The organism is Diplocloster hominis (assembly GCF_032380655.1).
Taxonomy (GTDB): domain Bacteria; phylum Bacillota; class Clostridia; order Lachnospirales; family Lachnospiraceae; genus Diplocloster; species Diplocloster hominis.
In genome coordinates this window covers 1-57,671 of the sequence record NZ_JAWDIY010000028.1, presented here as the reverse complement: position 1 = coordinate 57,671, position 57,671 = coordinate 1, and the positions used below count along the sequence as shown (strand labels likewise).

Below are 57,671 nucleotides of genomic sequence, written 5' to 3'. Positions count from 1 at the left end.
TCTGCCTTCTGATGTCCTACGTAGCGGAAGTATGGTTTGGAGTGGCGGATATCACCGGGGCGTTTATCGCGGGCCTGATTATTTCCAAAACCCAGAAAACCCAGTTTCTGGCCTCCAAATTCGATACCTTATCCTACCTGCTCCTATCCCCGGTCTTTTTTGCCAGCATCGGCCTGAAGGTGGAGCTTCCGAATATGACGGCCAGTATCGTGCTGTTTGCTGTCATCCTGGTAGTGGTGGCGATTCTGACCAAGGTGGTCGGCTGCGGCCTGGGTGCCAAAGTGTGCGGCTATCAGAACTATCAGTGCTGGAGGATCGGTATCGGAATGATTTCCAGAGGTGAGGTGGCTCTGATCGTAGCCAGCAAGGGAGCGCAATTAGGACTGCTGGGCTCAGCCTTCCTGGGGCCTGTGGTGGTGGTGGTCGTGATTACTACGATTATCACACCCATTCTGTTGAAACCGGTGTTCCGCAGAGGGCCGGTAACGGTGAGCCCGGAGATGGAGATGATTCCGGAGTCCGAGAGCTTGTCGCGTAACTACGAAGAACTCAGCAAACTTCGAAACGGGCAGTATGAGGAAGGGGAAGGAAATTTTCGGAAATAAACGGGGACGTGGTGCTGCGTGTCCCTGCGCCGTCTGGCCGGGCCGGGGTTTTTTCGGGCCGCGAAGGGGGGAGAGGGAGATCTTCCCTTCCGGTACTTAAGGCTATCGCCGGTAAAATCTAAATGAAATCCGCCCCGTCTGTTATGGGTGCGTGGCTTATTCGCCCCGAATGCTGATGCATTCGCAGCTCAGAAGCCACAGAAAGTCTGTTTGGAAAACAGCCTTTCGCCCATAACAGCCGGGGCGGATTTCATTAGGATTTTACTCGGGCGCCTTAAGTACCGGAACGGAAGATTTCCCTCTCCCCCCTTCACGGCCCGGAAAAACCCCGGCCCGGCCAGACGGCGCAGGGATATTATGATTAGATTTAGATGGGAGTTATGGCGGATGGTAAATTTATATATTAGTATTACTTATAAAAACGATTAAGTATATTAATTGTACTAATTTAACGGAATGTGATAAAATAGATAACAGGATGCATGAGTGTAATCGGAATCAGGAGGTTGATCATGAGTAACGTAAGAAGAGTTTATGTCGAGAAAAAGCCGCCGTATGCGGTAAAAGCGAATGAGGTACTGGAGGATATCAGAAGTTATCTGGGGATCAGTGGGGTACAGGGAGTACGGGTACTGATCCGGTACGATGTGGAGAATATTACAGAGGACAGTTATGAGAAAGCCTGTCTTTCGGTGTTTTCGGAGCCTCCGGTTGATATATTGTATGAGGAGGAGTTTCCGCTTGAGGCTGGTGAAAAAGCTTTTGCGGTAGAGTATCTGCCGGGGCAGTTTGATCAGCGGGCGGATTCCGCCGTCCAGTGTGTGCGGTTTTTAAATGAGAATGAGGAACCGGTGATCCGGTCGGCTACGGCCTATGTGATCCGGGGTGAGTTTGATGAGGAGCAGCTGGATCAGATTAAGAGTTATTGCATTAATCCGGTGGATTCCAGGGAGACGGATTTTGTGAAGCCGGAGACGCTGGTTACTGAGTTTGAGGAGCCGGCGGATATCGCTGTATTTGACGGGTTTGTCCGGATGGATGAGGAGACATTGAAGGGTCTTTATGATTCCTTGAATCTGGCCATGACCTTTCAGGATTTTCAGCATATTCAGAATTATTTTCTGGAAGAGGAGAGAAGGGACCCGACAGTGACGGAGATCCGGGTGCTGGATACCTACTGGTCGGATCACTGCCGCCATACCACGTTCTCCACGGAATTGAAACATGTGGAATTTGAAGAGGGTTATTACAGGGCTCCTATGGAAAAGACCTATCGGCAGTACCTGGCGGACCGGGAGGAGCTGCTGAAAGGCCGGAAGGATAAATTCGTCTGCCTGATGGACCTGGCGCTGATGGCTATGAGAAAGCTGAAGGCGGAAGGGAAGCTTGAGGACCAGGAGGAATCCGATGAGATCAATGCGTGCAGCATCGTGGTTCCGGTGGAGATCGACGGAGTTACGGAGGAATGGCTGGTCAATTTTAAAAATGAAACACATAACCATCCCACAGAGATCGAGCCTTTCGGCGGCGCGGCGACCTGCCTAGGCGGCGCGATCCGGGACCCGCTGTCCGGTAGGACCTACGTGTATCAGGCTATGCGGGTAACCGGCGCGGCGGACCCGACGGTATCGATGGAGCAGACGCTCAAAGGTAAGCTTCCCCAGAAAAAGCTGGTGCGGGGCGCGGCGAACGGTTACAGTTCTTATGGAAATCAGATCGGACTGGCTACCGGGCTGGTGAAAGAGATCTATCACCCGAACTACGTGGCGAAGCGTATGGAGATCGGCGCGGTGCTGGGCGCGGCTCCGAGAAAAGACGTGGTGAGAGAGACTTCAGATCCGGGCGATATCATTATCCTGCTGGGCGGAAGAACCGGAAGAGATGGCTGCGGCGGAGCTACCGGCTCCTCGAAGGTGCATACGGAAGCGTCCATCGAGACCTGCGGCGCCGAGGTGCAGAAGGGGAACGCCCCCACGGAGCGGAAACTGCAGAGATTATTCCGGAGGCCCGAAGTGAGCCGGCTGATCAAGAAATGCAACGATTTCGGCGCAGGCGGCGTATCCGTGGCCATCGGTGAATTGGCAGACGGACTTCACATTTATCTGGACAAGGTTCCGAAGAAATATGCGGGACTGGACGGGACGGAGATCGCGATCTCAGAATCCCAGGAGCGTATGGCTGTGGTTGTGGACCCCAAAGACGTGGCACAGTTCATGGCATATGCGGCGGAAGAGAACTTAGAATCCACCGAAGCCGCGGTCGTAACCGAAGAGCCCAGACTGGTTATGCTGTGGCGTGGAAAAGAAATTGTGAATATATCCAGAGCGTTTTTGGACACCAACGGCGCGCATCAGGAAACAGATGTGTGTGTCCAGATGCCGGAAGAGAACAATTATTTCCGGACAGAGCCGGTCGGCGACGTGAAAAAGGCATGGCTGAATACCCTGGCCGGCCTGAATGTCTGCTCCCAGAAGGGGCTGGTGGAAATGTTCGACGGGTCGATCGGAGCGGCCAGCGTGTTCATGCCACACGGCGGAAAATACCAGCTGACCGAGGTTCAGGCTATGGCCGCCAAGCTTCCCGTATTGAAAGGCAAATGTGATACGGTTACGCTTATGAGTTATGGGTTCGATCCGTACCTGTCCAGCTGGAGCCCTTACCACGGTTCCTCCTACGCGGTACTGGAATCCGTGGCGAAGATCGTGGCCGCCGGAGGCGATTACCGGAAAATCCGTTTTACGTTCCAGGAATATTTCCGCAGGATGTGGAATGAGCCCACACGCTGGAGCCAGCCCTTCGCGGCCCTTTTGGGCGCCTATGAGGCCCAGCTGAGACTGGGACTGCCCTCCATCGGCGGGAAAGACAGCATGTCCGGCACCTTCAACGACATCGACGTGCCCCCGACCCTGGTCTCCTTCGCGGTGGACGTGGCAAAAGAGCAGGATATCATTACGCCGGAGCTTAAGAAGGCCGGCAGCAAGCTGATACTGGTGAAAATCAACCGGGATGCCTACGATCTGCCGGATTACGAGCAGGCCATGGACCAGTACAAAAAATTCCGCGACGATATCCAGAACGGCCGGATCATCTCCGCCTACGCCGTGGATGGAAATGGTATGATCACTGCTGTCAGTAAGATGGCATTTGGCAATAAAATCGGAGTCCGCCTGGAGCACAACGTATCTCCCGAGGATCTGTTCGCCCCCGGATTCGGCAGCCTGGTGGCGGAAGTGCCCGATGGAAAGTTAAGCGGACTGTCCGTAACCTATACGGTCATCGGGCAGGTAACCGGAAGCGACAGCCTGGAATATCAGGATGTGAGGATTCCGATCGGGGAAGCGCTGAACAGCTGGACGAAAACCCTGGAAAAAGTGTTCCCGACCAAAGCCCACAAAGACACCAACGTGCTGGAAACACCGGTTTACGATGCAAAAACGGTTCATGTGTGCACCCATAAACTGGCCGAACCCACCGTATTTATCCCCGTATTCCCCGGAACGAACTGTGAGTACGACAGCGCCAAAGCCTTCGGCCGGGCTGGGGCCAGAGTCATCACCAAAGTATTCCGCAACCTGGATGCCCAGGGGATCAGAGATTCGGTGGAAGAATTTGAAAAAGGAATCGGGCAGGCACAGATGATCATGTTCCCCGGCGGCTTCTCAGCAGGAGACGAGCCGGACGGTTCCGCCAAATTCTTCGCCACCGCGTTCCGCAACGCGAAGATCCAGGAAGCCGTCAGGAAGCTCCTTAACGAGCGGGACGGACTGGCGCTTGGAATCTGCAACGGCTTCCAGGCCCTGATCAAACTGGGCCTAGTACCCTACGGCGATATCACCGGCCAGACCGCGGATTCCCCCACCCTGACCTACAACACCATCGGCCGGCACATATCCAAGATGGTCTACACCAAAGTGGTATCCAACAAATCCCCCTGGCTTACCCTGGCTGAGCTGAACAAAACCTACGTAAGCCCGGCATCCCACGGAGAGGGAAGATTCGTAGCCAGCGAGGAATGGATCAAAAAACTCTTTGAAAATGGCCAGGTGGCAACCCAGTATGTAACCCCGGAGGGGACCCCCACGATGGACGAAGAGTGGAACGTAAATGGTTCCTACGCATCCATCGAGGGAATCACAAGCCCCGACGGAAGATGCCTGGGTAAGATGGCCCACGTGGAGAGACGCGGGGAATCCGTCGCTGTCAACATCTATGGCGAGCAGGATTTGAAGATCTTTGAGTCCGGTGTGGCGTACTTTAAATAAATAATAGATTTCGGCCCCTGCTGCTTTCCTTTATACTCTGTTTTGCGGGTGGCGGCGACTATCATAAAGTAGATTAATAAGGGGCTGTCGGGAAATAAAACAGCATACCAGATATTGATATGAAACCTGTAATCCTGTTCCATAACTGGTATCACTTATTCATTTCCCGACAGCCCCTTATTTAAAAATGCGCTGCCAGTTATTCGGAAAAAATTCCGGTATGGTAGGTAAAGCAGTCATAAAACCAAAAAGACCATATTTTTGTGCAATTCTATATTTATCCTTTCAATCGTCATTCACTTGTGTGCCGCATTATTCATGCGGATGGAACACCGGTCGAAGTTTTCAGAGATTGTAGGAAGTGATTTATTCTTGCTTTTTATTGAATAGTTTCATATATTCTGCGGTCTGGGCAATGAATGCCTCCGTGTCCAATTTTGAATTCTGCAGTGTCTGATGGATGAACAGGCCGTCTGAGAGAAGAAGAATCAGCCAGGATAGATATTCAGGATCAATCACTCTGGTCCGCTCACCGATCTTTTCCCCGATCAGGCCGGCGAACCTGGCATACCAGGAAAGCAGCTTCTGCCTTATTTCTTCATTTCCCATCATAGCGTCATAAAAAAAGTGCAGACGCATCCTCACGGTAGACACATCCCGCTCCAATACATATTTTACCAAACGGTGTAAAGAGGTATCCTTAGACTCATCGGTGGTCCAGGCGATCAGATGATTCCACTGCTCCTCCAGATACCGGTTCGTCAGATCCAGAAACACCTCATTTTTATTCTTATAATGATAATAAAGAGTCCCTTTGGAAACACCCGCGGTCCTTGCTATTTCAGCAAGGGAAATATCCGTCGTTTTCTTATTCTCCAACAAAGACTCCGCAGAATCCAGAATCAGTTCTTTCACATTATCTTTTCTCGGCGCTGCCATATAAAACCCTCCTGCATATGAATCATATTCCGCTATAAATCATTAAACTATACCCCTATATACTAAATGAAAAAGTCAGTGGTATTCAGCAATATATTCATTATAGCCGTTAGCCCCCAAAAAGTCTATTCAAGACCGTCATACCAATTCCCCACCTAATTCCCCAATACTATAAACCATAAAACCAAACCAAAAATCAAAGACATAGTAAGAATCAAAGACATAGTAAGAATCAAAGACATAGTAAGAATCAAAGACATAGTAAAAATCAAAGACATAGTGTCTATTTGGCAAATATTAAAGCAGGGGGAGAAATTTGGGGCGGTATGGAGGCTGGTGACGGAGGGGGGCTCGGCTGGATGGAATTTCCCGGGTCTGTCGGCGGGGGCTGGCATATTGGCCGGGAGCGGGGCATTGGGCGGCCGAGCAGCAGCTTAATAAAAACGGGTCCGCGTGGTCAGGATGCGTGGCGGCGTTCCATGCCGACACGCAAGGGGCTCTGAGCCGAGAACATATCCAATGTTCTTGGCGAATAGCCCCGGTTCCTGACCACGCGGGCCCGTTTTTATTTAGCAGCTGCCGGCGCAAGCCCACAGCCCCGCTCCCGGCCAATATGCCAGCCCCCGCCGCCAGACCCGGGAAATTCCATCCAGCCGAGCCCCCCTCCGCCACCAGCCTCCATACCACCCCAAATTTCTCCCCCGGCCCCCCAAAACCCAACATTGACTTTTCCCTCTCCTTTTGATACGATGAACTCAAAGAAAGTCGGTCGCATAGGCGACTCGGAAAGGCACGTGGTAAAATGAACACAAAAAAGAGGAATCAAAGGCTCAACAAACGGTTCGGGGACCGGGTGAAGGTCCGGGAAGAAGCGGACCGCATCGTGGTATCCGGCCGGCTGGATTCCTGGGAGGATGTTGTGGAAGCATGCAGTATGTGCGTGAGTAAAAAGGGAAATAAGCATGTGGTGAATGACATCGTCCTGGAGGGAGCTGAGCCAAAACCGATGCGTCTGCCGGCCCGGAGCGACTCTGCTCTGGAGGGGGCCCGGCCGGACGTGCTGATTATCGGCGGAGGGATTTCCGGGACCAGTATCGCCAGAGAGCTGATGAAATGGAAGCTGTCCGTGCTGCTGGTGGAGAAGGAGGCGGACCTGGCGGTCCAGGCGTCAGGACGAAATGACGGGGAGGTTCATCCGGGTGTGGACCTGAAGAAAGGCAGCTTAAAGCAGCACTATGTGCTGCTGGGGAATCGGATGTACGACAGGGTGTGCCGGGAGCTGGATGTACCGTTTAAGCGGTGCGGACAGTATGTGGGATTTCACGGCTGGTGGAGTTATCCGCTGGTCCGGATGTATGCCTGGGAGAGAAAATATATCTGCGGTGTGAAGGATACACAGGTGATCGGAAGAAAAAAGCTGCAGGAGATGGAACCGGAGATGAACCCTGATTTTCAGTTTGCCCTTTATAATGAGAGCGCGGGCTGTGTCTGTCCGTACGGCCTTACGATCGCCTATGGGGAGAACGCGGCGGCCAACGGGGCGGAGATCTCATTGAATACAGCGGTACTTTCCATGGAGGTCCGGGACGGTAGGATTCAGAGCGTATTGACGAACCGGGGCAGGATATGGCCGGGGATCGTGGTTAATGCCGCCGGAACCTTTGCGGAGGACATCGCCGCTATGGCGCAGGACCGTTTTTACTCGATTCATCCCAGAAGGGGGACGAATTCCATCCTGGATAAAAAATCCGCTTACCTGACCAGGTCCATCGTGTCATTCAAGACGCTGAAAAAAGAGACGGGGCATACCAAGGGAGGGGGAATTCTGCATACAGTGGATGATAACCTGCTGGTGGGGCCCAATGCGGTGGAAACTTATGAGAAAGAGAATTTTGCTACGGAGCAGGCTTCCATTGACGCTGTATTCCAAAAGCAGGTACATACGGTAGAAAAGCTGTCGCAGAGAGATATTATTACCTATTTTACAGGAGTCCGGGCAGCTACTTTTGAGGAAGATTTCATTATTGAGAAAGGGAGACGCACGAAAAACCTGATCCATTGTGCCGGTATACAGTCGCCCGGACTGACCACAGCACCGGCGGTGGCTCTGGATGTGGAAAAAATGGTGGTGGAAGAGCTTAGCCGTGAGAGGAAGGTGGAGAAAAACCCGCAGTTTCGTCCTGTTCGGAAAGGGATTCCCAGGCTTCGTGAACTGCCGAAGGAAGAGAGAAGCAGGCTGATTCACGAGAATCCGGATTATGGAGTGATCGTGTGCCGCTGCGAGGAAATCAGCAAAGGGGAAATCCTGGACGCGCTGCACTCCCCGGTGCCGGCAGCTACGGTGGATGGGATCAAAAAGAGGCTGCGGCCGGGGATGGGACGGTGTCAGGGCGGATTCTGTATGCCGCTGGTTGCGAAGATTATCTGTGAGGAAGAGAATACGGACCTGTCCGAGGTGAGAAAGGCCGGGAGCGGGTCGGTGATCACCTATGGCAGAACCAAGTAAAGGGGATGATTGGATGAAAGCATATGAGGTGATCGTAATCGGCGGCGGGCCCGCGGGTCTGGCCGCCGCGCTGGCGGCGCACAGGGCCGGCGGCCGGGTGCTGATCATAGAGCGGGAGGAACGTCTCGGCGGTATCCTGAAGCAATGTATCCATGACGGGTTCGGGCTCGTCCGGTTCGGGGAGAAGCTGTCCGGGCCGGAGTACGCGGAACGGTTTATTGATGAAGTACTGGAAATGGGAATCGATTTTCTGACCTCATCCTTTGTCACGGAGCTGAAAAAGGACGGGGAAGGATTCTGCGTCAGCGTGGTGAACCGTGACGGGGTTACGGATTATCAGGCGGGGGCGTTAGTACTGGCCACGGGATGCAGAGAGAGAACAGCCAGGCAGGTTCTGATTCACGGGACGCGGCCGGCCGGGATATTTACGGCGGGGACGGCGCAGCATTTTACGAATCTGCTGGGGCAGCTCCCCACGAAGCGGTGCGTGATACTGGGCAGCGGAGATATCGGGCTGATCATGGCCAGACGGCTCACCCTGGAAGGTGCTGTGGTGCTGGGAGTATATGAGGCAAAGCCGTCGCCTTCCGGACTCACCAGGAATCTGGTCCAATGTTTGGAGGATTTTGATATACCGCTGTATCTGTCCCATACCGTCACCCGGGTGTTTGGAGAGGAACGGCTTACGGCGGTGGAAGTGGCACAGGTGGACGGTCAGATGAAGCCGGTTCCCGGGACCTCCCGAATCATAGAATGCGACGGTCTGATACTGTCGGTGGGCCTGATCCCGGAAAATGAGGCGGCCGGGCAGCTGGGGGTACCGATGGACGAAGCGTCCAAAGGCCCGGTCTGCGACAACCGGTTTATGACACAGGTACCGGGGGTCTTTTCCTGTGGAAATGCGCTTCATGTAAACGATCTGGTGGACTATGTATCGGAAAGCGGGGAGCTGGCTGGAAAAAATGCCGCGGCCTATGCGGCGGGTAAGGCGGGTATGGCCGTTGGCACTTCGGAAAACGCGGGTAAGGCGGATGACTCGGATTCCGGAGTGTGTCTTGACTTTTCGGCGGATGACTCTTTTTTATACCTGGTACCCCATAAGCTTCGCTGGCAGGACCGGGACAAAAAGGCGGTGCTCTATTTTCGAAGCAGGGAGGTGCTTAAGAACGCCGTATTTACCATGTCGGTTGACGGGGAAGTGGTGTATACCAGAAAATACAGCCGGTTGAAGCCGCCGGAGATGGAGCGGCTGGAGATCGATTTTGGAAAATATCCGATTCAAAGGGGCGGTCAGCTTCGGTTTGAAATCAAAGAGGGGATGGGATGAGCATGAAAAAACTTACCTGTATCGTATGCCCAAACGGCTGCGCCCTGACCGTGGAGGGGGACTTAGACAGCATCCGGGTAACCGGAAACCTGTGCAGGCGGGGAGAGCAGTTTGCGAAAGAGGAGTTGCTCCGCCCTATGCGGACCATCTGTACTACGGTCCGTACGGAGTTCGCGGCGGCGCCGGTGCTGCCGGTAAGGGTTTCGGCGGAAATACCGAAAGACAGGATCAAAGATGTCATGCAGGAGATCAACCGGGTGGTCCTAAAGGAACCGGTCGGCAGAGGCGATGTGATTGTGCCGGATATATTGGGGCTCGGAGTGGATGTGATTGCAACCAGCAGCCTTTTAAGGTATCTTTAAAAGGAGAGTACCGCAAAGGAAAACGAAGGCGGAAAGCCGGGGAGCAAAAAAGAGGAGGAACACGATGAATAAACCGTATAAAGGATTTGAGCCGGCCTGGGTTAAGGAGGCGGCTCCTGAGAAAAGCTACCGTTCTATTTTCCGCTGGGGTGATCCGGATTTTGTGAAATATCCAAAGGAAAGCCTCTATAAAATGATAAAAGAAAAATTTCAGATGACCGACGAAGACTTTGAGCATTACGACGGTGATATCGGCATGGATGAGGTGAAGCTTTCGGTTCCCTGCACCCTGGCTGAGGAACATATAAAAGCGTTTGAGGAGATCGCGGGAAAGGATTTTGTATCGACCGGGGATTATGAGCGGCTTTCCGTGGCTTACGGAAAGACTGGCTATGACGCCCTGCGCCTGCGTCAGAAGCGGGTGGACTGTGTGCCGGATGTGGTGGTGTATCCGGATACTTCGGAACAGGTGGAGCGGATCGTCGCGTATTGTACTGCGCATAAGATTCCCCTGTATGTCTACGGCGGCGGCAGCAGTGTCACGAGAGGGGTGGAACCGGTCAGGGGCGGAGTTTCCCTGGATATGCGGCTGCGGTTTAACAAGGTCTTGTCCTTTCAGGAGCAGGATCAGACGATCACGGTCCAGGCCGGGATGTCGGGGCCCAAGCTTGAGGATACCCTGAACCGGGCGCAGGAGCTGTTCGGGGCAAAGCGGCCGTATACCTGCGGGCACTTTCCCCAGTCCTTTGAATACAGCAGTGTGGGAGGCTGGGTGGTTACCCGGGGAGCGGGTCAGAACAGCACCTATTATGGCTGTATTACCGATATCGTGGCAGGGCAGAAATACGCCACCCCCATCGGAGCCGTGAAGACCAGTCCCTATCCCAGAGAGGCTACCGGGCCGAACTTAAACCAGATTATGATGGGCGGGGAGGGGACGTTCGGCGTGCTGACGGAGGTTACGCTGCGGATATTCCGCTATATGCCGGAAAATAGAAAGCGGTTCTCCTATATATTTAAAGACTGGAGTACGGCCATGGAGGCGGCCAGGGAGATGATGCAGTGCGAAGCCGGCTATTCTTCCGTATTCCGGCTGTCTGATCCGGAGGAGACGAATCTGATGCTGCGCCTTTACAACGTGGATGAGACTCCGCTGCAAAAGCTTCTGGACATAAGGGGATATAAAGATATGGAACGCTGCCTGTTCCTGGGGTTTAGTGACGGGGAAAAAGGCTTTGCCAAAAATGTGGCGAAGAATATAAAACGGATCGCCGGACGGTACGGCGGTATGAGCCTGACCTCCTATGTGACCAAAAGCTGGGAAAAGGGACGGTTTAACGATCCATATCTGCGGGATACCATGCTGGATTTTGGTATTATGACGGATACGCTGGAATGTACGGTGAACTGGTCGAATATGGCCCGGGTTCACAGGGAAGTAAGAGAGGTATGCCACAGGCTGCCGAATACCATCGTGACCACACATATGTCCCACTGCTATCCGCAGGGGGCGAATCTGTATTTTATATTTATCACCAGGATGAGCGATGCCGAGAAGTTCAAGGCTTATCATGCCACGATCCTGGACGCGATCCAGCGGTCAGGAGCCTCCATGAGCCACCATCATGGAATCGGGAAAATGTTCGCGCCCTGGCTGGAAGGTCAGCTTGGCCGGAACGAGTACGGGGTATTCAAAGCGCTGAAAGATTATTTTGATCCGGATTATATGATGAATCCGGGGGGAACCCTGGGACTTGATCTGGAGGAGAAGGAGAAGCGTTTCCTGAGGGAGGATATACAGTAAGATAAGCAGGGCGGAAGGAATCCGGCAGGAAAATGGCTCTGGCAGAAGTTCAAACGATCGTGTATTTTGAAGGAATTAGAAGGGGAGGCAGGGGTATGGAGGAGAGTATAAGCAAAAACGCGGGCAAAGGCTTTACGGAACGTATCGTACTGGTGTTTGATGTGGGGACGCAGAGCTCCCGGGCGCTGCTGGTGAACAACCGCGGCGAAATAAAGGCAAAGGCGGCGGAACAGCATGATCCTCCCTATCTCTCCCCGGAAACGGACTGGGCGGAACAAAGAGCGGATTTTTACTATGAAAAAATATGTCAGGCGGCTGCAAAACTAAAGGAAATCTGTCCGGAAGAATGGGAGAAGATCGAGGCGGTATCGGTCACGACGATCCGGGATACAACTCTTTGTGTGGATCAGGAGGGGAAGCCCCTGCGGAATGCCTTTGTGTGGCTGGATAACCGGAGCGCAAAGGGACGGCCCCGCTTCTCCAAAATGGCCCGGGTCATGCTGAAAAGCATCGGGATGGATAAGACGGCCGATATGCAGTACCGGAAATCCAGGTGTAACTGGGTCATGGAGAATGAGCCTGAAATATGGGAGAAGACATACAAGTTTCTGCTGATCAGCGGATACCTGATCTTCCGGCTGACCGGAAACATGGCAGACTCTGCGGCCAGCATGGCAGGTCATGTGCCGTTCGACCACAGGGAGCGGAACTGGCAGAAAAAGGGGGCGCTGACCCGGCCGGTGTTCGATATTCCGGCGGAAAAATTGTGTGAAATCCGGGAGCCGGGCAGCAGTCTGGGATGTATTCAGGCGGACGCCGCGGCAGATACAGGCCTAAGGGAAGGGCTCCCGGTGATCGCTTCGGGGTCGGATAAGGCGTGTGAGATTCTGGGACTGGGATGTATTTCCCGGGAGAAGGCAGCCATAAGTTTTGGAACAACAGCCACGGTATCTTTTACCACAGACCGGTATGTGGAGCCGGAACGGTTTATTCCGCCATATGCAGCCATCCTGAATCAACATTATAATCCGGAGATAGAAATCTACCGTGGATACTGGCTGGTGTCCTGGTTTAAAAAGGAGTTTGCCCAGAAGGAGACGGCAGCGGCCGAAGAACTGGGGATACCTGCGGAGGAACTGCTGAACCGCCGGTTACAGGAGATACCGGCCGGGTGTGAGGGCTTGATTTTTCAGCCTTACTTTACGCCGAATACCACCATGCCTTCCGCAAAGGGGGCGATCATCGGTTTCTCCGACGTGCATACCAGAATACATATTTACCGGGCCATTATTGAGGGGATCAACTTTGCCCTGCTGGATGGGATGCGGCTTCTGGAAAAGCAGTCCGGCCACACATTTCAGGAGATCTTCGTGGGAGGCGGAGGAGCCCAGAGCGATGAGATCTGCCAGATTACGGCCGACATGTTCGGCCTGCCGGTGAAGAGGGCGCAGTCCCATGAGGTCTCGGGAATCGGCAGCGCGATCGTGTGCTTTGTCGGTATGGGAGTATTTAAGGATTATAAGGAGGCGGTGGAGCAGATGGTTACTGTCCGGGATACCTTCCGCCCGGATATGGAACAGCACGAAATCTACCGGATTCTCTATGAGGAGATATTTAAAAAGATATACGGCAGACTATCACCGCTGTACGCCAGGCTTCATGAAATTTATGAAAAGCGGTGAGAGATGTGTTATAATACGGTTATAAAAGCAGGATATACACTGTCCCAAATTCACCTCAGGTGAAAAAGAGGGTCAATCAATGGAAATTTGAGAAGGGAGGATGATCTTATGAAATGTCCATATTGTGAGAAAGAGATGGTTGTTGGTGTTATTTCGCAGGACAGATATGCTCTCAAATGGATTCCGGCTGATAAGGATAAGGGATTATTGAATTTCACGCCTTTGGTAAAAGGGATTAAGCTGACCTCCATGACGGACGGGGTGACGGTAAAGGTGTTCTACTGTGAGCAGTGCAGGAAGTTTCTGATTGATCAGGATGATTTACGAATGCATGATTAAAAGAGAGGATTGGTTATGAAAGAAATTAAAATGGATACATGCCCGTATTGTGGGGGCAACGAATTTGTAAAGGGAGCCACCCCTGCCGGAAATGGTATCTTTCCTGCAGGCAGAATGGTGGGCAACGGCAGCCCGCTGGAGCATACGGTGTGCACGAACTGCGGAAGTATAGTAAGGACCCAGGTGCTTCGGGTGGATAAACTGTGCAAAGAAAAAGAAGCGTGGTGAGAAAGCCGGGGGGATCGCCGGCCAGACTGCGGGAATGGTTTTTGTATGGAAATCGGGAAAAATAGAAAAAATATAGAGAAGTAACGGATATCATAAGACAGGAGGTGGTTCGATATGGACGGCAGACTGTTACTTGTGGATGATGAGGAAGATATTCTGTCGGTATTGAAGGAATATTTTCTGTACCTGGGGTATACGGTGTTTACCGCCGGGAGCGGAGCCGAGGCGCTTGAGAAGATAAAGTTCCATCCGGATCTGATCCTGCTGGATATTAATTTGCCGGATGTGGACGGAATGCAGATCTGCCGCCAGATCCGGGACTACGTCAGCTGTCCGATTCTGTTTTTGAGTGCCCGTGTAGAGGAGGAGGACCGGATCCGGGGATTCGCGTCCGGCGGTGACGACTATATATTAAAGCCGTTCCGGATCAGGGAACTGGGGGCCAGGGTAGCTGCGCACCTGCGCAGGGAAGCGCGGAATTCGGCGGATTCCGCTGTCCGGTTCTTTGGAAAGCTGGCTGTTGACTACAGCCAGAGGACGGTACGGTTTGAGGAAACACAGATTACCCTGACAAAGACGGAATTTGATATCGTGGAACTGCTTTCGGAGCAAAGCGGGCAGATCTATGACCGGGAAAGGATTTATGAAAAAATCAGAGGTTTTGATGCGGACGGGGACAGCAGCGTAATTGCGGAACACATACGCAGGATCCGCGGGAAATTAAAATCGGTGTCAGGCGAAGAATATATCCGCACGATCTGGGGGGTGGGCTATCAATGGTGTGCAAGATAAAGAAGTTTCTGTTGGATCAGCCATTAAAACGGCTGCTGATTCTGATGATCGTGGCGGGACTGATTGTTTCCGTCTTTTTCTTTTTCGCGATTCATCTTACCATACGCCCTTATCGGGATTATAGGATGACGGCGGACCAGAAGCTTTATTATGACAATGTGATGTATGTTGTACTGTTTTTCCTGATGCTGGTTGGAATCACAGCGGCAGTTGCGCTGTTTTTCCGTATCAAAATGAACAAGCCCCTGTATCTGCTGCGGATGGGTACTCGCAAGATCGAGGAGGACGATCTGGATTTTCACCTTAAGTACCCTGCGGGGGATGAATTCGGCAGCCTGATCGCCGGTTTCGAAAAAATGAGGGAAGCACTGGAACACAGCAACAAAAGTGCATGGAAGATGGCGGAGGAGCGCAGGCAGGTGAACGCCGCTTTTGCCCATGACCTGCGTACGCCGCTTACCGTGCTGAAAGGCCAGCTGGATCTTCTGGAAGTCCTGCTGCCTGCGGGGGATTATGATCCGGAGAAAGTGCTGGATGCTGTCCGTAAAATGTCATTTCATGTGGAGCATATGCATCAGTATGTAACGATGATGAATGAGATACAGCGTCTGGAAAATACGCCGGTGCAGCCGGTGAAGAATTCCCTGAAGCCGTTGCTGGATGATATGGAAGAATATATGAAAGAACTGGCCCTGGAATACCCCAGGACGTTTTGCATTACGGGCAGTTTTGGGATAGAGACGGCGGTATATGATTATGAAGCCATACTGCGGGCTGTGGAAAATGTACTGCGGAACGCTTTTTGCTGTGGAAATAAGCGGGTAACCCTTAGGCTGCAAAGTGACAGGGAGTATCTGAAATTTACCATTGAGGATGACGGCCCGGGCTTTTTACCAAAGCAGCTGGCAGAAGGGCCGGTACCCTTTGCAAAGGGAAAATCCTCCGCCGGATGCGGGATGGGGCTTGCCATCTGCCGGACCTTATGCAGGAATCACGGCGGAGATCTGGAAATATATAACCGGAAGCAGGGCGGGGCTGGCGCCACGCTTACCTTTTCCGTAAAGCCAGAACCGGGCATATGAAAATATGGCTTCTGAATAGATAGAGGTCTGAAAATAGAGAAAGAATTGGAAAATATGCGGTAAACTCTCCTTAAATCTCAGGAGAGTTTTTTATGCGCCGGAAAGGGCCCTGCTGCATAAAAAATTCTCTGGCTGAGTGATAACAATAAGGAGGACTTCACATGGAACAGACAATCTTATCGGTTCAAAATCTGGAAAAAACATATCATACCAACAATTTGGACTGCCCGGTGTTAAAAGATCTGAACCTGGATGTGAGACAGGGAGAATTTGCGGCGGTGATGGGCCCTTCCGGCAGCGGAAAGACCACACTGTTGAACGTCTTATCCGGTTTTTTGAAGGCGGACAGCGGAAAAGTGCTGTTAGACGGTAAGGATATCCTGCATGCGCAGCAGGAGGAACTGACGCAGATCAGACAGAAAAAATTAGGTTACGTATTCCAGGATTTCATGCTGTTAGACAGCCTGACTACACAGGAAAATGTATATCTTCCCCAGGTGATTGCCGGGAAAGAGCAAAAAGAAATGATTACCGATACCGAACTATTGTTCCGCCAATTCGGAATCAGCGATATTACCTTAAAATATCCGGCACAGATTTCAGGCGGACAAAAACAGAGGGTAGCCGTGGCCAGGGCATTGTCCAATCATCCGCTGCTGATCCTGGCGGATGAGCCGACGGGGAATCTGGATTCCAGATCCGGGGAAGCTGTTATGGACGCATTTTTAAAAGCAAAGGAAGAATTCGGCGCCACCATCCTTATGGTTACCCATGACGCCAAAGCCGCCTCCAGAACCGGGCGGGTGATTACCTTGAAGGACGGGGAGATCCGGGGGGAATGGATAAAAAACGGCAGTGACAGGGGCTTTATGGAGGAAATCCTGCACTACCTGGGGGAGGCGTGAACGGATGACGATTCAGGAAATTGTCCGGAAAATGACACGGAAGAATCTGAGACAGAATCTGGTTTTTTGTTTTGCTGTTGCTGTCAGCATCATTTTATCAGGTGCGAATGGGATTCTTCTGTTCAGTCCAACCGTAACGCAAGTGCTGATTGCGGATGGTTCCACCTATCTGATCGCGGTTTCCATGTATGCGGTTTCCGCCCTTGGGATATCCGTATTTCTTATCTACGTCAACACGGTATATCTGAAAAATAAGATGGGTGAGACGGGAATCCTGCTGGCACTGGGGCTTAGTACCAGGAATGTATGCGATATGGCAGAAAGAGAGTTTGCCCTGCTGTATGGAGGGAGTTCTGTGGCCGGGATTCTGCTTAGTGTCCCGGCGGCATGGATCTGCTGGAGTATATGCACATTGTTTTTGCACACTGCGGAAACCTCCTTTCGGATTGGATGGAAGGGAGTGGTTTTTGCGGCGGTTTTCGCGGCAGCGGCAGGCCCTATCCTCTGGCTGGTCAACAAAAGAAAACTGATGAGGGCGGAGATTATCCGTATTATGCATACAAAGGAGGAGCAGGAAGTAAAGGGAAGCACGAAAATATGGCCGGGAATATTGGGGCTTTTCCTGATACCCGCCGGCCTGATCCTGTTTGGATGGAGCAGCAAAGAGGACGGATTTCTGGGGCAGCTGCCGTTCCTGTTTATATTAGTCAGTATCCTGGGGATCTTTCTGATCGCGTTCCAGGTTACTTCTGTGGGAAATGTGGTACGACATTTTTCGCAGAGAGCCTATTTCCGTCAGCTTCTGTTCTATAACCTGATCCGGCAAAAAGGGAAGCAATACACACTGGCCTTGTTTGTGTCCTCTGTATTGATTGCCGTAACGATCTTCGGTATAGGGTTTAACAGCTCCGCATTTATCGAAATGGATTATTTTATTGAAAAGTCGCCCTATGAATTTGCGGTGCTGACAGACGAACGGGAGAAAGAGCAGGTAACAGGGGAGGCGATCCATGGGCTGCTTGAAGAACACGGGCTTGAGCCCCGGCGCTTTGTAGACGGTGAGTTCCTGATTATGGCCAGGGAACACCGGTATCCGGATCCATCCATGAATGAGTGGGGGTCTGAACTGATTACCAGCCAGAGTACCTTTCTGGCATTGACGGGTATCCAAACAGAGATACCGGAAGACGGATGCATACCTTTTCAGGAAAATATAGGATTTGCCGACCGGGAGTCTGCGTTTCGTACCTTTACCGGAGATACCCTGTTGTATCATCCGGATCTTTCGGAGGATCTGGTCCTGCGGACCATGGACGGTATCATAGGGGAAAATAATATCAATAAGTCGGTGGCGGTTTCCGATCTGGTTATTCTGCATGACAGGACATATCAGAAACTCAGCCGGCAGATTACCGGAAGATATAAGTTACAGGGTTATTTTTTTGATGTCAATGCACAGGGCAGCGAGCAGGAACAGGCGTTTTATCAGGATCTGCGTCAGCTGACCGTGGAGGCTTCAGGAGGAATGATCTGGGATAATATTCTGGAAAGTGCGGTGGCGGTCAAACAGCATACACTGGGAATCGGCCCTCCTCCCGAGGATATCTATATACCTTATGAGGGGAATGAGCTGTATGCCGCGCGATGGGATACGCTCTATCCATTTTCCAGGGCGGATGCTTCTGCGAATAAACTGGAAACAGGGGCGATCTATATCCTGCTTGTCTCTTTTGCCAGTTTGGTCACTTTTCTGGCCGCCACACTGATCATCAGTATAAAACTATCCAATACGGTCTGGCAGGACCAGCAAAGTTATCAAAAGGCCGTCCGCCTGGGGCTTTCGCAGAAGGATCTGGCATCCCTTATCACCAGACAGATTGCTTTGGTCTATTTTTTCCCGACGATCTGTGGATGTACTGCGGCGATCCTGCTGGTCCATCAGATCGTAGGGGCCACGGCGGTCAGCCAGGTGAAGTCCGTCACGTGGGTTGCGGTGTTACTGTCACTGGCTGTATGCTTCTTGCAGATGGTATTATTTCTTCTGCTGAGGAAACGGGCTGTGCGCAGGTCCATCGGGCTGGTGTCTTAGGATACCGGCCCGGAAGGGGATCTGGGGAAATAATTCTATTGGATAACAGCTTAACTAAAAACCGCATTGACGTGCCCCGCAAAAGCAGTTATAATGAAAAATAGTATGGATTTTTGTGCGCAGAAATCCCAAAGACAGGAGAAAACTTTCATGGTAAAAAGTATGACGGGCTTTGGCAGAAGTGAGGCTCAGGATGAGAATCGGAAGTTTCTGGTCGAAATGAAGGCGGTTAACCACCGCTATCTGGACATCAATATCCGTATGCCTAAGAAACTGGCTTTTTTCGAGACAGCAATCCGCAGTCTGTTGAAGAATTACATACAGCGAGGTAAGGTGGACGTCTTTATTTCATATGAAGATTTCACAGAAAATAAACTGGCGCTTCGATATAATTCGGATATCGCAGCCGAGTATCTTCAGTATATGAAGAAGATGGCTCAGGATTTTGAGCTGGAAGACAGTATCCAAGTGTCTACTCTGGCGAGACTTCCGGAAGTGTTTACGCTGGAAGATCAGGCTCCGGATGAGAAGGAGCTGTGGGCGCTGCTGGAACAGGCCTTGAAGGGGGCGGCAGAACAGTTTGTAGAGACCAGACTGGTGGAAGGCGAGCATTTGAAGAATGATCTGCTGGCGAAGCTTGACGGGATGTCTGTGCTGGTGGATGAGATCGAGCGCCGTTCTCCCGAAATCATCCGGGAATACCGGGAAAAGCTGGAGGAGAAGGTGAAAGAGCTGCTGGCTGACACACAGATCGAGGAAAGCCGGATCGCCACGGAGGTGGTGATCTATGCGGATAAAATCTGTGTGGATGAGGAGATGGTCCGTCTGCGCAGCCATATTGCGGGAACCAAGGCGGCTCTGTCAGCAGGAGACGGTGTGGGCCGGAAGCTGGATTTCATCGCGCAGGAGTTGAACCGGGAAGCCAATACAATCCTGTCGAAAGCCAACGATATGGAGATATCCAACGTGGCCATTGATTTGAAAACAGAAATTGAAAAAGTACGGGAACAGATTCAGAACATTGAGTAAAGGAAATGGATGCACATGGCTAGGTTGATCAATGTAGGATTTGGAAATGGAGTCAATACCAGCAGAATTGTCGCGGTGGTGAGTCCGGAAGCAGCTCCCGTAAAACGAATGGTCCAAAAAGCAAAAGAAGACGGAAGAGCTGTGGACGCCACGCAGGGACGCAAGACAAAGGGTGTGATCGTCATGGACGACGACCATATCGTGCTGTCGGCCCTGCAGCCGGAGACGATTGCCAGACGTGTCTCCAATGATACCGAATATTTGACGAAAGAAGAGGAAGATATGGATGAATAGGAAAGGGATTCTGACGGTGGTATCCGGATTTTCCGGAGCCGGGAAGGGTACTCTGATGAAAGGGTTGCTGAGCCGTTACGAGGACCTGTATGCGCTGTCCATATCGGCGACCACCAGATCTCCCAGACCGGGAGAACAGGACGGCCGGGAATATTTCTTCCGGACACGGGAAGAATTTGAACAGATGATCGCACAACAGGAGCTTATAGAATACGCCTGTTATGTCAATAATTACTATGGTACGCCGAAGGCCTATGTGGAGGAACAGATGGCTCTTGGCAAGGATGTGATCCTGGAGATAGAGATCCAGGGTGCCAGACAGGTGAAAAAGGATTTCCCCGGGGCGCTGCTCTTATTTGTTACGCCTCCCACCTCAGAGGAACTCAGGACGCGGCTGGAGAACAGAGGCACGGAAGACTGCGACACGATTCGCTGCAGGTTAAAGAGGGCTGCTGAGGAGGCGGAGGGGATCGAGGAATATGATTACCTGATCGTCAATGATGTATTGGAAGAGTGTGTGGAAACCATGCATCAGATCATTCAGAATGAACATTACCGCGCTGCGCGCAATATAGAGTTTATGAATCAGTTCAGAAAGGAATTAAAAGAATTCTGAATAACACTCTGAACAGGAAACAGGTTGAAAGGAGATTTTAATTATGTTACATCCATCTTACACAGATTTAATGAAAGTGGTAAACAAAGACGTGGAGGTCGGCGAAACACCTGTCGTAAACAGCAGATATTCCATCGTACTCGCCACGGCTAAGAGAGCCAGGCAGCTGATCGGAGGCGAGGAACCGTTAGTCAGGGATGACGGCAGAAAGCCTCTGTCCATCGCCATCGATGAACTCTATCACTCCAAGATCAAGATCGTTGGGGAAGAAGAGTCTAAGGAAGACGAATAACACCCGGCAGGCGCTTGCCGGCCATAGCGGGAAAATAGCAGTGAAAATGAAATAGGATACCGGACGAAGGTTTTGGAAAGGACGTGGCAGCAGCATACGGTCCCGGCGGACAGGACCTTCGTCTTTCTTGTAGTCCGCATAGGCAAAGAGCACAGATGAGTCATATTTATTATTGAAAGAGGATAGGTTATGAAAATTTTATTCGTATCTCTGGGCTGCGACAAAAACCTGGTGGATTCTGAGGCAATGCTTGGGGATCTGGCGGCATCCGGATATACATTTACGGATGATGAGACACAGGCCGAGGTTATTATTATCAACACCTGTTGCTTTATTCACGACGCAAAAGAAGAAAGTGTGAATACGATTCTGCAAATGGCAGAATATAAAAAGGACGGACCCTGTCAGTTCCTGATCGTCACCGGCTGTATGGCACAGCGCTATCAGCAGGAGATCATAGATGAAATTCCGGAAGTGGATGCGGTGCTGGGGACTACGGCCTGCGATGAGATCGTCAGGACGCTGGATGAACTCCGGGAAGGGCAGGGGCATCTGCTGTCCTGTCCCGAACTGTCCAGGCTTCCCGGCCATGCCCACGGCAGGTTAGTTACTACAGGCGGACATTTTGCATATCTGAAAATAGCAGAGGGATGCGACAAACACTGCACCTACTGCATTATACCGAAGCTGCGCGGCAATTACCGCAGTGTCCCAATGGAGGAACTTATATTGGAAGCGCAGGATCTGGCGGCGCAGGGAGTAAAGGAGCTGATCCTGGTCGCCCAGGAGACCACGGTCTATGGTGTGGACCTGTATGGGAAAAAGAGCCTGCCCGCTCTCCTGCACAAACTGTGCAAAATCAAAGGACTGCGCTGGATCCGGATTCTCTATTGTTATCCGGAGGAGATCACGGAAGAGCTGATCGATACGATCCGTTCAGAACCGAAGGTCTGCCACTATCTGGATCTGCCGATCCAGCATGCCAACGATGATATCCTAAGACGCATGGGCCGCAGGACCACTAAAAAGCAGCTGACCGATATCGTAAGCAGGCTGAGGGAGAGGATACCGGATATCGCTCTGCGCACCACACTGATCACAGGATTCCCGGGAGAGACGCAGAGTGACCATGTAGAACTGATGGAATTCGTAGATGAGATGGAATTCGACCGCCTCGGTGTCTTTCCCTACTCACCGGAAGAGAACACCCCGGCAGAAGGGATGCCCGATCAGGTTCCTGAGGAGATAAAGCAGGAGCGCCAGGATGATCTGATGAGCCTCCAGCAGGAGATCGCTTTTGATATGGCCCAGCAGATGATCGGCAGGGAATTGCTGGTCATGGTGGAGGGCAGAGTAGCCGATGAGAATGCCTATGTGGCCAGAACGTACCGGGACGCTCCCAATGTGGACGGATATCTGTTCATCCAGACCGATGAGGAACTGATGTCCGGAGATTTCGTCAAGGTCAAGGTTACCGGTGCCGAAGAATATGATTTGATAGGAGAGATAGCCGATGAATCTGCCCAATAAGCTGACCATTTTACGTGTCGGAATGATACCGTTTTTTGTCCTTTTCATGCTGGTGGATCTGGCCGGCCCGGCTTCCAAATGGATCGCACTGGCGCTATTCATCATCGCCAGCCTGACGGACCTGCTGGATGGAAAAATCGCCAGAAAATACCATCTGGTCACTAATTTCGGAAAATTTATGGATCCTCTGGCAGACAAACTGTTAGTCTGCTCCGCAATGATCTGCCTGACGGCTATGGACCGCCTGGCGGCCTGGATCGTCATCATCATCATCAGCCGGGAGTTCATCATCAGCGGTTTCCGCCTGGTAGCGGCGGACAGCGGTGTAGTAATCGCAGCCAGCTACTGGGGAAAGTTCAAAACGACGGCCCAGATGATTATGATCTGTCTTTTAATCGCAGATCTGGGAGGGGTTTTCAGTATCCTGGAGACACTCTTCCTATATCTGGCCCTGGCCCTTACGGTCATTTCACTCATTGATTATCTGGTAAAGAACAAAAGCGTTATAAGCGAAGGGAGTAAATAACCATGGTAGTAGAACTGATTTCTGTCGGTACGGAACTGCTTTTGGGAAATATTGTAAATACAAATGCAGCCTATCTTTCTGAAAAATGCGCACAGCTGGGCTTATCCCTGTATTATCAAACGGTAGTGGGGGATAACGAAGAACGTCTGGCGGAAACGCTGAAAACAGCGGTGGACCGTTCCGATGTGGTCATATTAAGCGGAGGGCTCGGGCCCACCAAAGATGACCTGACCAAGGAAGTGACAGCAAAAGTGATGGGCCGCGAGCTGGTGGAGGATGCCCGCAGCAAAGAGCGGATTCAGGCCTTCTTCAAAAACAGCCAGTTCAAAGTGATAACGGAGAATAACTGGAAACAGGCACTGGTGCCAAAGGACTCCATCGTTGTGGACAATGCCAACGGCACGGCGCCGGGTATCATCATAGAAGAGGGGGAAAAAGCGGTAATCCTCCTTCCTGGCCCTCCCAACGAACTGATCCCTATGTTTGAGCACGATATCTTCCCGTATCTGAGGAACAGGCAGCCGGAGGTCATCTATTCCCAGATGGTCAAGATCTGCGGTATGGGTGAGAGTATGGTGGAAACGAAAATCGTGGATCTGATCGATTCCCAGACGAATCCGACGGTGGCCCCTTACGCCAAGATCGGCGAAGTACATCTTCGTGTGACCGCCAAGGGAGAAACGGAAGAGGAAGCGAAGAAATTAACCAAACCGCTGGTAAAAGAATTAAAATCCAGATTCGAGGACTATATCTACACCACCGAAGAACAGGTGACTCTGGAAGAAGCAGTGATAAAGCTTCTGAAAAAAAACAACCTGACCTTGACGACAGCGGAGTCCTGCACCGGCGGCATGCTCTCAGCCCGTCTGGTCAACGTACCGGGAGTATCCGATGTGTTCAAACAGGGCCTGGTCACCTACTCCAACCGGGCCAAGAAAAAACTGCTGGATGTCAAGAAGAGCACATTAAAAGACCACGGCGCAGTCAGCGAACAGTGCGCAAAAGAAATGGCCAAAGGCGGAGTGCTTTCCACCGGGTCTGATGTCTGTGTGGCTATCACCGGCATCGCCGGGCCTGACGGAGGTACCGAGGACAAGCCGGTGGGCCTGGTCTACATCTCCTGTTATATGAAAGATAAAGTTACGGTCCGCAAATTCCAATTCAAAGGAAACCGTGAGAAAATCAGAGAATATTCAGTAGTCAATTCCCTGGTGCTCTTAAGAGACTGTATTCTGGCAAATTATAAATAACCATAAAACAAAAAATTGCCGTGGAAAAGTACGTAAGGGATACCTTATAGAGCAGCTGCGCTGCGCCCCGCCCGAAGGCTATGCAGTAAGGGGCGCTGTAAAGTATATCATTTATCCCTTACAGCACTCACTTCACCGGCAATTTTTATGCAAAAAATTGTCATATATTTAATAAGTATCAGGACATAAAAAGTTCAAGGCATAAAAAAATCAAGGCATAAAAAATATCAGGATGGAGGAAACGAATATGAGCGGAAAATTCGACGGAATACTGCTGGCGACAGATATAGACGGAACGCTGGCGAACTTCAACGAGATACCACAGAGGAATATAGAAGCGATCCAACATTTTGTAAAGGAAGGCGGCATGTTTACCGTATGCACCGGCCGGGGCTACGCCATGACCTGTGACATCGTCAATCAGGTACCGGTCAATGTCCCCGGAATCTGTGTCAACGGAATGCAGCTCTATGATTTTCAGCAGAGAAAAGTCATATCCGAAGTCTACCTGCCCAAAGAAGCCGAAGAGATCCTGGCGGACATGCGAAAACAATTCCCGGACATCGGTGTCATGATCGTAGCGGACAACACCTACACAATCATCGAAGAGGGGAAATACGCCGTAGGCGACCTCAGATACCGCCTGGACCGTTTCAAGTCATCGGGCCAATACGTAGACGGCACCATGGAAGGCCTGTATCCTGACTGGACCAAGATCCTGTTCCTCGTCACCGGAGACCGGATGCGGGAAGCCCAGGCCTATTTCGAAGCCCACCATAGCGGTCGGGGAATCCACGTCATGATAACCGCTCCCTACTTTCTGGAAATGATCGACGCCGCATGTGACAAAGGCACAGGCCTTAAAAAACTCCGCACCCTTCTCGGCGCCAAAGTCAAACGACTGGTCACCGTAGGAGACAGCTACAACGACCTGAGCATGTTCCGCGAAGCGGATCTGTCCATAGCGGTACAGGAGGCGGAGCCGGAAGTCCGCGAAAAGGCGGATCTGCTGGCAGGCCCCTGCATGCAGGGCGCGGTGGCTGATGCGGTGGAGTTACTTGAAGGGGGGAGGTGACTAAGGGCCGGGGACTAAGGGCCGGGAGGAACCCTGGGGGGCGGGACGCGTACGTCTGGGATGGGAGGCGGGGCGGGCACCTGTCCTTTGACGGGCGGAGGGCTGTCTGCTGGCAGCTGCTAAGTGCCATCCCGCCGGCAGACTCAGGAACCGGGCCAATTCACCAGAAACGCATGATGCGTTTCCGGTTCAGTGGCCCTTGCCCGTCGGACGTGAAGTCCGCCGTGCATCCTGAGTCTGCCGGCGGGATGGCACTAAGCAGCTGCTCAGCCGCCCTATGCCCGTCAAAGGACAGGTGCCCGCCCCGCCTCTCATCCCAGACGTACGCGTCCCGCCCCCCAGGGTTCCTCCCTGCTTTGGTGAATTATTAGCAGTTAAGTCCGCTTCCCTTTTGAATGTACAGTTCTGTTTCATAAGTGCGCTAAAAAACTCATAACACTCCAGTATCAGCGGGTTCTAAGTATGTGTTCTATAGTATGCATTCTATAGCCTGTGTTCTATAGCCTGTGTTCTATAGCATGCGTTCTATAGCCTGTGTTCTATAGCATGCGTTCTATAGCCTGTGTTATATAGTATGTGTTCTATAGTATTGTGTTCTATAGCATGTGTTCTATAGCCTGTGTTCTATAGTATTGGGTTCCATAGTATTGTGTTCTATAGTATCGGCCCCTATCGTGCATGAACCTCCAGCTTTATGCAATATGGACAAAAGCTTTTGGTAAAGTAGGGATGAGAGGGAAGGGCCGGGGGATTCGGAACCGGGGGGCATATCTCGTGGGGACAAATCACTTGAGACCGGGCCTTAGAACGGGTTACGGAGATGGTGGGAGAACCTCGCAGGGCCTGGAACACTGTCCGAGCCGTCCTTTGGCGAGTTTGTTCCAGGCCCTGCCAATAAGAGGTTCTCCCGCCTTCGGAGTTACCCGTTCTTAGGTCCGGCCGAAGTGATTTGTCCCCACGAGATATGCCCTCCGGTTCCGAATCCCCCGGCCCTTCCCTCTCATCCCGGCCCTAAGCCAAGCAACTCAGCCCTAAGCCAAGCATCCCGGCCCTAAGCCAAACACCCCGCTTACCGGAAGCAGTAACAAAAGTTAGAAGATTCCTGCGAAAATACTTGTATTTTAGCGGGAAAGCAGTTAAAATACAGTTGTGCGCGTATAAATATGCATATTTGTGAATGGTTATGAATTAAGAGGAGGAAATGAAATGAAAAAATTATTGGCAGTAATGTTATCCGCGGCTATGGTTGTGTCTATGACCGCCTGCGGTAGTAAAGAAGAAGAACCGGCAGCTCCTGCGGCTACTCCGGAAGCGGCTCAGGCTCCGGAAGCCAGTGAGGCACCTGCGGATACGGCAGCTCCTGCGGATACCGCGGCACCTGCGGACGACGCGGCGGGCGAAGGCGGAACGCTGATTGTAGGTACTGAGGCAGGTTTTGCCCCTTATGAATATCTGGATGGGGATAAGGTGGTAGGTGTTGATATGGATATCTGCCAGGCGATTGCTGATGCTCTGGGAATGACTCTGGAAATTCAGAACATGGACTTTGACGGCGCGCTGCTGGCTGTTCAGCAGGGTAAGGTGGACATGGTAGCTGCTGGCGTGTCGGTGGATGAAGAGCGCCAGAAGGTGATGGACTTCTCCAGTAAATATGTGGATTCTACGGAAGTGGTTGTGGTGAATGCTTCCCAGGGACGTGTCAGCACCCCTACCTTTGATGAGCTGAATGATAAGATCGTTGGTGTTCAGCAGGGAAATATAGCGGATCTGTATGTGTCCGATGAAGAGAACTGCAAGCCCGAGAAGATCGTTCGTTACACGAAGTTCGCTCAGGCAGCGGAAGACCTGAAAAATGACAAGATCGACTGCATCGTTATGGACCAGTATCCGGCGGAAGAGCTGGTGGCAGGATCTGGCGGCGCTTTGAAGATCCTGGAAGGAGATCCCTTGTTTGTAGACAGCTACGCGATCGCTGTTAAGAAAGGGAACCAGGAATTACTGGATAAGATCAATCCGATTATTGAGAAATTAATCGCAGACGGAACCATTGACGAATTCTTCGCGAAACATACCACTGCAAAATAAGATTTACCGGATTCGTAAGGCAGACGTTTTCGTCTGCCTTTATTCTCCGGAAGAAATGCGCTGCTGAAGGCAAGGAAAGAAAAGAGCACGATAGACAGAAAGGGTTTTGGAACGTATGAAGGATTTTCTATGGGGTTTGATAGAGCCATTTTATAATGCGGTATTCATGAATCAGGGCTACCTGGCCTATGCGGAGGGAATTAAGAATACCCTGCTGATATCCCTGATGGCTATCGCCATCGGTATCATTATCGGTGTGCTGGTAGCTGTGGTGCGGGTGATTTCCTCTAAGATCCGGGGGCTTCACTGGCTTGGCAAAATCTGCGGTATTTATGTGACGGTGATCCGCGGTACGCCGGTAATGGTCCAGCTGCTGATTATTTACAATATGATATTCACATCCAGAGATTCGAATCCGCTTCTGTGTGCCGGAATCTGTTTCGGAATTAATTCAGGAGCCTATGTGGCGGAGATTATCCGCGGAGGCATCGAATCTATCGATAAAGGCCAGACGGAGGCCGGGCGTTCTCTTGGCTTTAATGATCTTCAGACTATGCGCTATATCATCCTGCCGCAGGCATTTCGCAATGCGCTTCCGGCCCTGGGAAATGAATTTATCGTATTGGTCAAGGAAAGCTCCGTGGCCAGTGTGATCGCGGTATCGGATCTGACCAAAATGGCCCAGTACATCGGCAGCCGTACCTGGGACATTGTCCCGCCGTTAGTCGTGGCAGCGCTTTGCTACCTGGTAATTGTAATGATATTGACGAAATTGTTGAGCTTACTGGAAAGGAGGATGTCAAGAGGTGATCGAAACTAAAAATCTTCAGAAAGCCTTTGGCGATCATTTGGTCCTGGCCGGTATAGACCAGCATATTGATAAAGGGGAAAAAGTGGTGGTAATCGGTCCGTCCGGGTCCGGCAAGTCCACATTCCTGCGGTGCCTGAACCGGCTGGAGGAGCCGACCGGCGGCGAGATCTGGTTTGAAGGTACGAATATCACAGATCCGTCCTGCAATATCAATAAACTGAGACAGAAGATGGGAATGGTATTTCAGCAGTTTAATCTGTTTCCCCATCTGTCTGTGAAAGAGAACATCACGCTTGCCCCCAGAAAACTGATGGGTATCAGTGACAAAGAAGCGGATGACCGGGCCATGGAACTCTTAAAGAGAATCGGCCTGGAGGAAAAAGCCGACGCTTATCCCAGGCAGCTGTCCGGCGGGCAGCAGCAGAGGATCGCAATTATCCGGGCATTGGCCATGAACCCGGATGTCATGCTTTTTGATGAGCCGACTTCTGCCCTGGATCCTGAGATGGTGGGTGAAGTGTTGGAACTGATGAAAGAGCTGGCGCACGATGGGATGACCATGGTAGTGGTGACCCATGAGATGGGGTTTGCCAGAGAGGTCGCAAACCGGGTTCTCTTCATCGATGAGGGAATCGTACAGGAAGAAAATGAACCGATTGAGTTCTTTGCTAACCCTAAAAACCCCAGATTGAGGGATTTCCTGTCGAAAGTTCTGTAAAAAATAGTAGCGCTCGAAAATACCTCGCTGACTATTTTTCATGCATCGCACGTAAATGCCCAAAATACGGGCATTAAATGCTCATAGCTATAAAAACTAAAAGAAACTGTTGTAAAATTAGCGGTTCCTGTTTTACAACAGTTTTTTTCTTGCTATAAAATCAATAGGTATGATATACTCGAATTTGTGTTAAATATAAGAATGTGGTAATTGACAGCATAAAGGGAAAGACAGCGGGGAAAAGTAAAGGAAGACAGAAAGGAATTCTATGGAAACAATCAGATTTGATGAGCTCGGATTGTCCGAGCAGATCGTAAAGGCAACAGTAACAATGGGATTTGAGGAGGCTTCTCCGATACAGGCGAAAGCGATTCCGGCAGCGATGCAGGGGAAAGACCTGATCGGCCAGGCGCAGACGGGGACCGGTAAAACGGCGGCTTTCGGTATCCCCATATTGGAGAAAGTAGATCCAAAAAATAAAAAGCTTCAGGCTCTGGTACTATGCCCCACCAGGGAGCTGGCTATTCAGGTGGCAGACGAGATCCGGAATCTTTCCAGGTATCTGCATGGAATTAAGATCCTTCCGATATATGGAGGGCAGGAGATCGTAAAACAGATCCGTTCGCTGAAGGCGGGGATACAGATTATTATCGGTACGCCCGGACGAATTATGGACCATATGCGAAGAAAGACGATCCGGTTGGAAGATGTGAACACGGTGGTTCTGGATGAAGCAGATGAAATGCTGAACATGGGTTTTCGGGATGATATCGAGACCATATTAAGAGAAATCCCTGAAGAACGGCAGACGATTCTGTTCTCGGCTACCATGCCCAAGCCGATTATGGATATCGCGAAAACCTATCAGAAGGATGCGGAACTGATCCGGGTAGTAAAAAAAGAGCTGACGGTTCCCAGTATCGATCAGTTCTACTACGAGGTCAGACCCAAAAATAAAGAAGAGGTGCTGTGCAGGCTTCTGGATATGTATGATCCGAATCTGTCGCTGGTGTTCTGCAACACGAAAAAACAGGTGGATGAACTGGTGAGCGGGCTGGTTGGAAGAGGCTACTTTGCGGCGGGACTGCATGGAGATATGAAGCAGTCTCAGCGGGATCGTGTCATGAATGGTTTCCGGAAAGGTAAGACGGATATACTGGTGGCTACGGATGTGGCGGCCCGGGGGATTGATGTGGATGACGTGGAGGCTGTTTTCAATTACGACATTCCTCAGGATGATGAGTATTATGTACACCGGATTGGCAGAACCGGGCGGGCCGGCAGGAATGGAACGGCATTTTCCTTTGTAGTGGGAAAAGAAGTATATAAATTAAAAGAGATCCAGCGGTACTGTAAGACCAAAATATATGCCCGGCCGGTGCCGTCGGTAAATGATGTGGCCGCCACAAAACAGGAAAAGATTTTCCATCAGGTGGAGCAGCTGATCCAGGATGAAGATCTTACCTCCATGATCCAGATGATCCAGGATCGTGTAAATGAATCGGATTATACGGCCATGGATCTGGCTGCGGCTTTTCTGAAGCTGATTACGAATACTGACGATGCCGCTCAGGATGAGGATACTTCGCAGCTATTGAATACCGGCGCGGAAGAAGAAGGTATGGTACGCCTCTTCATCAATGCGGGTAAAAAACAGAATATCAGGCCTGGGGATATCGTGGGAGCGATCGCGGGAGAGAGCGGAATGCCCGGCAAATTAATCGGTTCCATTGATATGTATGATAAATATACATTTGTTGAGGTTCCCCGTGAATATGCCATGGATGTCCTGCATGCGATGGATCACGCTAAAATCAAGGGAAGATCGATTAACATAGAACCGGCGAATCAAAAATAGCGGCATTTTGCTTTTGGCCGTCTGCCGATTCCGGGTGTGGATTTTATTCAATAGGAATGCATTCCTATTGAATAAAAAAAGCCTTATAAAAGGCTTTTAATCATTCTCTTTTTTGTATTGTACAATATCTTCTATATTGCAATCCAAAATATCACACAAATATTCCACCGTGTGTAAAGTAATACCCTGACCGTGACGGAGTCGGTAAATCGTGCCCTTGCTGACATTATGCTTTACAATTAACGCGTAAGTTGATATGCCTTTTTGCTTTAGTGTTTTCCATAAAGGTTCATAAGTAATCATTTTTAATCCATTCCCCTTTTTTTCTATTATAAATTTAAGTATTTTTTAATCATAGACCTAAGAATCAGGGGTCAGATTTATGACCTCCCTGAAAATTGAGGTATGGTGAATGAGGAGGAGTCGAATGAACATACCACAATCAGAGACGGAAAAGTTTTTAATGGAAAAGTTGAAACAGCTGTTCTGCAAAGAATCAGCTGAGGATATTACGGCTGAACTTCAGGATATATTGATCGATCTGAAGAAGCAGCGTATGGAAGAGATACTCGATCGGGATGATAAATTACAACAGTACAAAAAAGAGGAAGATGAGGCCGCGGAATCCTATTTCGAGATTTACCGGGATCTGTCGCAGGCTCAGATTGATAAAATAGAGAGTTTTATGCTGACCAGGGACTGTACCATGGAAAGGACATCAGACTTGTGCTATGCGCGTGGAGTGTTGGACGGTCTGCGGTTTTTTATCAGCGGATTGTAATTGAAAAAACACAGGTCTGGGAACGGATAACGCTGTTGGCATGTTAACTTCAGATTGGCGGCGGGCCGGCGCTAACTTGCCAGCGGTAATATTGTCTGGATAAATTGGTTGGATGAATTGGCTGGATAATTTGACTGATAAAATCAGCTTAATATATGAGTTAGAAAAATTAGGTTGGAATCATTGGCAGAAAAATTGGTTGTGAAATATTACTTGCGGGTTGCAGTATTTTATATTATAATAATACAAACATATGTTCCTGTTTTCGATGCGTTTGTGCGGACTGGGATATGACTGTGCAGAGATTCCTAGGATGTATGCCATTTCTGATAGTCCGTAATGCTCATGCATGTCCTGCGGGCGGGGCCGCGGCGTAGCCGCTCCATGAGGATAGGAATTAATTTTTACGGATACGGGAGAATGATTGGAAAATAGAACCACTCCTGTGCTATAATCAAAAAGATGTTATGAAAAGGGTACGCAGCGCGTACCTTTTGTGGGTGTTGGTATTGGAAATACAGACGAAGCATTTAGAATTAAGCAGTGAGGTTAGCTATGACGAAGAATGTAAAGTATGATGCGGACAGTATCTCCGTGCTGGAAGGATTGGAAGCTGTCCGGAAACGGCCCGGTATGTATATCGGAAGTGTGTCCCGGAAGGGTTTGAACCATCTGATCTATGAGATCGTGGATAACTCGGTGGACGAGCATTTGGCTGGGTTTTGTGACAAAATATGGGTATACCTGGAAAAGGACGGATCTGCCACAGTCAGCGACAACGGACGGGGGATTCCGGTTGGCATGCATAAAAAAGGGATGTCGGCGGAGCGGCTTGTATTTACCACGCTGCATGCGGGCGGAAAATTTGACGACTCCGTATATAAGACCAGCGGAGGACTCCACGGGGTGGGATCTTCGGTGGTAAATGCCCTGTCGGCTTATCTGGATATTAAGGTCAGCCGGGAAGGACTGATCCATCATGACCGATATGAGCGGGGCATTCCGGTGATTGAACTGGAAAACGGCCTGCTGCCGGTGGTGGGAAAATCCTCTAAGACCGGGACGACCATTAATTTTCTGCCGGATGACACGATTTTTGAAAAGACCCGTTTCAAATCGGATGAGGTGAAGAGCAGGCTCCATGAGACCGCTTATCTGAACCCAAAGCTTACGATCATTTTTGAAGACCGTCGGGGAGAAACGGTCGAACATATCGAATACCATGAGGAAGACGGCATTATCGGCTTCATCAAGGATCTGAATAAAAATGTGGAACCCGTACATGATGTGGTGTATTTAAAAGGGGAATCCGAAAATATCATGGTGGAGGTCGCTTTCCAGTACATCAACGAATTCCGGGAAAATGTGCTGGGATTCTGTAATAACATATATAACGCGGAAGGCGGGACCCATCTGACCGGATTTAAGACCGCTTTTACCAACGTGATCAACAACTACGCCAGGGAACTGGGGATTTTAAAAGAGAAGGACTCGAACTTTACCGGCGCCGATGTGCGAAACGGGATGACGGCGGTGGTATCCATCAAGCATCCTTCCCCGCGGTTCGAAGGGCAGACCAAGACAAAGCTGGACAACCCTGACGCCACCCGGGCGACGGCCAAGGTGACGACGGATGAGGTGATCCTTTTCTTTGATAAAAATCTGGATACGCTGAAGAATGTGATCGGATGCGCGGAGAAGGCGGCCAAAATCCGGAAAACAGAGGAGCGGGCGAAGACCAACCTGTTGGTGAAACAGAAGTTTTCCTTCGATTCCAACGGAAAGCTGGCCAACTGTGAGAGCAGGAATGCAAGTGAGTGTGAGATATTTATAGTAGAGGGAGATTCCGCCGGAGGCAGCGCAAAGACGGCCAGAAACCGGATGTATCAGGCGATCCTGCCGATCCGCGGTAAGATCCTGAACGTGGAAAAAGCCAGTATTGATAAAGTCCTGGCCAACGCGGAGATCAAGACTATGATCAATGCGTTCGGCTGCGGCTTTTCCGAAGGCTACGGGAATGATTTCGACATCACGAAGCTGCGGTATGAGAAGATTATCATCATGGCCGATGCGGATGTGGACGGCGCCCATATTTCCACGCTGCTGCTGACTTTATTTTACCGGTTTATGCCGGAACTGATCTATGAGGGACATGTCTATATCGCTATGCCGCCTCTGTATAAGGCGATCCCTTCCAAAGGGGAGGAAGAATATCTCTATGATGACAAAGCGCTGGAGCACTACCGGAGAAGGCACAGCGGGACGTTTACGCTGCAGCGTTATAAAGGACTTGGTGAGATGGACGCAGAACAGCTCTGGGAAACCACATTGAATCCCGAGACCCGGATGTTAAAGCTGGTGGAGATCGAGGATGCCAGAATGGCTTCAGAGGTAACGGAGATGCTGATGGGGACCGAAGTACCGCCCAGACGGGCTTTTATCTATGAACATGCCCAGGACGCGGAACTGGATATATAGGAGGTGAAGGAAGATGCAGGGAACACAGGAACAGATAATCAGGACGGAATTCTCAGAGATCATGCAGAAATCCTACATCGACTATGCGATGAGTGTTATCATAGCCAGGGCGCTTCCTGACGTCAGGGACGGTCTGAAACCGGTCCAGAGAAGAACACTGTACGATATGTATGAGCTGGGAATCCGCTATGACAGGCCCTATCGGAAGTGCGCCAGAATCGTGGGGGACACCATGGGTAAATATCATCCCCATGGAGACAGCTCCATCTATGAATCCCTGGTTGTGATGGCACAGGATTTCAAAAAAGGAATGCCCCTGGTGGACGGGCACGGGAATTTCGGTTCGATCGAGGGTGACGGGGCGGCGGCCATGCGTTATACGGAAGCACGCCTGCAGAAGATCACGCAGGAAGCTTTTCTGGGGGATCTGGACAAGAATGTGGTGGACTTCATCCCCAACTTCGACTCTACGGAACAGGAACCCGAGGTGCTTCCGGTCAGGGTGCCGAATCTTCTGGTCAACGGTTCGGAGGGAATCGCGGTGGGTATGTCCACCAGCATCCCGCCTCATAACCTGGGCGAAGTGGTGGAAGCGGTCAAAGCCTACATGCGGCATCCGGATATCACTACGGAAGAACTGATGCAGTATGTGGAGGGGCCTGATTTTCCTACCGGCGGAATCGTGGTCAATAAGGATGAGCTTCTGGACATCTACCGTACAGGGAGCGGAAAGATCCGTCTGCGCGGCAAAGTGGAAGTGGAAGCGGTGAAAGGCGGAAAAGAGCGCCTGGTCATCACGGAGATCCCGTATACCATGATCGGGGCTAATATCGGAAAATTCCTGAATGATGTTTTTAATCTGGTAGAGACGAAAAAAACAAGTGATATCGTAGATATCTCGAACCAGTCCTCGAAAGAGGGAATCCGCATTGTGATCGAGTTAAAAAAAGGCGCGGATGCCCAAAACCTGGAAAATCTGCTCTACAAGAAGACGAGACTGGAAGATACCTTCGGGGTAAACATGCTGGCGGTGGTAAGCGGCCGGCCGGAGACCATGGGGATCAAAGATATTATCCGCCATCACGTGGATTTCCAATATGAGCTGACAACGAGAAAATATCAGACGCTTCTGCAGAAGGAACTGGAAAAGAAAGAGATACAGGAAGGCTTAATAAAAGCCTGTGATGTTATCGATCTGATTATCGAGATCCTCCGGGGCAGTAAAAATATAAAAGACGCCAAAGCCTGTCTGGTCAACGGCGAAACCGGGCCCATAAAATTCAAGAGCAAATTCTCCGAAAAAGCCGCCGCCCAGCTGCAATTCACAGAGCGGCAGGCGCAGGCAATCCTGGAAATGCGGCTGTATAAGCTGATCGGACTGGAGATCGAGGCGTTAATGAAGGCACACAAGGAGACACTGCGCCGAATCGAAGATTACCAGGAAATACTGGAACTTCCGTCGGTCATGTCCCGGGTAATCCAGGAAGAGATGGATGCGATCGTCGCGGAATACTCGGTACCCCGCAGGACCAGGATCGAAAACGCAAAAGAGGCGGTCTTCGAGGAAAAGAAGATCGAAGAGCAGGAAGTCGTGTTCCTGATGGACCGTTTCGGATATGTCAAAACCATCGATGTCTCCGTCTATGACCGAAACCAGGAAGCGGCCGATGCGGAGAACAAATATGTAATCAATTGTATGAATACGGACAAGATCTGCGTATTCACAGACACCGGCAGGCTCCATCTGGTCAAGGTAATGGATGTCCCTTACGGCAGATTCCGTGATAAGGGAACGCCGATGGACAACCTGGGGAATTATGACAGCAGCGGAGAAAACATCGTCTACGTCAACGCTCTGGAACATATCCGCGGGGAGAAGCTTCTATTTGCCACAGAACAGGGGATGTTAAAACAGGTAGACGGCAGTGAGTTCGACGCATCAAAACGGACGATCGCAGCCACTAAGCTTGCAGATCAGGATAAACTGGTCAGTGTGAAGATCGCCGGGAGCTGTACACAGATCGTGCTGCAAACGGTAAGCGGTGTATTCCTGCGTTTCGCGCTGGAAGAAGTGCCCGAGAAAAAGAAAGGGGCGATCGGTGTCAGGGGAATCAAACTGTTAAGAGGGGACGCCCTGGAGCACGTCTATTTCCTCCAGGAAGGACAGGACACGGATGTTCAATATAAGGAAAAGCACGTCCAGCTGAACCGGCTGAAAATCGGTAAGCGGGATACCAAAGGATGTAAGATCCGCCTCTAATGACCGGATATGCTGCGTTTTCTCTTTCAGGTTCATTCCTGCCAGTGACTGCGTCTTGATTCCCTGGCAGCCTTCCGCTTATGGATGGAGCGGGAGGCTGCCACCTGGGATGTTTCCCCGCCCAGGTCCTGATCGGAGGGAAAAACAGGGTGGCGTACTAATTTTTTACATAACTTGCCTCTTTTCCAGACATACTAATTGCAGCGCCATGGAGTATGGTGCTGCATCTGTCTGGAAGAGAGGTTTTTTGAGTGAAGAAGGAAATATCAGCCGTATTAAAGAATAATATTGATTATCTGAATTCAGAACTGAATACCGATAAGAATTTCGACATCATATATCGGACTTTGAAGATCGCAGACCGGCAGGCCGGATTTTATTTTATAGACGGCTTTGTCAAAGATGATATCATGGAAAAAGTGCTGGAATTTTTCTATGGGATCAAGGCGGAAGAGATGGCAAAAGACATGCATGAATTTTCCCATCAATTCCTTCCGTATGTGGAAGTGGACATCCTGGATAACTGGAATGCGATACTTACCAACATTCTTTCCGGTGTGCTCTGCCTGTTCATTGACGGATATGATTCCTGTCTGGCGATCGATTGCAGAACCTATCCCATGCGCAGCGTGGAAGAACCGGAGAAGGATAAGACGCTGCGGGGCTCCAGAGACGGCTTTGTGGAAACGGTCGTCTTTAACACCGCACTGATCCGAAGACGAATCCGCAGTCCAAAGCTGTCGGTGGAGATGCTTCAGGTTGGAAGAAGCTCCCGAACCGATGTAGTCGTGTGTTCCATGGACGACCGGGTAGACACCCAGTTTCTGGAGCGGATGAAGGAACGGATTAAGAACATTCAGGTAGATTCCCTGACCATGAACCAGGAAAGCCTGGCCGAATGCCTGTACCACCGGAAATGGTTTAATCCCTTTCCCAAATTAAAACATACCGAACGGCCGGACACCGCCGCATCCGCTCTTCTGGAGGGTAATATCATTATTCTGGTGGACAATTCCCCCTCCGCCATGATACTGCCGACCTCTATTTTTGACATTGTAGAAGAGGCGGACGACTACTATTTTCCCCCGGTCACAGGCACTTACCTGAGGTTATCCCGCTTCGCCATCACGCTGATGACGTACCTGCTGACGCCCCTGTTCCTTCTTCTGATGCAGAACCCCCAGTGGATTCCCGAAAGCTTTGCCTTCATCATGGTAAAAGACCAGGTCAATATCCCGATCCTGTTCCAGTTCCTGATCCTGGAGCTGGCCATCGACGGACTGCGTCTGGCCGCATTGAATACCCCCAGTATGCTGACCACTCCCTTAAGTGTAATCGCCGCCCTGGTTCTGGGAGAATTTTCCGTCAACTCCGGTTGGTTCAACTCGGAAGTCATGCTATACATGGCCTTCGTAGCGGTGGCCAACTACAGTCAGGCCAGCTTTGAGCTGGGCTACGCCCTGAAATTCATGCGGATTATCACCTTGATCCTGACAGCCCTGTTTAACCTTTTCGGATTCGTAGCGGGTATATTAATTACGATCATCTCCATCGCCCTGAACCGTACCCTTTCCGGCAAGAGCTATCTGTATCCCCTGATCCCCTTCCATGGGAAACAGCTGTTCCGGAGGATTTTTCGGATTAAGCTGGGATCACAGGGGGGGCGGGAGTCTTGAGGGGGGAATTTAGGTAAGGGCCGGAGCGGGTAGGGGATGGAGAGACGGTTCTTCCTCAGGCTTGGCTATGCCCTGCGCATCAGGCTGCGGTGACCGGCCCGATTCCCGGACTGCTCCAGGCAGCGGGAGCCGTTGGTGTCACTCTGGACGAGCGGAGGGCTTGCGCTGGCAGCAGCTAGGTGAGAAAGAAGCACCGGATTCAGGAACCGGGCCCATTCACCAGGAACGCATGATGCGTTCCCGGCTCAGCGGCCCTTGCGGATCGGCCGTGAAGGCCGCTCCGCATCCTGAATCCGGTGCTTCTTTCTCACCAAGCTGCATGGAAATAGCTCACTTCACTATTAATGAATCATTTTCTGGGAATTTTTGCTTTTTATAATTTTCTGCAACCCAGTTAATAGCCAATTTTTGTAGCTCCTGTAGAATTTCTATGTGTTCCTTATATTTAGCGTTCTTTAAGCATCTACGCTTTTCTGTTAGCGCAATTACATTACTTGCCCTTCGTGTACGCTACTCATAATTTGGGACTCCTTTCCTTTCTATTCCATTTCATAATAAAGTTCCACTGTTCCTGCCACTCATCCTCATTCACAATCGCATCAAACACAGGCTCAAGGAATTTCTGTATTTCCTCAATAACTACAGAAAACTCAAGCGAATCATCTTTTATGGTTTTCAAAAAGAATTTCCAACGCTTCTGCATATCCATATCCCCGGCAAGTGTAAGAATACGCTTGAAACTATATTTATTGTAGGGTGTTCCTCTGCACTCCAGTGTCCTGAATATTGCCGTCTGCAATCTCGCTCCGTCAAAATCAAAAGCCCTCGCCAGATAATAAATATCATAAAAATCCTTCATTCTGCCTGTCAGTTCAAATCGCTGCAGAATCGCATCGAATTTCTCGGCTATAGTGCTTTCAAGAGAATAGGTCATAATGACAGGAGCTTCAAAATCGGGAAGCTGTGTATGGATGGTCCGCTGCTCGGCACAGGGAACAATCACATCTCCCACACCAATATCCACATTAAAGGGGACTCGAACATTTTTTATCTTTCCGATAATCTGTGTACTGATCCCTTGATATTTCCTCTGAGGTGAGATTTCCTCAAATCCTTTTGCACTCATCTCAATATAATCATTGCCTGTAGACGTAGCAAGAATTTTAACGATAAGGGCATTCACCTCGTCCAATGAATTGGAAACGCTGCGAAGCAAGAAGTCTACATCAATTGTTGCTCTGCTTTCAAAATTGGTAAGCGTATAGATAAATAATCCACCCTTGAGAATAAGAGTATCCTCATATCCAGACTTTTAGAGCTTCCGCAAAAATTCTTCCTGCATAAAAAGCTGTAGGCACTGCTGATAGCTGATACCAGCCATCTTTGCCTTATTCTTAAGCTTTGTCAAAACAGATGCCGCTACATCAGCCATCACAGCCACACTCCAATCAGTTCTTTTACACGCTTTTGTATACGCAATACTTTTGCATACTCCATAAGATTCGGTATATTTTTTCTCGGGTCCTTTACATACCCTTGTATTGCCTTATTAAAAATCTCTTTATCCATTTTGTTCATATTCCGCAGTACATCACATATGGTGCGGTCACGGTCATAGATACGGACATCGACATAGTTAATACTACCTTTCGTTTCGCCAAGAGGCACTAAAATTGGCTCAACCCGATATGCTTTTACAAAGGGGTAGTCAATATTTGTACGGCTTCTGGAGACATTTTTATCAATCGCAATATTCCACTCGGCAGGATTGCGGTCATAGTACTGATAGTAAAAGAGAGCAGTTTCCATACAAAGTACCGCATCGGGGAAAAGACGGTTGATAATTTTAATTTCCTGTTCGCCATAAGTTTCCGCCCAATGATAATAGCCTCGTTTTATTTTTTCAATGAAGCCCTCGTTTAATAACTGCTGAATATCAGCATAGTAAATTCTGTAGGAATCCAGTTGGGCTGTTGTCAATATATAATCGTGTTCGGAAAAAATTTTTCTAACAACGTCTATCATTTTTTCATCAAGCATTGTTTTACCTCTATTAAACCACACAAAAATTTTTCATGGATTGTGTACTTTACTATAGTATATCTGATTTTTCCCGAAAAATCAATTTAGTAAAGCACACACGATTGAAATTGATGTTACTATTTACGGCCAACTTTGGTAAATGGGGATTTTGTGGACGAAGGTCCGGGCTGAAGGGAAGCGGCGTGTCTTGGGGAGCCGGGCAGCAAATCCCGCGGGGCCAAATCACTTCGGCCGGACCTAAGAATGGCTAACTCCGAAGACGGGAGAACCTCTTATTGGCAGGGCCCGGAACAAACTCGCCACAGAACGGCTCGGACAGTGTTCCGGGCCCTGCGAGGTTCTCCCGACTTCTGCGTAAGCCATTCTAAGGCCCGGCCTCAAGTGATTTGGCCCCACGGGATTTGCTGCCCGGCTCCCCAAGACACGCCGCTTCCCTTCAGCCCTGCTTTACAAAAGGCTTTTATCGTGTGGAAGGTTCGTAAACGGTGTAAGGTGCTGACACATTGTCAATACAGGCAGATGATAAATACCAGTAGCCTCCATCACAATTCGTATCTCTCCTTCCAATTTTTGCAGCAGTTTGTCAAAGTCTTCTAAATCCTTCTCCACATGCTATCAAAAAGTCTGCACACGATCTCTCCGTATGGCTTAAGCACACAGACCGTGCTTTTTCCTTTTGACACATCAATCCCTGCACTTATCATCTGGAACCTCCCATAACTGTTATTCGTAATTGTTCCAGCCACACGTATTACCATCCAGTTTAGTTGGTTACGCGGGAGCGAATCCCTACCTGCTTAATCGATTGCCTATAATAAGGGGTTGGTTAACGGTTTCCATGACGGATGCAATGACCCAAAAAAGCCTACGTCAGACCAATTACTCCCCTTATTATAAATAAAATAAGTGCAGATGTCAGAGTTAATTACTCTCTAACAACTACACTTTTATGGTACTAAAAAAGCCTATAGTAAAGCAGGGAAGGGAGGGAGGCGGTCCGGCCTTTGGAACCGGGCGGCGAATCCCGTGGGGCCAAATCACTTGAGGCCGGGCCTTAGAATGGCTTACGCAGAGGGTGGGAGAACCTCGCAGGGCCTGGAACACTGTCCGAGCCGTCCTCTGGCGAGTTTGTTCCGGGCCCTGCCAATAAGAGGTTCTCCCGACTTCGGAGTTAGCCATTCTTAGGTCCGGCCGAAGTGATTTGGCCCCACGGGATTCGCCGCCCGGTTCCAAAGGCCGGACCGCCTCCCTCCCTTCCCGGACCCTATCTGGTATGACTTATTTATTTCCCGCCAGCCCTCTGGTTCATAAATCAGATTATGATATTATTAAATATAAAGGGGAACGGACGCTTACCTTATCCCTGTGTCTGAAAGGATTCCCGAACTGCCTGTAATAGTATTGCTGCTGTCTCCACCCGTTCGGCCGCCTTTTCCTCAGAGGCAATACAGAAATGATCTTGGCTGCTTTTCCTGCATACCTTTTCACGCAAACTGCCAGCAGCTCAATCTAATGTCTCTATCAGAACAGGCTCGGACAAAAGTCCCGCCGCGGCCAGTCGGTAGCTGTCTGTCCATGCATCGCCGACCGTCCGCCAGGCGTCCGGGCCGCACCATTTATCCTCACTGTCCGCCTGATGAAGAGCCCCGAACGCATTTTGTCTGGAAATATATGCGGTAATCTCAAGCATATGCCGGCCTGCTGCGGGCCTGCCCAGTTCCGCCTCATACGGCGGATAGGCCAGAGGCCCAAAGTCCTGCCCATCCATCCATATGTGCAGCACATTTGCCCGGTAATGCGGAATGCGTACCCGCAAGTCCCCTCCGCTGCTGTATAATTTTATCCGATACGTGACAGTCCCTCCATAAAAAGCCAGGCCCTGTCTCGTAATATCGTCAAATCCTATTTTTTTCGGGAAAGCCGTGATTCTTTTCCTGCTTCCGCATACCTGTACACCAAAATCACCCAGAAGGTAACACCACTCTGTGTTAGTACGTCTGCCGAACGGGATCGACAGCTCCAGAATATTGGTGCCTTCCTTCAGCTGCGGAAGAGGAATACGGCGTATGGCCCGGTCCGTATACCAGCCTGCGTCGCAAGCTTCGATCTTCTGTCCGTTCCAGATAATCCGTGCCTGCTCCGGATGCTCGACCGCCAGATAGGGACACTCATATGTGATCTCACTTTCCACCTGAAAACGCAGATGAAGTCTGTGGGATGGCACCTCTTTTTCTATCGTCCAGGGCTGTGCCAGAGCCGCTCCTCTTCCGGGCCAGCCTAATTTTTGACGGCATTGGTTATCTGCGCGGAAAAGCTCTGTTTCCCCGCTATACTCTTCCTCGTCCAAACGGAACTCTGCTTTGTCCAGTACAAGCACATTCGGTTCCGATAAGGCAAAAGCCACCCCGGTTTCTATTGGCAGCCGGCGCTCTTCTCTTCTGTCCCCTTCGCCTTTTAGGTTCTCCTGCTTTTTCCCCTGTTCCGTCTCGTACTCTTCAGCCTCTTCTTTTGAAGCAGTTTCCGCGGGAAGAAGCCTTAGCAGCAAACTGTCATAATCATAGAAATAATAGTTGATAATCGTGCCGCCGTTTCCGTGACGATAGGCAACCGTTTCCTCCTTTCCGTTCTGGGTATTGAAAAGAACCGGTGTATAGATACCCTTTATCCACAGTCTGATTTCCCTCTTGCGGGGAATATCTTTATTATAGGGCTCGGTTCCCCGGGCAATAAACAGCCATTTTTCCTGTCCGTCCGATCTCAGCTGATACAGAAGGTTCGTCGTCCGGGTACCGTCCGCTTCTCTCAATTCCACTTCCCGGAAATCATCCAGCGCAGCCAGAAGATCCTGCCGCTCAAACGGAATAACCTGTCCCACCTTCCCCAATTGATGATAGAGGGCTGCAGGCCGGTCTGAGACTACCGCGTCCATATAGCGGGGGGATTTTCCCATGAATATCAGCCGGCCGCCCTGTTCCCGGAACTTTTCCAATCGATCCAACGTACTTTTGCGCAGAGTCTCGCACTCGGGAACCACGACGGCATCGTAACTCATTTCTCCAACATGAAGCGGCGCTCCGCCCTCAGGGCACTGGAACGGCAGCTGTGACTCACAGATATAATCAAAATCAATCCCTCCGAAAAGCAGCCATTCCGTTACATTTTGAAAATTCTCATCCATCTGCTGCCGGATATCCGCGGTCTGATCGGAAGGCCCCCAGTGCAGCCAGTAACTCTCAATGGGATGTACCACACCGACCCGCACGACTGCTTTCCCCCTGGTTAACGCCGTATTCACCCGCGCGAAGTGATCCTCCACATATCCAAACTCCCGGTACCAGGGGGACTGATATCCGAAGGTGGCCGGGAAATCCCTCTTGGCCTCACCTTCCATTGAAACCCAGGACAGATGCGGTACCCGCAGTGTAACTCCCAGGGCTGCCTGCCAGTCCCCATGCAGCTTATAATCCCGAAAATCGGAAGTCCAGCCGGTCACCCCATACAGTTCGCTCATGACGCCTTCCCGTCCATACTGATGCGCCATGGACTGGGCCTGTTTCACAGTCGTGTATTCCAGGTCCCACCGAAGCATATCCACGCCCGGGATATCGATGCCCCGGTAAGAACGCATCGCCTCTCCGAGAGCCGCGCACTGGGATTCCAGGGTGGGCTCCTCCATCAGATGTCCAGTCAGCAGCAGATGATACCTGCGGCACCATTCCCCGTAGGTATCGGCAAATGCCTCGGTAAAACGCTCGGCCACATGATCGTGATAGCGGTATCTGGTTACAGACACCTCCTGATCCGGCAGCTCCCAGATCAGTTCCGGCAGCTTTTCCAGCAGGCTGCTGTCATAGGCTTCACAAAATGTATCTTCCAGGTCATCGGTCCAGGGCAGCGTCACATCCATTTTACTTCCGGCAAAGTTCAGCGTGTGTTTTCTGGAAAATTGCGGTTCATCTGTAAATACAGCAGGTACGGACTTGCCGAAATCCTCACCGATTCTGGTTTTATATCGCTCATGGGTCACTTCCAGGAACCGCTCTACCGCCCGCTTGTCCAATGTATTGCTGTAGGTCTGGTTATTATACCAGGGATTTGGCTGGGCAGTTTCCAGATAGGCATACCAGACATCGCCTCTTGGCTCTTCCCCCTCCGGCAGCAGCCGGTATCCGGCCAGGCATCCCTGCCTGTCCAATTCAATATCATATCTGGCCAAAAGCGTCCCCTTCCCGTTTCTCAAGGGCTGTGACAGGAAGCCGCCCGGTGTTTCCATCCCTCCCAGTTCTTCATAGGACCAGGGTGTAAACAGCAGATACTTCTGCCGGTACTGCTCGTCCTGCGTCACAATCCCCCCGGCCGCGCCTGATGACCAGCGGTCCTCATCATAGAGCCAGGCCAGCATCTGTCTCTTTTTGGCCTCCTTCACACATTCCTGTACGATCTGCATATATTCGTCGCTCAGATAGGGGGTATCCATTCCGGTTCTCACGTGCATGAAAAACCCGCCGAATTTCATCTCCTGCAAATCCGCGATCTGCTTACGCAGTTCTTCCGTCTCCAGCTTACAGTTCCAGGACCAGAAAGGGGCGGCCCGGTATTCGCTGGTGGGGTTTTGGAACAGCTTTGGTGAAAATGGGGTGTTATAAGACTGCTTATACAACATTCGTTTATCTCCTTTATGTGAACGGTGTCAATCTACGTTTGAGAGACTGTCGCTGATGCGGTGGTACGGTCGGGGACATGTCCAAATTGATTTGGGACATGTCCAAACTGAAATGGACATGTCCCAAACCGAAATGGACATGTCCCAAATCGATCTTATGGTATTACTTTATATACTGCCGCCTGGGCAGCTTCCCGGTTCGCGGACAGGATATAGTCACCATCCGCGCCGTTATAGATCATGGCGTTGCTGGGGCCTGCGTTCTCATCCACCGTATGAATCCCAAACTTCCGGGCAGCTGCATCCCAGGAGATAACGAAGAGCTGTTGTTTCCCCCGCCTGCATCCGCCGAGGAATACCGGCTGGCCATTCAGTCTGCCGCTCCTCACTACATGGTAGAATTCCGTGACTTCCGGATGCTCGAACACCTGCCGGTATTCTCCGTCTATCTCTTTGTAGATCCGATAATAACAGCCGTGGAATTCTTCTATAACCGCCAGTTCTTCCACACCGTCCCCGTCGATGTCGATCAGGTCAATATCGCTGGAGGCACGGTCTAAGATCTTCTCTACCGTCCAGTCCGCAGCAGCATTCTCAGGGGGAGTGACGCGGAATACGCCTTCACGGCCGGCGATGTATGCGATATCCTTACCGTCCACCGTTTTTTTGCAGAAGCCGTGGTTCTGGTAGATCCCGACCGGAAGGGGGGTAAGTGTAATCCCGTCGTTCAGATCCTCCGGCAGTTTGGCCGCATAGAGATGACCGGGCAGCGACCAGTCCTCCCGTGTGGCTTTGTGCTCCGCCAGAGTAGCGCAGATCAGATAGGTACCGCCTGCTCCGTTGAGTACATCAAACCGGTGAAGATAGGGAAGGGTAAATAATTCCTGCACCCGGTATCCATCCCCTTCTTTCCGGCACCAGACCAGCTCTGCTTCCTCCCAGTCGTAGAGACGGTAGAACTTCTGTACCGCCAGGAAGCCTTTTCCTTCCCCCAGCGGCACCATGCTCATAGTTCCGCCCGGTTCCTCCCACACGGTCTTCTTATTTTCAAAAGAGCTGCAGTCGAAGGCCACGCAGCCGCCAACTTTCCCCTCGGTGGCCCAAAAGGCATAATCGTTTCCATCCTCCGGCATTACGGCAACACTGTAACACCGCTCCATGTCGCACAAGACTTTTTTCTGAAATTTCATATTTACCTCCCTGCTTACAGAATCGACCGGAACGGAGTGTTGGGTTCCTCGATAAAGCAGTCGGAAAAGCCTCTGTCATGATGATACTGGCGCTTCTCCTTGTCGGCAGGATATACATATTTTCCTCCCACCTCCCAGATAAACGGGTGGAACTGATAGTTCAGACGGTATTTTTTCATCTCGTAGAGCACTTCGATCTCCCGGGTGTCCGCCATGAAATTCGTCCATACGTCATAGTGGATCGGAATCACCACCTGGCAGTTCAGCGCTTCCCCCATGCGCAGGATATCGCAGGAAGTCATCTTATCCGCGATTCCTACAGGATTCTCTCCATAGGAGCCGAAAGCCACATCGATCTTGTGGTCCTTGCCGTGTTTTGCAAAATAGATGGAGTAGTGGCTGTCGCCGCTGTGGTAAATGTTGCCGCCCGGGGTTTTGATCAGATAGTTCACCGCTTTTTCATCCATGTCATCCGGGCAGGTATGGCGGATATCTTCTTCCCCGTTTGTGGTGACCAGGCAGGTTCTGTCAAAAGATTCCAGCGCTAAGATTTCAATGTCCTTCACTTTTACGCTGTCACCAGGTTTCACCTCAATGAAACGGTCCTCCGGTACTCCCCAGGAACGCCACAGTTCGATGGATTTCTTCGGTCCGATGAAGGGGACCTTCTCCTCTACATTGCGCAGCACCGCGGCAGCGTAGTTGGGATCCATATGATCCTGATGATAATGGGTCGCCAGCACCGCATCCACATGTTTTACCGCAAATGGATCGATCACAAAGGGAGTGGCCCTCAGGTTCGGCTGCAGCAGCCTTCCGCCGCACATGTTAGCCATCTGGTGCCCTTTGGCCATGTATTTATTTTGTTTTGACCTCTTGCCGTTTCCGCACCACAGGTCGATACTGATGTTGCAGCCGCCCGGGGTTTTCAGCCACAGCCCGGTGCAGCCCAGCCACCACATAGCCACATTTCCGGGCTTTACTTCCTCTTCCTCAATCTCTTCATTTAACCAGGTACCCCATTCCGGGCAGCTGCTCATGATCCAGCTTTCCCTGGTGATTTCGTCTATTTTTGCCATAGTCTGCCTCCTCATTTCTTTAATTCTTTATGCGCTCTTCCATTATGTAAATACAAATATTACTATGTCAGATATGTCCGATTACACCGTCTCACATCACTTTGTGCCCTGCCGTTGTGCATACAGAGCTAATTTAGCAAAAAAATCCTCCAGTATGTAACGGCTGTTCACCCGTTGGTATACTTTTATCTCACGGTTGTCCGGCCCGTCAGCGTAGGTCATAACAGATCGGATACCGGGCGCTCTTCTTATTTCATATCCAAACAGCTGATCGGCCAGAAGCACCCCGATCCCCGGCGAGTCACCCAGGCACCAGAATTCTCCGGTCCGGTTGGTAGCCATGGAGGCGGATGTGTGGCTGCACTGTTCCAGCTGTTCAAACAGATACGCGCCCAATATCCCGCACCCTTTTACCTTATACTGCAGCTCCGCCATGGAAACCAGGACCTCCGAATAGACATCTCTGGGAATCTGCCACAAAGGCAGGTCCGAATGCATGACGATCCGGGCCGCCAGGATATCATTGCTCAGATTATATTCAAAACCACCGAAAGGATATGCCCCGCCGCCGATCCAGATACAGGTTAGCTTCTGTGCGATGGATGGTTCGCAGATCCAGGCCAGGGCCACATCGGTCAGAGGCCCCATACATACCACGTATAACGGCTCATTTGTATCTTCCCGAAGTGCTTCTTCTATGATAAACCGCGCGCCTTCAGATGGGGCTCCCTGTCCCGGTGCCGCCAAAGCGCCGTCCGAAATCAGCTGTCCGTCCCGCTGTGTCAACGGCTCTTTTGCACCCGGAAAAGCCAGGTCTGCCGGCAGTCCCATCAATTGTAAGATATGCTTTGCTTCCGTATAGCTATCCTGCATACTGTGGGGGCTTCTCACGTCTCCAAAATGGGCGGCCACGATCCCCCGGTTGTCAAATTTGGGGCTTAACAGAGCATGTATGATCGCAAAGGGATCATCGGCCTCATTTTTCACATCCGAATCGATGATCAGCCGGATTCTCTTCCCTTCCGGTATCTTATAGTCGTATTCATCGTAAATCATTGTCACGCCTTCACGGCTCCGGCCATTCCTTCTACGAACTGGCGCTGGAATACAATGTAAATAATCAGGATTGGTATTATTGAAACCAGCACACCTGCGCTTAACAGACCGTAATCCGTACTGAATTCTCCCATAAAGCTTAGCAGCCCGTTCGGTACCGTCTTCATCGTATCCTTGGTAATCAATACGCTCTGCAGAAGGAATTCGTTCCAGGTGTTCAGGAAATCCAGGATAAACATAGTCGCCACAGCCGGTTTTGCAACAGGCATGATGATATTGGCGTAAAGTCTGTATTTTCCGCATCCGTCGATGGCGGCCGCCTCATCCAGTTCATTCGGTATGGACCGGAAAAATCCGCGGAATACCAGTGTTCCCAGAGGAATTCCAAAACCGATGTAGGTAAAGATCAGGCACAGATATGTATTATTCAGATGCAGTCTGGAGTACATGATATTTAACGGAATCAGGGCCATCTGTACCGGCAGCATCATTCCGACCAGGATAAAAATAAACAGCGCGTTGCTGTGGGGAAGCTTCATTCTGGTCAATGCGAATGCGCACATCGAAGAGATCAGCACTCCCAGCGGAACCTTGATCAGACATACCATGATGCCGTTCGCCATGAATCTGCCGAGATTTCCGTTTACCCAGGCTTTCGAGAAGTTACTCCACTGAATCGTATCCGGGATGGAAAACAGATTCAGGTTTGAAAAGAACTCACTGGTGCTGCGGATGGCAGACAAGAACAGCATGAGCAGGGGAATGACCCAGATCAGCGCTACCAGCGTCAGCACGATATAAAAGAGGATTTTCTTTATACTTTTTTTCTTCACTTTCCACCGCTCCCATCTAGTCTTCTTTTGTGGAGTATATTACATACGGGACAATGATCACCATCATGATCGCCATCATAACCGTAGCGACAGCGCTTCCCGCCCCCAGGCTGTTGTACGAAAAGGTCTGGTTATACATATACGTGGCCAGTGTCTGCGTGGCATTCGCCGGCCCGCTGTCCGTCATAACATAGACAATATCGTACACCTTCATGGATGCGATGATCTGTGTTGCCAGCACGATAACAAAGGTTTCTTTCAGCATCGGAACGATGACCCGGATGAACAGGCTGAACTTTCCGGCTCCGTCGATTTTGGCTGCTTCCAGAACATCCGACGACATGGTCTGAAGTCCTGCCAGGAAGTACAGCATCGGCTGTCCCAGGCCCTGCCACAGCGCCGCGATGAACACACAGTACAGCGCGATTTTGGGATTGGACAGGTAGGCCCCCTTTAAGGAGTCCAGCCCCAGAGCGTCCAGGAACGTATTGATCATACCGAAGTTAGGGTTATACATCCATTTCCAGATAATACCTACGATAATCCAGGAAAGCATGTAAGGGAAATAGAAAATCGACCGGTAAATGATACGCCCTTTAAAATGATTGTTCAGCACCAATGCCAGGAGCAATGCCAGGACAACGGTGATACAGACCGTCAGCACGATCCATATGATATTATTTTTCAGGGCAATTCGAAACACTGCGTCATTGGTAAATAAATTCACATAATTCTTGATGCCTATGAATTTTTTCTCTGAGATTCCATTCCAGTCAAAAAAACTTAAGACCACGGAATAAAAGGTCGGAAAAACGATGATGATAAAATAGATGATCAAAGCCGGAGCCAAAAAAGATAGTGTTTTCAGCCGTTCCTTCGTCTTCAACTTGTGAACCTCCCATCTGTGTTAATATGCAGGGGCTGCCGGGAAATCATACCAGATATTGATGTGACATCTGCAGTCACGTTTCCTATCTGATAGGACTTATCCATTTCCCGACAGCCCTCTGCGTATATTCATCTGCCTATATTACTTATTTGCCGCTTTGTAAGAATCGATGGCAGCCTGAATCTGCGCACCTGCCTGAGAGGGTTCGATACTTCCCAATAATACTGCCTCTTCCGTAGCGAATACAACATCCATGATCTCGTTCGGAACGTTCTGGTCGGTGGTGGTATAGCTTCCGGCTTCGTCGATCATTTCCAGAAGGCCGTCTGCCAGTGCCATGGAGTCGGAAAGTTTTGCACCTGCCACAGCGGTAGGCTGCTCGATCGAAGCGTGGGCCGCCAGACTTTCGTCACTGTAGTAGTACTCCCAGAACAGCATAGCTGCTTCAAACTGGTCATCGGTCAGGTTCTTGTTAAACTGGGTAGTCTTTACATAGGAAGAAATTCTTCCGGTTTTTCCATCCTGTCCGGTAGGCAGTGCAAAGAAGGAGTACTGTGAGGTGTCATATCCGTTTGCCACCACGTCGGAGGCCATACCGGAGTTATCCATTACCATTGCGCTGCTGCCGCTGAATACATACATCTTCGCATTGTTGGCGTCTTCTGTCACATAACCGTCGATGAAGTATCCTTTGTCGCCCCAATCTTTTAATTTTGCGAATGCATTGGTTACTGCTTCTGATTTGGACCAGTCTGCTTCCAGAGCATTTAATGCGTCATGTTCTTCCGGACCCGCGTAGTACTCAAGCAGAGCTTCCAGGTATCTGAAAATGTGCCATCCGCCTGTTGAGAAGGATGCCTGGCCGTTTTCTTTCAGGGTTGCACATACCTGTTCCAGTTCTTCGAATGTAGTCGGAACTTTCAGACCGTATTTATCAAAAATGTCTGTCCGGTACCATAATACCAGTCCGGTGTAGACCTGAGGGAAGGCAATGATCTTGCCGTCGTCTGTTTTACAGAGATCCAGCGCGGATTTCACATATTTGTTTTCCCAATCGTGTTCCGCTGCATATGCGGACAGATCGTAGCACAGATCTGCGGATGCATAGTAGTTCGCGTAGTTATAACCGCCCCAGTTGTACCACATATCCGGAAGGGTTCCTGAGGAAGCCGCCACCTTGGTGTTTGTCTTGATATCGTCCGTAGAATAGAAGGTGGGCTCGATCTTGATGTTCGGATACAGCTTCGCAAAGTCCGCGATCACCTGCTCGTCCGCATCTTTATGCCAGGTAGGAGACCAGAAAGTCAGGGTTACTTCTTTATCAAACTTCGCACCATCTGCGCTGCCGGCATCCGATGCCGAGTCCGTCGCAGCCGGAGCCTGTGATTCCGCCGCGGCGGGTTCTTTGGACGCCTCAGGCTGTGTCTCTTCTTTGGAACCGCAGCCAGCTAACATAGAAGCCATCATAGTCAAGACTAAGGTACATGCTAGTAATCTTTTTTTCATCTTTTTCCTCCATTCTGTGCGTCTTTCAGCACATACAGGTATGGGTGAACATCCTTTGTTCAACCGTTCCCTCCTGCGTTTTCGCATTTCATAAATTATTAATTCATTTTTTTGAAACAGCAGTCTTGTCCGGCGCCTGGCAAATCCTTGCTGTCTCCCCACAGAATCATTTGGCGAAATTGCACATTTGCTCAATTCGTTTGCCTTTTCTCCAGAGATATTGTAACATTTTCTCATATATTTGGCAATACGCTTAAAAAATAAGCACATATGTTACTTTTTTATTGCAACATTTGTGCTTATTTCAATTATTTTGGCTTGATCACGACAGTTTTACCATTTTTTCCGCTGTCGAGCTATCCGAAATCAGCACATCCACGAAGCCGCCCTTGATCGCTCCCAGCAAAGCTTCCGCTTTCACTTCGCCGGTATCCACCACTATGACTTCCTTTATCTTACGGATGTCCTCCAGCTCGATACCGACACATCTGCGGTTCCAGGCATTATCCAGAATCTTGCCGTCCTTATTGAAAAATCTGGCGCCCAGGCAGCCGATGGCCCCCTGGTCCCGGATCTCGTCGAACATCTCTTTCGTCATATACCCCAGCCACGGGTTGGAATCCGTTACCTTCTCCAGCGTTCCGATACTGGTAAGCACGATATCCGCATGAGTGGCCAGCGACAGGGTGTTCGCCACATTCTTATCCTTCATGATCTGATTCTTCACATAGATATCCGGCACAAACAGCGGGGAGTTCAGCCCGTAGACGATACCTCCGTACTTGGATGCCAGCCGGTTGGCGATATTGTCACTGTTGCTCATCAGATTCGTGGTCGCTGCCGATCCCATAATCTGTACGATGTCGATAGGGATCTCCTCCACATCGGTGATCGCCTCCACCGTCCGGCGGATCGTTCCGCCCCAGGAGATTCCCACGATCATTTTCCGGTTGATCTTTTCTTTCAAAAGAGCCGCAGCCAGTTTTACCACACCGTCTCTTACTTCCTCTTCCGTCTTCTGGCCGCTGTTGTAGAGCTGCACTTCCTTCAGCTGAAACCGCTCCTTTAAGCGCTCCTCAAAGGAGTGATTTCTTTCCAGGATGTGATTGATACGGAATTCCACCACGCCCATCTCGTGCGCCTTTTTCAGAATCCTGGAAATCCGTGCCCTGGACAGATACAGCTGGTTCCCGATCTCCTCCTGTGTCATATCCTTCTCATAATACATCGAAGCCACTTCCGTCATGAGACTTAGCTGCACCATTTCCTTCTTATTCATCTCAATCCCCTCCTTCTCATACCGTCACGCACCTTCCAGCGCCTGGTATAACCGCTTCCTCTTTTGCATAATCTCCCGGTAGATCTGAGTGTTCTCCTGTACCGGCTTATAGCTTTCTTCCCCTGCGGCCAGCAGCTTTCGCGCTTCCTCCGGTCCTTTCACCAGCCCCAGTGCCATGGCGGCGCTTAAGAACGCTCCCTTCGCCGTAGCCTCCGGGTCCTGTCCCAGCAGCAGTGTACGTCCGCAGGCATCTGCTTGTATCTGGTTAAACAGTACACTCTTCGTCAGCCCTCCGGACAGACAAACTTTCGATGCCGGCCCCGTATATTCCTCTATCACCGACAGGTTTTCCGCCGTCTCAAGGGCGATCCCCTCCAGAAGCGCCCGTGCGAAATCCCCTCTGGTATTATGCAGGGTCACATTCAGGAAGCTTCCGGTGGCACGGCTGTTCCAGTCCGGTGAACCTCTCCCCTGGAAATAGGGAAGTACAATAATGCCTTTCGATCCTACCGGAGACTGCCAGGCCTCCCGGTTCACCTTCTGTATCCCCTCTTCCTTCTCATCGTAAAATTCCCGGAAGAACCATTCATATAAAATAGCCGATGACAACATGCTGGCTTCCACTATGTACTGCCCTTGCACCGCAGAGACGTTGCACAGAAACCGCATATCCGAATCCAGCACCGGTTCCCCAAAGCAGGCGATCAGATAAGCCCCCGTCCCTGTGGTAACCTGGACACTCCCGCTCTCCATCACTCCGGCCCCCAGGGCCCCGCACTGCTGGTCACCGCCCGCCGTCACCACAGGTGTTCCCTCCGCTAATCCGCAGGCCGCGGCAAAGGACGGCGTCAGACGGCCCAGAACCGTACCCTGCGGTATCAGCGGGCATAATTTCTCCCGGTCAATCCCAAACAGGTCAAGCATCTGATCATCCCATTCCAGACTGCGGATATTCATCAGCCCGGTACGGCTTCCATAGGTGTAGTCGGTGGCCCACACGCCGGTCATTTTGTAATGAAGGTAATCAGCCACCGTAACGATCAGCGCGGCTTTCCCGTAGATATCAGGCATCTGCCTTTTGATCCAGGCGGCTTTTACCCCGGAAAACACAGGATACAGGCGGACGCCGGTATGCTCATAGATCTGCCTTTCGCTGCCTCTCAACTCCTCACATACACCGGCGGCCCGTTTGTCCTGCCACATGATCACCTCGGACAGAGGCTCCCCGCTTTGGTCCACCGCCAGCACACAGGACCTAAGTGCCGTGGTCGTGATCCCGATCACCGAAATTCCCCGCTCTGCAGCGGCTTCCCCGCATTTCCCGGCCACCTCAGCCAGATGGTCAAGGTAGACTCCGGCTTTTTGTATCACACAGCAGTCCGATTCGTAGATCGGAATACTTCCCACCGAAGTTTTAAAAATCATATTCCCGTCAAGGTCAAATAAGATCCCTCTCATATTGGAGGTTCCCACATCAACTGCCAGAATTGCTTCCATCATCTTCTCCTCTTTTTCGTGCAACTTTTCGGCTATACATGAGCAAATGTGCCTTTTTGGGTTTAGATATGGATTATTTATGCAATTATGTTATCATATAAAGCACAGATGTGCAAGTTGTTTCATTTGAAAATAAGGAGAAGGAGAATAGTTGTGAAATCGTCGAAAATAGTACTGGACCGTTCTTATGTAGTTGGCAAAATTGACAACCGCCTTTTCGGCTCATTCGTGGAGCATCTGGGACGTTGTGTTTATGAAGGATTGTATGAGCCTTCGCATCCCCTGGCCGATGAATTGGGTTTCCGCAAAGATGTACTGGATATGGTCCGTGATCTGGGTGTATCTCTGATCCGTTATCCCGGAGGTAATTTCGTATCCGGTTTTCACTGGGAAGACTCAGTAGGGCCTGTAACGCAGCGTCCCCGCCGGCTGGATCTGGCCTGGAAGACCACAGAGAGCAACGAAGTGGGACTCCATGAATTCGCAGCCTTTTGTAAAAAAGCGGATGCCGCACTTATGTATTCGATTAATCTGGGCACCCGCGGGGCCGACGACGCCAGGAATGTGGTGGAGTATGCGAATCACGCCGGCGGAACCTACTGGTCCGACCTGCGTATCAAAAACGGCGCCGCAAAACCCTTTGGTATCCCGCTGTGGTGTCTCGGCAATGAGATGGACGCCGCCTGGCAGACCGGTCAGAAGAGTGCGCAGGAGTACGGCCGTCTGGCCAGGGAATCCGCCAAGGTCATGAAACTGGTGGACCCCGGGATCGAGCTGGTCGTGTGCGGTTCCACCGGGCCTGTAATCGAGACCTTCGGGGACTGGGAGCTGACCGTACTGGACGAGTGCTACGACTATGTAGACTACGTATCCCTGCACCGCTACTATGAAAACCCGGAGCATGATACCGCCAGTTTTCTGGCCAACACGCTGGATATGGAGGACTTCATCCACACGGTGACCTGCATCTGCGACACCGTCAAGGGGAAAAAGCACAGGAAAAAGAAACTGAATCTCTCCTTCGACGAGTGGAACGTATGGTATCACACCAAGGGTAAGGATGAGGATCTGATCGCAGCCGGCCGCTGGGGGCAGGCGCTGCCTCTGCTGCAGGATGTCTATAACTTCGAGGACGCCCTTGTAGTCGGCCTGATGCTGATCACCCTGTTAAAGCATGCGGACCGGATCAAGATCTCCTGCCTGGCACAGCTGGTCAACGTTATCGCCCCGATTATGACGGAAAAAGGCGGCGGCGCATGGGCCCAGACCATTTTCTATCCCTTCATGCATGTGGCGAAATACGCAAAGGATACGAATGTTCTGATGACCCTGATCGATACTCCTCTGTACGACTGTAAGAAATATACTTCCGTTCCGTATCTGGACGGGGTTGCCGTTATGGCAGAGGATGCCGGGACCGGAGCATGCAGGACGGTCACCTTATTCTGCGTCAACCGGGATCCCGAGGAGGAACACACAGTCACACTGGATCTGCGCTCCTTTGGCCCCCTGTCACTTAAGGAACATATCCTGCTGCATCATGACAATGTAAACGCATGCAATACACAGTCCGCCCCGTTCTGTGTATCCCCCGCAGCCGGTCCGGGAGGATCGGTGGAAGATCAGGCCGCGGTTCTTTGTGTCCCTGCCCTGAGCTGGAATGTATTCCGGTTCACTGTATGCGAATAAGATCCCGGTCTATGAATAAGCTCCCGGACATATGACCAAGATCCCGGACATATGAACAAGATCCGGACAAGCAGCTATGCAATCCCATTGTGCCTGATATGGCATACGAATGAAAGGAGAATTACTTATGAAATATAAACCCGAAATGGATTCCATCCGCACCCACACCGTTCCCCAATGGTACGATGACTGCAAACTGGGAATCTTCATCCACTGGGGACTCTATTCCGTCCCCGCCTGGGCTTATCCCTCCGGGAAGCTCGGTACCATTCCCTTTGACGAACGGTGGTTCGCCTATAATCCCTATGCGGAATGGTACTGCAACTCCGTGCGCGCAGGATTTGGTCCCACGTATGAACACCATGTAAAAACCTACGGTGCCGATTTTGATTATGAATCCTTTGCTGACTTGTGGAAGGCCGAGCGCTGGGACCCGGCCCAATGGGCGGAGCTATTTAAAAAATCCGGTGCCCGCTATGTGATCCCCACCACGAAGCATCACGACGGATTCTGCCTGTGGAATACGAAGTATACGGATTATAACTCTTACCAAAAGGGTCCCGGCCGTGATCTCATGAAGGAACTGTGCGATGCGGTAAGAGAGGAAGGTATGCGCTTCGGTGTCTATTACTCCGGCATGCTGAACTGGCACGTCACCCACAATGCGATGATGAGCGATTATGAAGTTCATCACCCGAACAATATTACCAATGGATACGCAGACTTCGCTTATAACCAGATGATGGAACTGGTGGATACTTTTGAGCCTTCCGTGCTGTGGAACGATCTGGACTGGCCCCTTAAGGGACTTAACGATCTTCCCTATCTCTTCGCCCATTACTACAATACCGTCCCCGAAGGTGTGGTAAATGACCGCTGGCACGATGTCTGGTATGATTACAAAACCAAAGAATACCACCGGGGCGACAAGTTCCTGGAGCAGAAATGGGAATGCTGCCAGGGTATGGGCTTATCCTTTGGCTATAACCAGGTAGAGACCGACGAACACTATGTAAGCCACAATGAACTGATCACCCTGCTGATCGACACCGTGGCCTACAACGGCAACCTGCTGATCAATGTGGGTCCGAAAGCGGACGGAACAATACCCAAAGAGCAGGAAAGCCGCCTTCTCTATCTCGGAAAATGGATGGAGGTCAACAGCCCTGCCATCTATTCCACGAAGCCGTTCAGCCGTCAAAAAGAGGAGCTGGAAACCGGAGAAGTGGTCTATTATACACAAAATGACACTTCCATCTTCCTGATCGTTACGAATCCGAAGGCCGGTAACAGCACGCTGCGGATTCCGGAACCGGCATTTTCCTGTGATTTCCGCAAGACGCTGGGGAACTTCGGAGCTAATGTGATGATCTCCGAAGGGAATCTGCTGATCGAACTGCTGGATATCCCGGCCGACTCCGCCCCGGTAGTCCTGGAATTCACCAAATAGAGAGGGGACTGGCACGTTCCGTCAGAAGGGCCGGCCAGTTGGTTACAAATGGCGGAAGGGGCCTGTCCCCGGATGCCGGCGCGATACAATAAGCTCCCTTACGGCCAGACAAGCACGTGATACTACTTGTCTGGCCGTAAGGGAGCTTACCCATTCATGCCGGCTTCCGGGGACAGGCCCCATAGGCGCGAACTTAAGAAATTAAACCGGGAAGAATAACCATATGGAATTCGTGATTTTGATTGATTCTATGTCGGTTTCGCATAGACAAAAAACGATAAAACCCCTCATTATTG

The 57,671-nt window shown here is 50.8% G+C and carries 43 protein-coding genes and 2 pseudogenes (1 of these 45 running past the window's edge); 31 read left to right on the top strand and 14 right to left on the bottom strand.

Annotated elements, in window-relative coordinates; translation table 11 throughout:
- Together ABC831_RS20475 and ABC831_RS20470 are read left to right on the top strand one after the other, a co-directional pair.
- A protein-coding gene (locus ABC831_RS20475) for a cation:proton antiporter (protein ID WP_343249927.1) crosses the window boundary here: on the top strand, positions 1 to 605 show its 3' end. Its footprint begins 700 nt before the window's first position; 605 of the gene's 1,305 nt are visible here — the last part of the coding sequence; its start codon lies off the left edge, out of view; it ends in the stop codon at positions 603 to 605.
- 512 nt (positions 606 to 1,117) lie between these two features.
- Complete coding sequence (locus ABC831_RS20470) at positions 1,118 to 4,867, top strand: phosphoribosylformylglycinamidine synthase (RefSeq protein WP_343249926.1); 3,750 nt, start codon at positions 1,118 to 1,120, stop codon at positions 4,865 to 4,867.
- Positions 4,868 to 5,233: 366 nt separating this feature from the next.
- Here ABC831_RS20470 and ABC831_RS20465 read toward each other — a convergent pair whose 3' ends face one another.
- Positions 5,234 to 5,806, bottom strand: a complete 573-nt coding sequence (locus tag ABC831_RS20465) for a TetR/AcrR family transcriptional regulator (protein ID WP_343249925.1) — start codon at positions 5,804 to 5,806, stop codon at positions 5,234 to 5,236.
- A gap of 802 nt (positions 5,807 to 6,608) precedes the next feature.
- Here ABC831_RS20465 and ABC831_RS20460 point away from each other — a divergent pair.
- The 23 genes from ABC831_RS20460 to ABC831_RS20350 all read left to right on the top strand — a co-directional run bounded on the left by ABC831_RS20460 (position 6,609) and on the right by ABC831_RS20350 (position 31,006).
- Positions 6,609 to 8,312 (top strand): NAD(P)/FAD-dependent oxidoreductase, encoded by a 1,704-nt coding sequence (locus tag ABC831_RS20460; protein ID WP_343249924.1) that lies wholly within the window; start codon positions 6,609 to 6,611, stop codon positions 8,310 to 8,312.
- Positions 8,296 to 9,639, top strand: coding sequence for an NAD(P)/FAD-dependent oxidoreductase (locus tag ABC831_RS20455; RefSeq protein ID WP_343249923.1), 1,344 nt, complete (start codon positions 8,296 to 8,298; stop codon positions 9,637 to 9,639). The genes ABC831_RS20460 and ABC831_RS20455 overlap by 17 nt, the downstream gene beginning before the upstream one ends.
- On the top strand, positions 9,636 to 10,001 hold the full coding sequence (locus ABC831_RS20450) for a DUF1667 domain-containing protein (RefSeq protein ID WP_343249922.1): 366 nt from the start codon (positions 9,636 to 9,638) through the stop codon (positions 9,999 to 10,001). The genes ABC831_RS20455 and ABC831_RS20450 overlap by 4 nt, the downstream gene beginning before the upstream one ends.
- A gap of 64 nt (positions 10,002 to 10,065) precedes the next feature.
- Positions 10,066 to 11,805, top strand: a complete 1,740-nt coding sequence (locus tag ABC831_RS20445; RefSeq protein WP_343249921.1) for an FAD-binding oxidoreductase — start codon at positions 10,066 to 10,068, stop codon at positions 11,803 to 11,805.
- A 95-nt stretch (positions 11,806 to 11,900) separates the two neighbouring features.
- Complete coding sequence (locus ABC831_RS20440) at positions 11,901 to 13,487, top strand: FGGY-family carbohydrate kinase (protein ID WP_343249920.1); 1,587 nt, start codon at positions 11,901 to 11,903, stop codon at positions 13,485 to 13,487.
- A gap of 108 nt (positions 13,488 to 13,595) precedes the next feature.
- The gene (locus tag ABC831_RS20435) at positions 13,596 to 13,826 is read left to right on the top strand and encodes a PF20097 family protein (RefSeq protein WP_343249919.1); all 231 of its coding nucleotides are present in this window, start codon (positions 13,596 to 13,598) and stop codon (positions 13,824 to 13,826) included.
- Between the two features lie 15 nt (positions 13,827 to 13,841).
- On the top strand, positions 13,842 to 14,054 hold the full coding sequence (locus ABC831_RS20430; protein ID WP_343249918.1) for a hypothetical protein: 213 nt from the start codon (positions 13,842 to 13,844) through the stop codon (positions 14,052 to 14,054).
- Positions 14,055 to 14,168: 114 nt separating this feature from the next.
- On the top strand, positions 14,169 to 14,846 hold the full coding sequence (locus ABC831_RS20425; RefSeq protein ID WP_343249917.1) for a response regulator transcription factor: 678 nt from the start codon (positions 14,169 to 14,171) through the stop codon (positions 14,844 to 14,846).
- A complete protein-coding gene (locus ABC831_RS20420; protein ID WP_343249916.1) occupies positions 14,831 to 15,928 on the top strand; it encodes a sensor histidine kinase in 1,098 nt (365 codons plus the stop codon). The genes ABC831_RS20425 and ABC831_RS20420 overlap by 16 nt, the downstream gene beginning before the upstream one ends.
- 161 nt (positions 15,929 to 16,089) lie before the next feature.
- On the top strand, positions 16,090 to 16,833 hold the full coding sequence (locus ABC831_RS20415; protein ID WP_343249915.1) for an ABC transporter ATP-binding protein: 744 nt from the start codon (positions 16,090 to 16,092) through the stop codon (positions 16,831 to 16,833).
- A 4-nt stretch (positions 16,834 to 16,837) separates the two neighbouring features.
- Positions 16,838 to 18,922, top strand: a complete 2,085-nt coding sequence (locus ABC831_RS20410; RefSeq protein ID WP_343249914.1) for an FtsX-like permease family protein — start codon at positions 16,838 to 16,840, stop codon at positions 18,920 to 18,922.
- A gap of 150 nt (positions 18,923 to 19,072) precedes the next feature.
- Positions 19,073 to 19,951 (top strand): YicC/YloC family endoribonuclease, encoded by an 879-nt coding sequence (locus ABC831_RS20405; protein WP_343249913.1) that lies wholly within the window; start codon positions 19,073 to 19,075, stop codon positions 19,949 to 19,951.
- Between the two features lie 15 nt (positions 19,952 to 19,966).
- Positions 19,967 to 20,245, top strand: coding sequence for a DUF370 domain-containing protein (locus ABC831_RS20400; RefSeq protein ID WP_343249912.1), 279 nt, complete (start codon positions 19,967 to 19,969; stop codon positions 20,243 to 20,245).
- On the top strand, positions 20,238 to 20,861 hold the full coding sequence (gmk, locus tag ABC831_RS20395; protein WP_343249911.1) for a guanylate kinase: 624 nt from the start codon (positions 20,238 to 20,240) through the stop codon (positions 20,859 to 20,861). The genes ABC831_RS20400 and gmk overlap by 8 nt, the downstream gene beginning before the upstream one ends.
- 43 nt (positions 20,862 to 20,904) lie before the next feature.
- Positions 20,905 to 21,153 (top strand): DNA-directed RNA polymerase subunit omega, encoded by a 249-nt coding sequence (gene rpoZ / locus ABC831_RS20390; protein ID WP_158350040.1) that lies wholly within the window; start codon positions 20,905 to 20,907, stop codon positions 21,151 to 21,153.
- Positions 21,154 to 21,342: 189 nt separating this feature from the next.
- Positions 21,343 to 22,683 (top strand): 30S ribosomal protein S12 methylthiotransferase RimO, encoded by a 1,341-nt coding sequence (gene rimO / locus ABC831_RS20385; protein ID WP_343249910.1) that lies wholly within the window; start codon positions 21,343 to 21,345, stop codon positions 22,681 to 22,683.
- Positions 22,667 to 23,209, top strand: coding sequence for a CDP-diacylglycerol--glycerol-3-phosphate 3-phosphatidyltransferase (gene pgsA / locus ABC831_RS20380; protein ID WP_343249909.1), 543 nt, complete (start codon positions 22,667 to 22,669; stop codon positions 23,207 to 23,209). Before rimO ends, pgsA begins: the two co-directional genes overlap by 17 nt.
- A gap of 2 nt (positions 23,210 to 23,211) precedes the next feature.
- Positions 23,212 to 24,459, top strand: a complete 1,248-nt coding sequence (locus ABC831_RS20375) for a competence/damage-inducible protein A (protein ID WP_343249908.1) — start codon at positions 23,212 to 23,214, stop codon at positions 24,457 to 24,459.
- A 247-nt stretch (positions 24,460 to 24,706) separates the two neighbouring features.
- Positions 24,707 to 25,534, top strand: a complete 828-nt coding sequence (locus ABC831_RS20370) for an HAD-IIB family hydrolase (RefSeq protein WP_343249907.1) — start codon at positions 24,707 to 24,709, stop codon at positions 25,532 to 25,534.
- A 1,206-nt stretch (positions 25,535 to 26,740) separates the two neighbouring features.
- Positions 26,741 to 27,619: an ABC transporter substrate-binding protein gene (locus ABC831_RS20365; protein WP_343249906.1), complete on the top strand. Its 879-nt coding sequence runs from the start codon at positions 26,741 to 26,743 to the stop codon at positions 27,617 to 27,619.
- Between the two features lie 115 nt (positions 27,620 to 27,734).
- Positions 27,735 to 28,439 carry an amino acid ABC transporter permease gene (locus ABC831_RS20360; RefSeq protein WP_425524610.1) on the top strand — a complete coding sequence of 235 codons (705 nt, stop codon included), beginning with the start codon at positions 27,735 to 27,737 and terminating at the stop codon, positions 28,437 to 28,439.
- On the top strand, positions 28,426 to 29,148 hold the full coding sequence (locus ABC831_RS20355; protein ID WP_343249905.1) for an amino acid ABC transporter ATP-binding protein: 723 nt from the start codon (positions 28,426 to 28,428) through the stop codon (positions 29,146 to 29,148). Before ABC831_RS20360 ends, ABC831_RS20355 begins: the two co-directional genes overlap by 14 nt.
- 268 nt (positions 29,149 to 29,416) lie before the next feature.
- Complete coding sequence (locus ABC831_RS20350; protein ID WP_343249904.1) at positions 29,417 to 31,006, top strand: DEAD/DEAH box helicase; 1,590 nt, start codon at positions 29,417 to 29,419, stop codon at positions 31,004 to 31,006.
- Between the two features lie 96 nt (positions 31,007 to 31,102).
- Here ABC831_RS20350 and ABC831_RS20345 read toward each other — a convergent pair whose 3' ends face one another.
- On the bottom strand, positions 31,103 to 31,309 hold the full coding sequence (locus ABC831_RS20345; protein ID WP_158350032.1) for a helix-turn-helix domain-containing protein: 207 nt from the start codon (positions 31,307 to 31,309) through the stop codon (positions 31,103 to 31,105).
- Positions 31,310 to 31,433: 124 nt separating this feature from the next.
- Here ABC831_RS20345 and ABC831_RS20340 point away from each other — a divergent pair, with 124 nt between their 5' ends.
- The 4 genes from ABC831_RS20340 (at position 31,434) to ABC831_RS20325 (ending at position 38,201) form a co-directional block, all read left to right on the top strand.
- Positions 31,434 to 31,787, top strand: coding sequence for a hypothetical protein (locus ABC831_RS20340; protein ID WP_343249903.1), 354 nt, complete (start codon positions 31,434 to 31,436; stop codon positions 31,785 to 31,787).
- 555 nt (positions 31,788 to 32,342) lie between these two features.
- Positions 32,343 to 34,265 (top strand): DNA gyrase/topoisomerase IV subunit B, encoded by a 1,923-nt coding sequence (locus tag ABC831_RS20335; RefSeq protein WP_343249902.1) that lies wholly within the window; start codon positions 32,343 to 32,345, stop codon positions 34,263 to 34,265.
- A 13-nt stretch (positions 34,266 to 34,278) separates the two neighbouring features.
- Complete coding sequence (locus ABC831_RS20330) at positions 34,279 to 36,525, top strand: DNA gyrase/topoisomerase IV subunit A (RefSeq protein WP_343249901.1); 2,247 nt, start codon at positions 34,279 to 34,281, stop codon at positions 36,523 to 36,525.
- 251 nt (positions 36,526 to 36,776) lie between these two features.
- A complete protein-coding gene (locus ABC831_RS20325) occupies positions 36,777 to 38,201 on the top strand; it encodes a spore germination protein (protein ID WP_343249900.1) in 1,425 nt (474 codons plus the stop codon).
- Between the two features lie 514 nt (positions 38,202 to 38,715).
- Here ABC831_RS20325 and ABC831_RS20320 read toward each other — a convergent pair.
- From ABC831_RS20320 to ABC831_RS20270, 12 genes and pseudogenes are all read right to left on the bottom strand, one after another.
- Positions 38,716 to 39,633 (bottom strand): annotated as a pseudogene (locus tag ABC831_RS20320) (nucleotidyl transferase AbiEii/AbiGii toxin family protein).
- Positions 39,633 to 40,241, bottom strand: coding sequence for a type IV toxin-antitoxin system AbiEi family antitoxin domain-containing protein (locus ABC831_RS20315; RefSeq protein WP_343249899.1), 609 nt, complete (start codon positions 40,239 to 40,241; stop codon positions 39,633 to 39,635). The pseudogene ABC831_RS20320 and the gene ABC831_RS20315 overlap by 1 nt, the downstream one beginning before the upstream one ends.
- A gap of 507 nt (positions 40,242 to 40,748) precedes the next feature.
- Positions 40,749 to 40,948, bottom strand: a pseudogene (locus ABC831_RS26560) (IS110 family transposase); the annotation flags it as partial.
- Positions 40,949 to 41,748: 800 nt separating this feature from the next.
- Complete coding sequence (locus tag ABC831_RS20310; protein WP_343249898.1) at positions 41,749 to 44,907, bottom strand: glycosyl hydrolase; 3,159 nt, start codon at positions 44,905 to 44,907, stop codon at positions 41,749 to 41,751.
- A gap of 155 nt (positions 44,908 to 45,062) precedes the next feature.
- A complete protein-coding gene (locus ABC831_RS20305; protein ID WP_343249897.1) occupies positions 45,063 to 46,097 on the bottom strand; it encodes a hypothetical protein in 1,035 nt (344 codons plus the stop codon).
- A 14-nt stretch (positions 46,098 to 46,111) separates the two neighbouring features.
- On the bottom strand, positions 46,112 to 47,176 hold the full coding sequence (gene ulaG / locus ABC831_RS20300) for an L-ascorbate 6-phosphate lactonase (protein ID WP_343249896.1): 1,065 nt from the start codon (positions 47,174 to 47,176) through the stop codon (positions 46,112 to 46,114).
- Positions 47,177 to 47,272: 96 nt separating this feature from the next.
- Positions 47,273 to 48,232, bottom strand: a complete 960-nt coding sequence (locus tag ABC831_RS20295) for a nucleoside hydrolase (protein ID WP_343249895.1) — start codon at positions 48,230 to 48,232, stop codon at positions 47,273 to 47,275.
- 2 nt (positions 48,233 to 48,234) lie between these two features.
- Positions 48,235 to 49,065, bottom strand: a complete 831-nt coding sequence (locus ABC831_RS20290; protein WP_343249894.1) for a carbohydrate ABC transporter permease — start codon at positions 49,063 to 49,065, stop codon at positions 48,235 to 48,237.
- A 16-nt stretch (positions 49,066 to 49,081) separates the two neighbouring features.
- The gene (locus tag ABC831_RS20285) at positions 49,082 to 49,951 is read right to left on the bottom strand and encodes a carbohydrate ABC transporter permease (protein WP_343249893.1); all 870 of its coding nucleotides are present in this window, start codon (positions 49,949 to 49,951) and stop codon (positions 49,082 to 49,084) included.
- A gap of 144 nt (positions 49,952 to 50,095) precedes the next feature.
- Positions 50,096 to 51,460, bottom strand: coding sequence for an ABC transporter substrate-binding protein (locus tag ABC831_RS20280; protein ID WP_343249892.1), 1,365 nt, complete (start codon positions 51,458 to 51,460; stop codon positions 50,096 to 50,098).
- Positions 51,461 to 51,782: 322 nt separating this feature from the next.
- On the bottom strand, positions 51,783 to 52,739 hold the full coding sequence (locus ABC831_RS20275) for a sugar-binding transcriptional regulator (protein WP_343249891.1): 957 nt from the start codon (positions 52,737 to 52,739) through the stop codon (positions 51,783 to 51,785).
- Positions 52,740 to 52,763: 24 nt separating this feature from the next.
- Positions 52,764 to 54,239: an FGGY-family carbohydrate kinase gene (locus ABC831_RS20270; protein WP_343249890.1), complete on the bottom strand. Its 1,476-nt coding sequence runs from the start codon at positions 54,237 to 54,239 to the stop codon at positions 52,764 to 52,766.
- A gap of 150 nt (positions 54,240 to 54,389) precedes the next feature.
- On the opposite strand from ABC831_RS20270, the gene arfA reads away from it, so the two are divergent.
- The gene (gene arfA / locus ABC831_RS20265; RefSeq protein ID WP_343249889.1) at positions 54,390 to 55,925 is read left to right on the top strand and encodes an arabinosylfuranosidase ArfA; all 1,536 of its coding nucleotides are present in this window, start codon (positions 54,390 to 54,392) and stop codon (positions 55,923 to 55,925) included.
- A gap of 127 nt (positions 55,926 to 56,052) precedes the next feature.
- Positions 56,053 to 57,375 carry an alpha-L-fucosidase gene (locus ABC831_RS20260; RefSeq protein ID WP_343249888.1) on the top strand — a complete coding sequence of 441 codons (1,323 nt, stop codon included), beginning with the start codon at positions 56,053 to 56,055 and terminating at the stop codon, positions 57,373 to 57,375.
- Positions 57,376 to 57,671 lie beyond the last annotated feature (296 nt).

Excerpts from the sequence above, each read along its gene's own strand:
- ABC831_RS20415 (WP_343249915.1), top strand. The coding sequence starts at position 16,090 with ATGGAACAGACAATCTTATCGGTTCAAAATCTGGAAAAAACATATCAT.
- ABC831_RS20465 (WP_343249925.1), bottom strand. The coding sequence starts at position 5,806 with ATGGCAGCGCCGAGAAAAGATAATGTGAAAGAACTGATTCTGGATTCT.
- ABC831_RS20375 (WP_343249908.1), top strand. The coding sequence starts at position 23,212 with ATGGTAGTAGAACTGATTTCTGTCGGTACGGAACTGCTTTTGGGAAAT.
- ABC831_RS20275 (WP_343249891.1), bottom strand. The coding sequence starts at position 52,739 with ATGAATAAGAAGGAAATGGTGCAGCTAAGTCTCATGACGGAAGTGGCT.
- ABC831_RS20410 (WP_343249914.1), top strand. The coding sequence starts at position 16,838 with ATGACGATTCAGGAAATTGTCCGGAAAATGACACGGAAGAATCTGAGA.
- ABC831_RS20435 (WP_343249919.1), top strand. The coding sequence starts at position 13,596 with ATGAAATGTCCATATTGTGAGAAAGAGATGGTTGTTGGTGTTATTTCG.
- gmk (WP_343249911.1), top strand. The coding sequence starts at position 20,238 with ATGAATAGGAAAGGGATTCTGACGGTGGTATCCGGATTTTCCGGAGCC.
- ABC831_RS20470 (WP_343249926.1), top strand. The coding sequence starts at position 1,118 with ATGAGTAACGTAAGAAGAGTTTATGTCGAGAAAAAGCCGCCGTATGCG.
- ABC831_RS20405 (WP_343249913.1), top strand. The coding sequence starts at position 19,073 with ATGGTAAAAAGTATGACGGGCTTTGGCAGAAGTGAGGCTCAGGATGAG.
- ABC831_RS20455 (WP_343249923.1), top strand. The coding sequence starts at position 8,296 with ATGGCAGAACCAAGTAAAGGGGATGATTGGATGAAAGCATATGAGGTG.
- ABC831_RS20280 (WP_343249892.1), bottom strand. The coding sequence starts at position 51,460 with ATGAAAAAAAGATTACTAGCATGTACCTTAGTCTTGACTATGATGGCT.
- ulaG (WP_343249896.1), bottom strand. The coding sequence starts at position 47,176 with ATGGCAAAAATAGACGAAATCACCAGGGAAAGCTGGATCATGAGCAGC.
- ABC831_RS20370 (WP_343249907.1), top strand. The coding sequence starts at position 24,707 with ATGAGCGGAAAATTCGACGGAATACTGCTGGCGACAGATATAGACGGA.
- ABC831_RS20450 (WP_343249922.1), top strand. The coding sequence starts at position 9,636 with ATGAGCATGAAAAAACTTACCTGTATCGTATGCCCAAACGGCTGCGCC.
- ABC831_RS20350 (WP_343249904.1), top strand. The coding sequence starts at position 29,417 with ATGGAAACAATCAGATTTGATGAGCTCGGATTGTCCGAGCAGATCGTA.
- ABC831_RS20430 (WP_343249918.1), top strand. The coding sequence starts at position 13,842 with ATGAAAGAAATTAAAATGGATACATGCCCGTATTGTGGGGGCAACGAA.
- ABC831_RS20365 (WP_343249906.1), top strand. The coding sequence starts at position 26,741 with ATGAAAAAATTATTGGCAGTAATGTTATCCGCGGCTATGGTTGTGTCT.
- ABC831_RS20315 (WP_343249899.1), bottom strand. The coding sequence starts at position 40,241 with ATGCTTGATGAAAAAATGATAGACGTTGTTAGAAAAATTTTTTCCGAA.
- ABC831_RS20400 (WP_343249912.1), top strand. The coding sequence starts at position 19,967 with ATGGCTAGGTTGATCAATGTAGGATTTGGAAATGGAGTCAATACCAGC.
- rpoZ (WP_158350040.1), top strand. The coding sequence starts at position 20,905 with ATGTTACATCCATCTTACACAGATTTAATGAAAGTGGTAAACAAAGAC.
- ABC831_RS20360 (WP_425524610.1), top strand. The coding sequence starts at position 27,735 with ATGAAGGATTTTCTATGGGGTTTGATAGAGCCATTTTATAATGCGGTA.
- ABC831_RS20335 (WP_343249902.1), top strand. The coding sequence starts at position 32,343 with ATGACGAAGAATGTAAAGTATGATGCGGACAGTATCTCCGTGCTGGAA.
- rimO (WP_343249910.1), top strand. The coding sequence starts at position 21,343 with ATGAAAATTTTATTCGTATCTCTGGGCTGCGACAAAAACCTGGTGGAT.
- ABC831_RS20295 (WP_343249895.1), bottom strand. The coding sequence starts at position 48,232 with ATGATTTACGATGAATACGACTATAAGATACCGGAAGGGAAGAGAATC.
- ABC831_RS20440 (WP_343249920.1), top strand. The coding sequence starts at position 11,901 with ATGGAGGAGAGTATAAGCAAAAACGCGGGCAAAGGCTTTACGGAACGT.
- ABC831_RS20445 (WP_343249921.1), top strand. The coding sequence starts at position 10,066 with ATGAATAAACCGTATAAAGGATTTGAGCCGGCCTGGGTTAAGGAGGCG.
- ABC831_RS20330 (WP_343249901.1), top strand. The coding sequence starts at position 34,279 with ATGCAGGGAACACAGGAACAGATAATCAGGACGGAATTCTCAGAGATC.
- ABC831_RS20340 (WP_343249903.1), top strand. The coding sequence starts at position 31,434 with ATGAACATACCACAATCAGAGACGGAAAAGTTTTTAATGGAAAAGTTG.
- ABC831_RS20305 (WP_343249897.1), bottom strand. The coding sequence starts at position 46,097 with ATGAAATTTCAGAAAAAAGTCTTGTGCGACATGGAGCGGTGTTACAGT.
- ABC831_RS20460 (WP_343249924.1), top strand. The coding sequence starts at position 6,609 with ATGAACACAAAAAAGAGGAATCAAAGGCTCAACAAACGGTTCGGGGAC.
- ABC831_RS20270 (WP_343249890.1), bottom strand. The coding sequence starts at position 54,239 with ATGATGGAAGCAATTCTGGCAGTTGATGTGGGAACCTCCAATATGAGA.
- ABC831_RS20310 (WP_343249898.1), bottom strand. The coding sequence starts at position 44,907 with ATGTTGTATAAGCAGTCTTATAACACCCCATTTTCACCAAAGCTGTTC.
- ABC831_RS20260 (WP_343249888.1), top strand. The coding sequence starts at position 56,053 with ATGAAATATAAACCCGAAATGGATTCCATCCGCACCCACACCGTTCCC.
- ABC831_RS20425 (WP_343249917.1), top strand. The coding sequence starts at position 14,169 with ATGGACGGCAGACTGTTACTTGTGGATGATGAGGAAGATATTCTGTCG.
- pgsA (WP_343249909.1), top strand. The coding sequence starts at position 22,667 with ATGAATCTGCCCAATAAGCTGACCATTTTACGTGTCGGAATGATACCG.
- ABC831_RS20420 (WP_343249916.1), top strand. The coding sequence starts at position 14,831 with ATGGTGTGCAAGATAAAGAAGTTTCTGTTGGATCAGCCATTAAAACGG.
- ABC831_RS20345 (WP_158350032.1), bottom strand. The coding sequence starts at position 31,309 with ATGATTACTTATGAACCTTTATGGAAAACACTAAAGCAAAAAGGCATA.